This window comes from Deltaproteobacteria bacterium, assembly GCA_009692615.1.
Taxonomy (GTDB): Bacteria; Desulfobacterota; Binatia; order UBA9968; family UBA9968; genus DP-20.
This window is the reverse complement of the sequence record SHYW01000013.1, coordinates 1-56,675: the sequence shown is the minus strand read 5'-3', so window position 1 is coordinate 56,675 and position 56,675 is coordinate 1. Positions and strand designations below refer to the sequence as shown.

The following is a 56,675-nucleotide window of genomic DNA, read 5'->3' as shown; positions in this document are numbered from 1 at the left end:
CGCTGCAGCAGATGCGCGAATTATTCGCCGGCAAAGAAGCTGAGTTGCCGACGGGAAAAATTCACTTGCTGCATCCGTGCAAAAACCAAGTGCCGATCTACATCGCCGCCAGCGGGCCGAAGATGCTCGAACTTTCCGGCCGCATCGCCGACGGCATTATCGTGTTGGTCGGCGTCGCCGACGATTACATCGCTCACGCCAAAGAAAAAATCGCCGCGGGGGCGAAAGCGGCAGGGCGCAAGCTCGAAGACATCAATTTAGTTTTGTGGGTTCCCTGCGCGGTTTCCGAAACGGCCAATGCCAAGGACGCGGTCAAAGCCCACGTCGCCCGCGTGGTCGCCCATCCGCTGCCCTACGTGCTCGATCCCAGCGAACAGAAAGTTTTGGAAGAAATTCGCAAGACCTACGACTATTACCATCACATGGATCAGCAGGCGAATCACGCCGAAGTGATCCCCGACTGGCTGGTCGACAAGTTCGCCATCGCCGGTACGGTCGATCAGTGCCGCGCGCAGATCGCGCGCATCAAGAAAACCGGCATCCAACAGATCGCCATCATTCCCTACAGCCCGCCGGGCGGCAGCAGGGAAGAGACGATCCGCGGATTTGCCAAGGCGATGAATTAACGGCGGTGTGGACTTCGCTTCGGGCGTGTGGGTGACGCGGCGGGAAGTGGGCCGGCGGCAATGAGTCTTCGCCTGGCGGGTTCGACGATCAAATTCAGTCCTTCGAGCGTGTGCGCTCCCAAAAGTTGCAGGTCGCCGGGTTCGGCAAAGACCACTTCGTCAATGGTAAAAAACTTGTCGAGGCGGATGATCGCGAAGCCCGCGCTGCGGGTGACTTCTTGGCCGTTTGCGAGGACAAATCGTAGGTCCTTTTTTTCTCGACCGATGCCGATCCGTTCCAGCATACGCTGAGACACCCAGGTAAATTCACTTCCCGTGTCTACCAATAGTTTTGGAATGACGACGGATTTGGACCGATCCGCTGGGTTTTCGAATTTGCATCTTGCGTAAAAGGTTCCCATGGCGAAACTACCTCGTGCTTGGGATTTGATCTATATTGCGCTCGTAACCGTTGACCGGTTACAGCAGAAAATCTACTGTTTACCATACGCAATGTAAAGCCTGCGGAGAGCCGCTGGTTTGGCTAATCGTCAAAGTGCAATGATGGGTATGGTTACCGGAGGAAAACATGAAAATCGTCCACACGATGATCCGCGTCAACAATCTCGACGAGAGTTTGAAGTTCTACTGCGACGGACTCGGCATGACACTGCTGAAGAAAAAAGATTACGAGTCGGGTCGTTTTACCAACGTGTTCGTCGGCTACGGTTCGGAAGCGACCGATGCGGTCATCGAGCTTACTTACAACTGGGACACTCATGCTTACGATATCGGCAACGGATTCGGCCATATCGCTCTCGGCGTGCCGGACGTCTACAAAACTTGCGACGACCTGCGCGCTAAAGGTGTCAGGATCGTCCGCGAACCGGGGCCGATGAAACATGGCAGCGGCGCGGGCGCCATCGCTTTTCTCGAAGATCCTAATGGCTACAAGATTGAGCTGACGACGCGGGCCGAATAATTTTCGGCGACAGCGAAAAGTCGACAGTCTTTATGGCAAAGATAATTTCCTCTCCCACCGTCATTCCCGCCGCCGGCGAGCCGCCGAAGATTATCGAAGAATTTATCGGTGTGGTGAATTCGCAAACTTCCGCTGTGAGCATCGCTAAGATGACCAGCCCTTGCGGTTGGCGCGAGCCGGGGCAGACGCCGGAGTTTGACGAGTATACAATCGTGCTGCGCGGCGAGTTGCAAGTTGAGACGCGCGACGAGGTTTACAAAGTCGCGGCGGGGCAGGCGATCGTCGTGCACGCCGGCGAATGGGTTCGTTACGGCACGCCGGGGCCGGTGGGCGCGGAATACATCGCGGTCTGTTTGCCGGCGTTTTCGCCGTCGACGGTTCATCGCGATGCGCAGTGAGCGCGGCTCGTCTCAATATTTTTGGTGATCGACCTGTTCGATGGGGATGCGGCTTTTGGCAACTTTGGTTCGCGCCGATGACTTGACGACAAATTTTTGCCCAGCTTCGTCGTAGCGCGATTTGCTCGCCGTTTTCAGTCCAGTGAGAAAATCGGTGTGCTGTTCGATCAACTCGCCATTGGCGCGGTCGCGGTCGGCGCGATCGAGCTCGATGAGCAGGAACTTGCCGATCTTTTTGTCGTGGCGGAAGCGAAAGGTCTGGTCGACGACATTTCGCGAGCCATGGTCTTGTTTGACGATCAAGATGCCCTTATCGATGGCGACGTGGGCGGGAGCTTCCTTCACGCCATAAAGCGCGCCGCCACAGGTCACGCACTGGAGCAAGCGGTCGGCGATGGCGGCGCGGCGCCATTGATCGTTCTTGCCGCGAAACAAAATGATCAGCGCCCGTTGTTTCTCTCCGGCGTCGGCCGCACTGTTAGAAGTCTTACTCTGGACCAATTTCAAAACCACGTCGGGCAGACTATCGCGATTCAAATCGCCGACGATTTGTTCCTCGATAGTCCAACCCGCCGGAACGAATTGGCGCGGCGACTTTGCCGTGAGCGGAATGCGCGCTGGGGTTAGCAAGGGTTTGCGCTGCTGCGCCGCCGTCGCGATCGAGCCAGACAACAACAGCGCCAGTGTCAACGAGAAAATGATTTTATCCCGATGCATGAGTGAATTCTCAAGTTGTGTGGCTGAGCGCGGCGTAGTACGCCTTACCGTAGGTGGCGATCAAGTTGGCTTTGTCGAGACCGTTGATGATCCGCCGCGCGTTTATCCAATCTTCCTTGCTCGGGTTGAAATAGGCGGCGAGTTTCACGCCGGTGAAGCGTCCTTCCATCATGCCGAAAAATAAAACTTGCGTGGCGACAGTGAGGCGCAGCGCTAGCTCGGGATGGTTCACCAAGTCGACGCCGAGTTTTTTGCCCATGGTTTGGTAGTTCACTTTCCAAGTCAGCTGGACGAAGCCGCGGCCGTAGTAAACTTGCTTGGTCGCGGGATCGGCGACGCCGTATTCGCGCCCCTTGCCCTTGCCGTACTCTTCGATCGGCTGCATGGTTCGGTCGGTTTCATGATGGGTAGTGGCGAGCATGTAGGCCAACCAGCGGTCGTCTCTGTTGGCGTACTTGCCATCCCACTGGTCGAGAATCGCCGTCAGGCCGTCGACCTGGCTTTGTTTGAGTTTGCCGTCGAAGAGATGGCCGCGGACTTGTTCGAAAAAAAACTTGCGATTGATCATATGGCCTCGTTGTCGATGAATGCCTGCCTTATAGTGCGGCGCCGAGAAAAAAGCTAGGGAGTGGCGCGGCTAACTCATTTCAACATTTGGGTTATGCGATGATCGGACTGTAGGCTAACCTTGGCGAGCCGCTGGGCGATGATCTTATAAACTTCCGGTGAAAATCCCATGCCGAGATGGGTGGTAGTGACTTCGACATGTTCGATGTCTGGCGTTTGCCGGTCGATGCAGGCTTGCCACGCGACGATGGCATCGGCACGCGAATAGATCGCCGTTACTGGCACTTGCAAGAGCGAGCTGAGATTACGCCGATCGATTTCGGCGGCGATGGCGTCGAGGTCCAGGCCGCGGGTGCGATAAAGCGCCGCCACGGAAGTGTACTTTGGCCCACCGATAACGGGCGTGCCCAAGGTAATTACTTGACGAATCAGTTCCGGACGTTCGCGCGCGAGTTCGCGCGCCAAGTAGCCGCCGAAGCTCCAGCCGATGAGCGCAACTTTTTGCTCGCTACGCCGGGAAAACGAGGCGAGCCGTTTCAACACACGCGGCAGCAGATCCGGAACCTCGCCGCGGTTACAGCCCAAGCCCCAACCGCGGGCGCGGTAGCCGAGCAAGCGAAGATAGCCTTTGAGAATCGTCGTCGACCAGTCACCGGTGCCGTAACCGGGAAGAATCAGCACGGGCGCGCTGGCGCCGCGCGGCTGGCAGGCGAGAATCGGCATTCGTAGCAACAAACGTGGCAGTTCGATCAATCCGCGCACTTCGCGATACACGCCGGAAAAAGCTGGAGGTTCGAAGTTGTCGGTCATCTGGGCTGACTGTACTGCGGTCACGCGAACAAATGAAGAGCACGGTTTTTGCCTTTGCGCTTTTTGCGTTCTATGCGGCCAATATTCCAAATCTCAAGACGGGCCGGTCTCGCGCTTCGATCGCGCGCGGTGCAACGACAGCTCTTGTTATTAAAGTATCGTGATGCCCTGATGTAACGTTGGATAAGCGAGTTGGCCGACGAGTTCTCTTTTCATCCGGCTGGTGTCGGCGACTACGGAAGTCATGCCCATGGCGATCATGTCGTGGGTGAGCGGCGTGCCGGAGTGGCACATGGCCGCGACGGTTTCGCAGATTGCCGCCGCGGCGTGAAAGCAATATTCCGGTAAACGGCGCGCTGGTGGATAGCCCCAATGCTCTGCCAGCCGATCGAGAAAATCCTGCAACAACAGAGGCTGATCGTCGCACAGATTGTAAATGCCGGAGAGGTTTTCCTTGTCGATGGCGACGCGGACGATGTTGAGAAAATCCGGCAGGGCGAGCAGATGCAGCCAAACCGGCGCGCGCCAAATCGCCATCAAGCGCCAGCGCATCAGCCATCTAGCTGCTTCGATCAATTTCACTTCCCGCCCGTAGATCACGCCGGCGCGCAGAACGATCGGCGTCATTGACCGTTCGGCACAAGCGTCAAACAAATATTTCTCCGCCGCCAGCCGCGTGCGCGCGTGGAGCGACTTCGGTTCGACATGCAATTCGCCTTTTGCCGGATTGTCCGGCGTGGTGTTTTCTTCGACGTGGGGAAAGCTGACAAGAATAAACTTTTTCACGTGGCCGGCGGTGGCCGCGTCGATAAGATTTTGCGCGTAGACAGTATTGGTCCGGTGCAAAAATTTTTCTGGACGTGGCTGGAACAGAACGCCGGCGAGGTAAACGATGCAGTCGATATCTTCACAAACGGTTCGCAGCGACGCCGGATCGTCGAGATCGGCGCGGACAATTTCCGCGTTGGCATTGGTTGGCAAAGCGAAGGGCAGGGGGCGCTTGTGCGTGAGCAGGCGGAGACGATGCGCAGTCGTCAGTAGATGCTTGGTCAGCTGAGAGCCGAGATTGCCTGATGCGCCGACGATGAGGATGTTCACGGAGTGTTGCTCAGATTGGGAAAAACGTCACTGGCTTTTTGTCTTCGCCGGAAACGGACAAAGGTCTTTGATCGTGCACTGCGGACATTTCGGTTTCTTCGCGACACAGACGCGCCGGCCGTGGTACTGCAAGAGGTGGCAGAAACGGACGCGCTGTTTGGCGGGGACGATTTGCATTAGGTCGGCTTCGATTTTGTCCGGGTCGGGTTTGCTCGTGAAGCCCAAGCGCTGCGATAGGCGCATGACGTGGGTATCGACGCCGATGGTTTGTTGACCGAAGCCGTTGCCGAGGACGATATTTGCCGTCTTGCGACCGACGCCCGGTAGGCTGATCAGGTCGGCGAAATTGCCGGGCACTTGGCCGCTGAATCGTTCCACCAGTTGCACGCAACAGTTGTGAATCGATTTGGCTTTGTTGCGGTAGAAGTTAATCTTGCCGATCTGTTTTTCTAACTCGGGCAGCGGCAGGTTGGCGTAGTCGGCGGCGCTGCGGTTGGCTTTGAACAGTTCAGGCGTGATCTTGGTGACTAGATCGTCGCGCGCTTGGGCGGCGAGGATCAGGGCGATCAACAATTCCAGCGGACTCGTGAAGTCGAGGGCGAGCTTGGCGTCGGGATGGACTTTTTCCAGACGATCGATGATTTTCTTGACGTTGGTTTCGGTCATTTTGGTTTTGGTGAAAAATATGGTAGCAAAAAGCCTGTCATAAAGGGAGGAAAATCGAATAATGGATGCCAACGCTACGACCACGGCGAAACAGAACATTCGCCTGCTCTTGAAAAAGAAGGCCGAAATCAATGCCGCGAAGCCCAATCGGAAGATTGTTCAAAGAGTTCAACGCAAGGTTAAGCTGCTTAAACGCGAAACCCGCGCGCTTGCCGGCGCGAAGAAGTTAGCCGCTGCGAAAGTCACAGCTGAAGCCGCCGCCAAAGAGGCTGCAGAAAAAGCCGCTGCCGCCAGCGCAGCAGCTGCTGCAAAGGCCGCTGCCGCCGCGGAAGCTGCAAAGGCGGCTGAAGCTGCGGAAGCTGCAAAGGCCGCTGAAGCTGCCACAGCAGCGGAAACGCCGGCCTAAGCACTCTGCGCCATGAAAACGCCGCCTCCTCTGCGCGGCCGCGGCTCGGCGAGCAATCCGAAGAACCGCTTCGAGACGATCGAGCGGGTGCCCGAGCCGTCAGAGGAGTACGACGAGATCTCCGCTCCGCACACGCAGTTTTTCCCAGACGGTTCCAAGTCACTGATCGCCTACAACGACAGCCCCGATGTCGGCTTCGACGCCAGTATCAATCCCTACCGCGGCTGCGAACATGGTTGCGTTTACTGCTATGCCCGGCCGACCCATGAGTATCTCGGTTTCTCGGCGGGCTTGGACTTCGAGACCAAGATCATGGTCAAAGAAGATGCTCCGGAGCTGCTGCGCAAGGAATTATCGAGTCGCAAATGGCAACCGCAGCTGCTCGGCATTAGCGGCGTCACCGATTGCTATCAGCCGGCGGAAAAACGCTATCAGCTCACCCGACGCTGTCTGGAAGTTCTCTTGGAGTTTCGCAATCCGGCGGTGATCGTCACCAAGAATCATTTGGTCACCCGCGACATCGATATACTTTTGCAATTGGCGCAGTTCGACTGTATCGGTGTGACGATTTCGCTGACCACGCTGGATGCCAAGCTGGCATCGGCGCTCGAGCCGCGGGCATCGAGTCCGGCGCGCCGTTTGGCGGCGATTCGCAAGCTTGCCGACGCCGGCGTACCGGTGGGTTACTTACAGGCGCCGATGATTCCCGGCCTCACCGATGCCGAAGCGCCGGCGATTGCCTTGGCCGCCAAGCAAGCCGGCGCGACTTTTTCCGGCTACGTGGCGCTGCGGCTGCCGTTCGCCGTAAAAGATTTGTTCGAGCAATGGCTCGACCAACACTATCCCGATAAAAAAGAAAAAATCCTCCACCGCGTGCGTGAAATCCGCGGCGGCAAGCTCAACGATCCGAACTTCAAATCGCGCATGCGCGGCGAGGGGATTTATGCCGAGCAGATGGCCAAGCTATTTCAGCTGGCGCGCAAGAAGTCGGGCATCACCGAGCGCTGGCCGCAGCTGACGACGGAACATTTTCGCCGGCCGGGGAAGGATCAGTTGAGTTTGTTTTAATGCTGTGGAGGGATCTCTACTCGGTCTTAAAACAGTGACCCATAACATGAGTTCATTTGCGCACAAATAATTTGGCGCGTTAGTTTACCACGGCTCACTGTCGCAGCCCCCAGCCGCGTTCGTCACCCATTACAGTCCAGATGCCCAGCGGACCAAGGTGCGCCATTATTTCGTCCAGTGTCAAGTATCCGACACAAGGAAAGGCTCCCAAGGCCGGCGGTCCGTGGTCGAGAATCTTTTTCGTTAGCACGATGGCCGCTGCGCTCGGTGTCGCGGGTCCGTCATCATCGGTGACGATAGCGATGTTGCGTTCGATCAGCTGGTCGTTGTGGTTCTTGCCACTCAACCATACTGCCAATGAGCCGTTCTTCGAACCGTAAGAGTAGAGCATGAGAGAAAGGTTCGAGAACAAAGGCGCGTACCGCGGCAGGCGCTCAAGGGCAAATAGTTTTCTCAGCAATGCGATAGTCGAAAGAGCGTAGTTAAAAACATTTAACTCTACGCCCGCATAAAATCTAACTGTTCGAGCATTCCAAAGTTTTGGGAACAACTCGAGATCCGGAACATCGCAGTTGTGAACTCGGCGAGATCCTACCGGCGGAGGAAACTCACGATATTGACTATCGCCCCAGCCAAGGACGGTAATCTCTTGAGTATTCTCAATAACAGTTACTGGCCGACCCAAATAACTCAGGATCGCCGCGATCGTCGATGCGCCTCTGGGGTTTTGATTTCCAGGACTGAGTCCAATGGCAATTCGATTGATGTTCGAGAACTCCGGTGAAAGCTCCTTTATCAACGCGCAGGTGATCGCCGGAACAGAGCTAACTCCGGAGCTAACAAACACGCGTTGTCGCCGCGCAACCTGATCAAGAGTGCTAATACCGGCGACGAACTGACGCGCGTCGGAGAGATCGAGGTAGTGGCTTCCCGCCTCGATGCATAACTTTGCAACGCTGTAATCTCGATTCTGGAACGGGCCGGCCGTGTGAATGACAATGTGTGAGTGACGTATGGCTTGACGAAGTGAGTTTTCGTCATCCAGATTACAGGGAACGAAGTCAGCGTTTATCGTTCGCGCAAAATTCTCGCCGACATCACGGTTCCTGCCTGTTACTCGAACCCGGGCTTGGGAATGTTGGGCCAGAGCTTTGCTGATCCGGGAGCCAAAGGTTCCATATCCGCCAAGAACCGTTACCGTACTAAGCATTCCCTTACTTTGCCGAATTCATACTATGACGCCGCCGTATGCCGCAGGTTCGTTTGGCTAGTGTAAACGTTCAGACAATTGCACCGATAGCAACTGGCAGACTTCCGTAATTTAGTCGCAGTAGTATTCGATCTGATAGCCGTTGGGGTCGGAGATGTAAAAGGCGCTTTTGCCGCGCCGGCCTTCGATGGCGACGTTGTGCGCCTGGCAAGTTTGCTCCATTCTTTTCAACGCCGCCGCGCTGACTTTGAAGCCGAGATGTTCCAACCCTTGATTCGCCGTGCGCCGGCGGGAGCTTTTCACGAAGTTCAATAAATCACCACTACCGGGCGTGGTGAGAAAAATCATGGTCGGCGGATGCCGAAACGCGACTTTCAGGCCCAAGACTTTGATGTAGAACTCTTCGGTTTTCTTTAGGTCGCGCACTTTGAGCGCGATGTGGCTCAGACCTTTTTTCGCCATGGCTTGAACTCCCATGTTCGTGGTTTGTGTTCGTGCTCGTCAGATGTCTATAACCCGTTGGTTCTCAAGTATTCAACTGAAATCTGTTGCTTTCAAAGCGCGCCGATCCTTGGTAGTTTAAAAACTCTTGCTTCCTGGTGGTTCTGTTTTGAATTCGCACGCGTCATCCTCGTCAACTTCTAGGCCAAAAATTTTCTACGGCTGGTACATTGTCGGTGTCGGTTTTCTTTCCCATCTCGCCTGCGCGTTTCATATGTCGAGCACGCTGAGCGTGTTTCTCAAGCCGATGACCGAAGACTTGGGAGTATCCCGCGGCACGTTTTCATTGCTGCGCTCCGGCGAAATTCTCATTTCTGGCGCGCTGGCGCCGCTGGTCGGCCCGCTGGTCGATCGCCTCGGCGGGCGTTGGCTTATGGCCGGTGGCGCGCTTTCGGCGGTGATCGGTTTTCTCTGGATGAGCCAGGTCGGCGTTTTTTGGCAGTTCCTGATTTTGCGTTGGGGCCTGGTCGCCATCGGCGGCGTCTTCATGTGTCACATGGTCGTCGGCGTGACCGTGTCGCGCTGGTTCGTGCGCAAACGCGGCCGGGCCATCGCCATCGCCAGTTTAGGTCAAGGCGCTGCGAAAGTTTGTATTCCGGTCGTCACCGCGAGCCTATTTGCTTGGGTCGGTTGGCGTTTGACCTGGTCGGTCTTCGGCGTCGTGACTTTGTTCTTGGTGGTTTTCCCGGCGCTGATTTTCATGCGCCGCAGCCCGGAAGATATGGGACTGTGCCCCGATGGTAGCGCCGACGAACCAGATGCTGCCGCTGCGACAAAATCTCCTGACGATGGCAGGAGCAAAGATCATGGATCTGCCGAGGAGACCCTCTGGAGTTGGCGGGAAGTTATTCGCACGCGGACTTTTTGGGTGATCTGTTTTATCTACGGCATGGTCAACATCGGCATCGCCGGTTTGAATCTCCATGTCTTCGCCTACGTGACCGATGCCGGTTATTCGACCATCGTCGCCGCCACCGTGCTCAGCATCATCGCCTCGGCGCAGTTGGGTTCGACGTTGATTTGGGGATTTGTCAGTGAGCGCATGGCGATCCGCTACGCCACCATGGTGATGTTCTTGGTGCAGTCCGCCGGCTTGGCGCTGGTGTTGGTGAGCCGCCATCTGGTGCCGCTGTACGGCGGATTTTTCTTGTACGGCATCGGCCTTGGCGGCGGCTGGGTGTTGCAAGAAATCATTTGGGCGAGCTGCTTCGGCCGCGTTTCACTCGGCGTAGTGCGCGGCTTGGGCATCTTCGTCACGTACGCATTCGGCGCCGCGGGCGCGCCGTTTTTCGGTTTCGTGCACGATGTCAGCGGCAGCTATCAGGTGTCGTTCGTTTCCTTCGTGATCGCGTTGCTGGTATCGGCTTGCTTAAGTTTGGCGGTGCGCACGCCGCATAAACCGCTAGCGGTTGACCAAGACTAAAGACAGCGCATAATGATCGCAGTCTCGCACCGCCCGGTATGAATGCATCGGAAAAACAGTTCGTCCAATTCCGTTCGGAGATCTCCGGCGACGATGGGGTTAAGTTGATAATCGCCGGCCGCCTCGATTCGACCACCACCGGCACCGTCTGGCGCGACGCCATGCAAGTGCTCGCCCGCGGCAAAGCCGCGACGGTCATCGTCGATGCCTCGGGCGTCGAATACTGCGATGGCGCTGGCATCGCGCTATTGATTCACCTGCGTCATCAGCAAAGCGCCCGGGGCGGTCAGCTGGAAATTCACGGCTTGCACTCGGAGTTCCAAGAACTGCTGCACGACATCACCGGCGGTCAAACGTTGGCGACGAGTGTTCCGATTGAAAAAGACCAACGCTTTGCCGAGCAGCTCGGCCAGGCGGTGGTCGAATTATTACAAGACATTCGCGTGGTGATCAGTTTTGTCGGCGAACTGTTTCTCGCCATGGCGCATGCCGCGCGTCATCCGCGCCGGGTGCGCTGGCTCGATACGCTCAAGATCGCCGAGGCGCTGGGCGTCGATGCGCTGCCGATTATTCTCTTAATCGGTTTTCTCATGGGTTTGATCATGGCATTCCAAGCAGCGATTCCGTTGGGCCAATTCGGCGCGCAGATTTTCGTCGCGAACTTGATCGGCCTGGCGATCCTGCGCGAGCTCGGCCCGTTGATGACCGCGATTGTTTTAGCCGGCCGCTCGGGCTCGGCCTTCGCCGCCGAAATCGGCACCAAGAAAGTGCGCGAGGAGATAGACGCGCTCAAAACCATGGGCTTGGAGCCGGTGCGTTTTCTCGTCGTGCCGCGCGTCATCGCCGCGCTGGTGATGACGCCGTTGCTGACCGTGTTCGCCGATCTGGTCGGTTTGATGGGCGGCGCCGTCGTTCTCCTTTCCCTCGGTTTCCCGCTGATTACTTTTTTTCACCAACTGCAATCGGCGGTCTCCTACGGTTCGCCGGTGGGCGGCCTCGTCAAATCATTTTTTTTCGGTATTCTAGTCGCGGCGATCGGCTGCCTGCGCGGTCTGCAAACTAAGAATGGCGCCAGCGCGGTGGGCGAGTCGACCACCCGCGCGGTGGTCAGCGCGATCGTTTTGATCGTCATCACCGACGGAATTTTTTCCGTGATCTATTATTATCTGTGGGTGTGAGCGATGGCGGGTGAGAGCATCATTCAGGTTGAGAATTTTACCGCTGCTTACGATGACGAGATCATCTTGAGCCGAGTGAGTTTCGAGGTTTACGCCGGCGAAGTGTTCGTCATTCTCGGCGGCTCGGGTTGCGGCAAAAGCACCTTGCTAAAACATATGATCGGCCTGTACCGGCCGGCGGCGGGCACCATTCGCATCGACGGCGCCGATGTCGTCGGTGCCGAGCGCCAAGAGCGCAGCGAAATCTTGCGCAAGTTCGGCGTCATGTATCAGAGCGGTGCGCTGTTCGGTTCGATGACGCTGTTGGAAAATATCTGTTTGCCGCTGGAAGAGTTCACCGATCTGCCGCCCGAGGCGATTCGTTTGATCGCCTTGATGAAGCTCAAGCAGGTGGGCTTGGACGGTTTCGACAGTCATGTACCGGCGGAATTGAGCGGCGGCATGCAGAAGCGCGCCGCCATCGCCCGCGCCATGGCGCTCGATCCACGGATACTCTTTCTCGACGAACCGTCGGCGGGTTTGGATCCGATCACCTCGGCGGAACTCGACGAGTTGATCGTCAGCCTGTCGCGCAATCTGAAAATGACCTTCGTCATCGTCAGCCACGAGTTGCCGAGCATCTTCGCGATTGCGGACCGGGTGATTATGTTAGATAAAAAAGTCAAAGGGATCGTCGCCACGGGTAAGCCCAATGAACTGCGCGATCATAGCGATAATCCTTGGGTGCGGCAATTTTTCTCGCGCCAAGCTTCGCTTAATGGGTGATCGCCCGCGTTAGCACGGCCAATGCAAAAACTCAGTTACTTTAAAATCGGATTGTTCGTCATCGCCGCGTCGCTGATCGCGGTGGTGGGCGTGATCGTGCTCGGTGTCGGCACGGTCTTTCGACACGATACTTTGCTGGAGACTTATGTCGACGAGTCGGTGCAAGGCTTGGACGTCGGCTCGGCGGTGAAATTTCGCGGCGTGCCGATCGGCAAGGTGGAAAAGATCACTTTGACCAGCGCCGAATATTCTACTCGCAAGCGCTACGTGTTGGTGCGCGTCGGCATCGCGCCGACGATGTTTCATTTCGCCGGGGCAGGGCTCAATCAGGCCGGCTTCAAGTTGGAGGTGGATCGCGGCTTGCGGCTGCGGTTGGCGGCTCAAGGCTTGACCGGCGTGGCGTATATCGAAGCCGATTACGCCGACCCGCAGCGCAATCCAGCGTTGGAAATCGACTGGCAGCCGATCTACCCCTACATACCGTCGACGCGCAGCCGCATCACCCAGTTGAGCGAATCCTTGGAGAAAATTCTTCGCAGCTTGGAAAACGTCGACCTCGGCCGGTTGGTCGACGGTATGGAGAAATCTTTGGGCACCATCACCAAGGTTGCTGAGAGCGTGAAGTTCGAAAAGTTGAGCGGCGAGGCGGTGGCCTTTCTCTCGGAAGTGCGCGAGACCAACCGCCAGCTCAAAGAGCTGGTCGGCGCCCAAGAATTCAAAAGCGCGGCGAGCGACGCCGCAGCGGCGGCGAAGGGGGCGCGGGCGATCATCACTAGCGCCGAGAAGCCGATGCAGCAGTTGCTCGCCGACTTGCCGCAAGCTTCAGAGAGCATGACGCGGCTGATCAAACGGCTCGATGGGATCTCCGGCGAGCTGCCGGAGACCAGCGCGCAGTTGCGTCAGTCCTTGCGGCGCTTGAACCGCCTGCTCGCCAGCCAGCAAAATGAAATTCAAAATACCATGGAGAATATTCGCTCGATCTCGGAAAACGTCAAAGAGCTGAGCGAGGATTCCAAACGATTCCCGTCGCAAGCGATCTTCGGCGCGCCGCCGCCGCAGTCGGAGGCGGTGCGCAAATGAGTCAAAAAATTTAACCGCAAAGAACGCAAAGTACGCAAAGAAAGAAATTGGTGAACAAAATAAACTCAACAATGAATAATTTGTTTCTTTCATCGCTGTTGTGGGTCGTGTTGGGTGTTGTCTCCGGCTGCGTCAGCGTGGAGAAAAGTTATCCGGACAAACGTTACTTTGTGCTGGAAGCGAGCCGCGCTGAAAGTGCGGCGACTGCGAAGACCGGCGGTGTGCTGCTGGTTTCGACGTTGCGCGTTTCACCGCGTTATGACGGACGGAGTTTTGTCTATCGGCGCGGCGATGGCAACTTCGAGTCGGACTTTTATCATCAGTTTCTGGTCGCGCCCGGCGCCTTGCTCAGCGAAGAAGTGCGCCGCGCTTTGGCCCAGGCGCAAGTGGCGCAGTACGTCATTGGCGCCGCCAGCCAGCTGGAGCCGACGCATAATTTGGAGGGCAGCGTCGACGCGCTCTACGGCGACTTTCGCGATCTCAACGCGCCGAAGGCGGTGTTGGAGATGGAATTTTTCTTGAGCAAAGAAACTCCGAGCAAGGCCGAGATCGTCACGCGCAAGCGTTACGTCAAAGCGACGGCGGTCAACGGTCGCACGCCGGAAGCGTTGGTCAAAGGTTGGAACGATGCTTTGAATGAGATTCTTGCCGCGCTGATCGTTGATCTGAAAGCGGTGAGCTTCTAATTTGTTGTGAGAAATTGATTCACCACGAAGAGCACGAAGTTTGCAAAATAATTTATCCGAAACCTTCGTGTCCTTCGTGGTGAAAATGATCTTACTCCCCTAGCAGAATACTTCGATTCGAAACCTACTTCGTCTCAGCCGCGCTTTCGCCGGCTAAAATTCCCGTTACAATCGCCTGCATCAGACCGCCGGTGTAGCCGCCGCGCTGGCCGCCCATTAGACCGCCGATGGCGTCGCCGGCGGCGAACAGGCCGGCGATGGATTTTTCTTCTTGGTTCAGAACTTGGGCGCGACCGTTGATGGCGACGCCGCCCATTGTAAAAGTGATGCCGGAGACGACGCGCAAGCCGTAGAGCGGCGCGCGCAGCGCTTTCGGTTTGCCCGTGCGCGTCACGGTTAATGCCTTCGCATCGTTCGTTTCTACCGCGCGATTGTAATCCTCGACAGTTTTTTTCAGTTTTGCGCGATCGATGCCGAGCGCTTGCGCCAGGCCTTCGACGGTCTCGTGGGAAAATATTTCGGCGCCGTTGTCGATTATCCATGGATTGGGCGCGGGAATTTTTAGCGACGCGGACGACGGGTTGTCCTTTGACGCGGCCCAAGACTCGCGATCGAAAATCAAAGTCGCGCCGGTGGGATCGTCGCTGCGCGCCAGATCGTTGGCCACCGCGACATCGCCGCGGCCTTCGTCGACAAAGCGCTGGCCGGTGGCATTGACGAGCATGCCTTCGTCGACAAATGAATCTAAACGCGGGTAGGGCCAGAAGCGGTCGTCGCTAAGCGCTTTGCGCGCGATCAGATGGCCGTAGAAATATTTGAGATTGACCGCTTTGGCGCCGACTTCCAGCGCCATGCGCAGACCGTCGCCGGTGTCTTGCTTGGAGCCGCGTAGTTTGCAGCGGTCGGCGTGGGAGCCGATATATCGTTTCACCAATTCTTTGTTGGCGCTGAAACCGCCGGTGGAGAGAATCGTCGCGCGACTACGCAATTCAATTTCTCGACCGTTCTGTTTACCGACGAGGCCGACGACGCGGTTGTTCTCGACGATCAGCCGCACGCCTTCCATGCCGTTCATATAGCGGCCGCCGAGTTTTAAGAACTGTTTTTTGAGACTGGCGATGGCGCGCGGGCCGACATCCTTTTTGTAAACCGGGCCGTAGGAAATCTCGCTCTCTTGCTGGAGCCAAATTCTTCCCGGCGCGGTCTCTTCGATGGCGACGCCGACAGTCGGCAACCAATCGATGGCGCGGCTGCACGTCGCCGACCAAGACTTGACCAAGTCGGGATAGGCGACGCCTTCGGACATGACGAAATCGTGCAGCTCTTTGGCATCGGTCTTCGGACTCTTGCCGCCGGCGCGCAGGCTGCCTGACGCCATCAAGACGTTGCCGTCGCCTAGTTCGCCGTTACTTTTATCGACGAGTAAAACTTGCGCGCCTCGTTCGGCGGCACGGACCGCGGCGGTGAAGCCGGCGAGGCCGGCGCCGACGATGACAATGTCTGAGTAGAGTGGTTCCATGGATTTCTCTTCCAATTGTCACAGTTATTAGAGCGAAACACATGATTCACCACGGAGGTCACGGAGTACACAGAGGTCTAGAAAATAGATTTTCCGAACTTCGTGCTCTCCGTGTCCTCCGTGGTGAATCAAGTCTTTCAGTCTATGGCAGCTTATAGCCCAACTCCTTCGCCACTTCGGTTGCTAGGCGGTCGTCGGCGACTTCGGCGAAATTTACTTTGCGGTCGACGAAACGGCCTTGGGCTTGGAGCGAACGAACCAGGTTGTCGATGCCGGCGCGATTGGGCAGACCGCTGGGATTCAATGTCGTCAGAAACGCGTCGTAAGTTTCTCCGGCGCCGTCCTTGTCCATTTTCAAAAGCCGCATGATCAATTCCACTGTTCGTGGTTTCGACTTGCGTACTTCGTCCTTGGCGACTTGCAGCGCGCGGATGACGCGCCGCGTTTCGGCGGGGCGCTCTTGTATGGTTTTCACCATTGCGGTCAAACCGCCGCCGGGCATTTCCACCATGGCGCCGACGTCCAAGATTTTGTGAAAGCCTTTTTTCGCCGCGGCAAAAATATGCGGCGGCGACATCAGCGCGGCCTCGACGAAACCGGATTCGAGCGAATAGTAAATTTGCAGTTGCTGGCCGGGAATCGCCACCATGACGTAATCTTTCGGGTTGGCGCCGGACTTTTCCAGGGCGATGAGCAACGCGACATGATTGGTGCCGCCGACGCCGCCCGACAGCGCGATCTTTTTGCCTTTGAGTTCTTGTAGCGACTTATACTGTGGCGCGCTCTGCAGCCAGTAGGAAATGCGATCCGAAGAAAACCAAATCGCCCGCGACGGCAAACCGGTAAGCGTCGCGGCGACCGACGCCGGCCCGACGCCGGCGACATAATCGATGTCGCCTTGATTCATCGCGGCGGCGCCCAGCGGTGGGCTCATGACGACGATTTCGACGTCGAGTCCGTTCTCTTTAAAGACGCCCCAATCGCGCGCGGCCAACAGCGGCAGCGCGGTGATGGTCAGGCCGGCGTTGGAGATGCGCACCTTGGTGCGTTTGTCTTGGCTTGTTGCCGGGAGAGCGTTGAGAATTGTTAGAAGTAGTGCGGCGCAAATGTGCCAGACTAATTTTCGCGGTGATAATCGACTCATGACTGTCCTTAACGCCCTCACCCTCGCCCTCTCCCATCGGAATGGGCGAGGGGAAAGACTTCGATGGCGGGGATTACGGAATCTTGTAGCCCATTTCTTTCGCCACTTCGGTGGCGAGGCGGTCGTCGGCGATTTCATAAAAATTTACTTTGCGGTCGACGAAGCGGCCTTGTTGCTGTACCGACTTCACCAAGATGTCCATGCCGATGCGCGTGGGGATGCCGCTTGGGCTGAGGGTGGTTAAAAATTGCTCGTAGGTGTCGGTGGCGGCTTCGCGATCCATGCGCAGCAGCTTGACGATGAGGTCTAATGTTCGCGACTTGGATTTACGGATTTCTTCCTTGGCCATTTGCAGCGAGCGGATCACGCGTTTGGTTTCCACCGGTCGTTCTTGAATCGTCTTCGCCAGCGTGGTCAAGCCGCCGCCCGGCATTTCCACCATGGCGCCGACATCGAGAACTTTGCTAAAGCCTTTTTTTTGCGCGCCCAAAGTCACCGGCGGCGACAGCACGGCGGCGTCGACGTAACCGGATTCGAGAGAGATGAGCTGTTGGATTTATTGGCCGCCGATGGTTACTAAGACGAAATCTTTTGGATTACCGCCGGCTTTATCCACTGCCATGTTGAACGCGATATGCACCGTGCCGCCCAAACCGGTGACGGCGACTTTTTTTTGCTTGAGGCTTTCGAGAGTTTTGTACTGCGGTTTGGCCATCAGCCGGTAGGAAATACGATCGGATGAAAACCAAATCGCGCGGGTGGCGAAGCCGGTCATCGTCGCATTCACCGAAGCCGGGCCGACACCGGCTTGATAATCGATATCGCCTTGGGTCAACGCCGCCGGCACTAGGTTGGACTGCATGAGAATCACTTCCATGTCCAAGTTGTTGGCGTTGAAGATGCCCCATTCCTTGGCGGCGAGAAGAGGCAGCGCCGTGATGGTGAAGCCGGCATTCGAAATTCTCGTCTTGCCACGCCGTTCTTGCGCCGGGCCGTGATTGGCTGAGAGCAGCGCCAAAATTATCGCGATGAGTAATGAAATCATTTTTCCACGCTGCGCCAACTTTTGCTCCATGTTAGTCAACGACTCTCGCTGAAATCTAGCCAAAAAATTCTAAGCACGAAAGAGGCCCCGCGGACCGAAACTCGAAATTCGAAACAAATCCAAAATGATGAAAAACTCAAAATTCCAAACTAACTCGATTCGGACTCGAGGTTTTGGATTTTCCGGGTTTGGGATTTATTTGTATCTGAGTTTGTTTCGGATTTCGATATTCGGATTTCGGATTTGTTTCGCTGGATGCTTGACGCGGTAACATTACACTGCCCGCGTGCCGATGCCGGAGCGTTGGGCGACGATCCAATAGAGCGCAATGATCGGCACTAAAATACAAAGCATGACTAGCGTCAACGCCGCGGCTTGGCCGAAACCGCCGTTGAGCCATATGCTCCAGACCACCACCGGCAGCGTGGTGTTTTCCGACCGTGACAATAAGACCGCGAGAGTCAGCTCACGATAGGTAAGGAGCGCGATCCAGAGCCAGCCGTAAAGGATCGGCGGCGTTAGGATCGGCACGAGAATGCGCCGGACCACGTTCCAGGTGCTGCTGCCGGCGACGTAGGCGGCTTCTTCGAGTTCGCGATGGATTTGAATCAGTGAGCTGTTCATCATGCGCGTGCCGTAGCTCAGACGGACGATGATGTAGAGCAAGAGCAGCAGCCAAATGGTGCCGTACAGCGGGATATAATTTTTCAAGACGAACAGCGCCAGCAGCACGGCGCCGATGGCAAAAATAATGTTGGGCACGGCGTGAGGTAGAAAGGCGAAAAAATCAAAGATGAAACGGCCGCGGATTTTCGACCGTAGCACGACCCAGGCGAAGATCAGGCTGACGATCACCGTGATGGTCGGCGTGAGCAGCATCAAAATCGACGTGTTGGCGATACCGCGCAGGACCAGATCCCAAGGCAGGCCGTAATAGTTTTGCATGGAGGTATGCGCGAAGGCTTCCGCCGACGGCATCTCAAAATATTTTAACAGCGAGGCCCAGACCAGCATGGCGAGGGGAATCAGTTTGCTCAGGACCAGATACGCGCCGACGTAGAGCCAGGCGAGAATCGCGCGTCGGCCGAGTTTGACGATCTTCGGCTGGTAGGCTTTGCCGGTGATGATTTCATATTGATGGCTGCGGCTCTGCACGCGGGCGTACCACCAACCCAAGCCGGCGGCGAGAACAATGCCCATGATGCTGAAAGTCGCGCTCAAGCCGTAGCGCGGCAAACCTTCCTGGGGACTGACGAGCAGATACATGTAGGTGCTGAAAGTAAAAATGCGGTTCGACCAGCCGATGATCGCCGGCACGTCGAAGGCGGATAGACCGACGGTGAAAATATAAATTCCGGCGGCGAGGATGCCCGGCCAGATGAGCGGTATCGTCACATTCCAAATCATCCGCGTGGTGCTGGCGCCGCTGGCTTCGGCGGCTTCTTCGAGCTTGGGGTCCATGGCGCGGAAAGCGCCGGCGGTCATGATGAAGGCGACTGGAGTTAGATTGAGCCCCTGCACCCAGCCCATGCCGGTGATCGTCGTGATGCTGATCGGCGCGTCGATGAGGCCGAAGGCGTCTTGCAGCCATTGATTGACGATGCCGATGCGCGGATGAAGCAGAAACAGCCAGCCCATGGCGACGGCGAAGCCGGGAATCAGCAAGCCGACGGTCATGAACGTCAGCAAAATAGTTTTCCCCGGAAAGTCGGTGCGCTCGACCAGCCACGCGGTGGGCAGGCCGAACATAAACGACACGACCAAGGCGATGAACGAGAAACAGGCGGTGTTCCAGAGAACTTTATAAGTGAAGGGCTCGGCGAAAACCGTCAGATAGTTTTTCCAGGAATATTTAGTGATCGGATCGATGGGCGAACCGTCGAAAAAACTCAACCACAGCACCACCGCCAAAGGCGCGAGTATGAGCAGGCTGACAAATGACGCCACCGCGACCATGGCGATCGCCCAAGGATCGGCTTGGCCGGATTGCCGAGAGAATTTTTGGGTGAAAAGTTTGACCATGATCTGTTGTGGAGTCGGAGACAATCGTCTGTCGGAATCCTGCTAACTTCCCCCTTTGGAAAAGGGGGAACGAGGGGGATTTGAACCCTGTGCAGATAACAAAACCCGCTCAGGAAAATCCCCCCTTACCCCCTTTTTCAAAGGGGGGATTAAATGAGAATTTCGCAGGGCGGCGTGTGCGATGTCAGTTGCAAGTTCGTTGAACTCATTTCTGCGTAACGATTTTGACCATTTCTTCGGAGACCTTTTCGATCTCGGGGTTGTTGGCGACCCATTCCAGCGTCGGCACGAAGAATTTTACGCCTTGTTTCTCTAGCGCTCGGACCTTTTGTCCCAATTGGGATTCGGGAAACAGATAGAGATCGGAAAAGTCGCTTTCCCAGAGCAGTTTTTGCGCTTCCTTGGTCAACATGAATGTGGTGAAGAGCTTGGCGGCATTGGGGTTCTCAGCGTTCTTGGGAATGTTCAAATAAAAATGGCGTACCATGGCGGCGTCACGGGCGACGTTATGTTCCAGAGGCGCGCCTTGGGCTTGCAGTTCGAAGGTTCGTGCGCCGTTGCAGTCCATCACCAAAGCTAAAAATTCGCCGGTGACGACCCGGTCCATCTCATTGCAGCGGATCAGGCCGGCGACCTGTTTGGAAAATTGCTTGACGTAATCGAGGGCGGCGTCGCGGCCCCATAATTCTTTGGCGGCGAGCAGGTTCAAGCCGGTGACGTACGGCGTTGACGCGAGCTTACCTTTCCAGAACGGTTTCAAAAAATCTTTGAGGGTTTTTGGCACTTCGTTTTTCGGCACGCGATTTTTATTGTAGGGCGTGCCCGGCAAACCTGAGAAGACGCGCAAGCTCTGGCCGTCGCCTTCGACCATTTGATTGGTGATCCGGCCGGGCAAGAGTTTTTGCCATTCCACCGTTTGGAAAATTTTCCGGTTGACCAACGGCACAAGATAACTTTCGGCACCGATGTAAATATCGCTGACCGCCAGTTGTCCGGCCGCCAATTCGGTGGCGATCTGGCTACCCATCGCTGGCATGGACGGTCCGGGAGTGAAACCGATCTTCACCGTGCTGCCGAACATTTTGTTCATCGACTGTTCGTAGAGCGCCATTCTCTTAGTTCCGCCCAAGGTGCCTTCGCCCCAGCTGAGTTTGAGCTTGCCTTCTTTGTTGGCGTCTTGGATCACCTTGGTGAGCGCCGGCGACCATTGGGGCTGGGCAGCATAACTAGATCGGACCGATAGGACGGATCCGACGGATAAGACGAATATGAAAAAATAATCAGCTCTTTTGCGCATAACAGCTCCTTGTTGAGATCCCTCGCTCGTGCTCGGGATGACCGCGCTTCGCGCGGTCATTTCTGGGTCATGATCTTGACCATCTCTTCGGAGATCGCGTCGATCTCTGGGTTGGCCGCGACCCATTCGAGGGTCGGCACGAAAAACTTTACGCCGCGTTTCTGCGCCGCGCGCACGCGCTCGCCCATGTGCGATTCGGGGAACAGATACATGTCGGAGAAGTCGCTGTCCCAAAGTTGTTTCTGGGCCTCCTTGGTCAGCATGAACGTCGCGAATAGTTTGGCGGCGTTGGGATGTTCGGCGTTTTTGGGGATCGCCAGCATGCGATGGCGCAGCATGGCGCCGTCGCATGCGATGACATGCTCGACCGGCGCGCCGTGGGCTTGGGCTTCAAAAGTCTGCGATCCGGAACAGTCCATGACGAAGCTGAGAAATTCGCCCGAGGCGACCCGATCGATCTCGTTGCAGCGGATCAGTCCGGTCACTTGCTTCGATAGCTGCCGGACATATTCCAGCGCCGCTTCTTTGCCCCACATCTCCTTCGATGCCAGGATATTTAAACTCGTCACATAGGGAGTCGATGCCAGTTTGCCCTTCCAAAAAGGTTTGAGCATGTCCTTGAGAGTCGTCGGCGTTTCGTTTTTTGGTACGCGCTTTGTGTTATAGGGCATTCCCGGAATGCCGGTGTACACCCGCAAACTGGTGCGCTCGCCTTCGACCATTTCGTTGGTGATCCGGCCGGGCAAAAACTTCGGCCAGTCTACTTCGTAAAATATTTTGCGCTTGACTAGCGGCGTGAGATAGCTGTCGGCGCCGATGTAGACGTCCGACGCGGCGGACTAACCGGCAGCGTATTCGGTTGCGATCTGGCTGCCGACCTGGGGCATGGCGGCGCCTGGGGTGAAGTTGATTTTGATATCGGTGCCGAACATCTTGTTGATCATCACTTCATACTTGGCCGCGCCCTTGGTGCCGCCCAAGGTGCCTTCGCCCCAGAGCAGTTTGAGCTTGCCCTCTTTGTTGGCGTCTTTGATCAAGGCCGACATGGCCGGCGACCATTGGGCGGCCATTAACGGGGCGGAAAGCCCACAGAAGAGGACGCAGCAAGGTAGAATTCGCAGCAATCGTTTCATTTTCGCTCCCGCTAAAACCTTGCTGGTCTATACCTGTCAGACTTACCACCTGTCAACCAAGAGTGACCCGGAGGGCGTATGCAATATGCCCCTACGATTGGGAGGGGATCAGCTCGCAGTCCGTCATTTCGCGCGGCGAGAAATCTTTCTTGGCCGCTGTAGCGCGAAAGAATTCATTGGCGAATGGATAGCTTGCTTGACAACTTTTTGCTTACTTGAAAGAGTCGCTGAATTGCTAGATGACCCATGACATCGATATGAACTCCAGTGCCACAAATGAGGCGGCCAACAGGCCGCCGGTCGACCCCATTACCCTCGAAGTGATCCGCCACGGCATCATTTCGATCTGCGATCAAATCGACGCCAACATGACGCGCACGGCGTTTAGCCCGTATATTTACGAGTACAAAGATTATGCCGTCGGTTTTGTCAGCGCGAGCGGCGAATTGATGGCCCAGTCCACCGGCGGCATGCCGGTGTTTGTCGCCGACTCGGTCGGCGCGGCGGTGAAAGACGGCTTGGAAGTTTACGGCCGGGAAAATCTGCACAAGGGCGATGTCATCGTCTGCAACCACGCGGCGATCCAAGGGCAGCATTTGAACAACACCGTCATGTACACGCCGGTGCTGGGCGGCGCCAAGGGCGATGAGCTGATTGGTTTTTTCGCTGTCAACTGCCACTGGATCGACATCGGCGGTTCGGCGATCGGCTCGGTTTCCTATTCTTCCACCGACATTTTCATGGAAGGTTTGCAGCTCCGTTCGATCAAACTTTGGTCCAAGGGTGAGCCGCTGGAAGAAGTTTACCGCATTATCGAGAACAACACGCGTTTTCCGTTAGAACTTCTCGGCGACATCGAAGCGCAGCTCGGCGGCTGTTTTCTCGGCCGCGATCTTACGCAACAGATGGCGGACAAGTACGGCACGAAAGTTTTTCTCGGCACGTTGGCGGCGATACTCGATCAATGCGAAGCGGCGACCCGGGAAAAGATCCGCGCCATCCCCGATGGGGTTTATCAACACGAGGCGTTTCTCGACAACGACGGCGTACGCGATGAGAAAATCCCCATTCGTGTCAAAGTCATCGTCGCCGGCGATGAACTGACCGTCGATTTCAGCGACATGTCGCCGCAGGTCAAAGGCTGCGTCAACTCCGGTTTCTACGGCGGCGGGCGTACCTGCGTGCGGGTCGCGTTCAAATATTTGATCGCCACCGGCGAGCCGGCCAACGAGGGTACCTTTCGGCCGGTGAAAATGATTTTGCCCGAAGGCAAATTAATCAGCGCCGAAGCCACCGCGGCGATGGGACTCTACAGTATTCCATTTCCCACAGTCATCGATTGCATCATCAAAGCTTTGGAGCCGGCGCTGCCCGAACAAGTTACCGGGGCGCACTTCGGGACGTTTTCTTCATTAAGTTTCGCCGGCAAGCGGCAGGATAGCGGCGCGGTGTTCAAGGCCAACGACAGCGGCCACGGCGGCTGGGGCGCCTGCGCGACCCACGACGGCGCCGGCCCGTTTCGCACCATGGCCCATGGCGACACGCGGCTGATTCCCATCGAGCTTCAGGAGTCGATGTATCCGTTTCGCGTCGAGGAATTTCGTCTGCGCCAAGATTCCGGCGGCGCCGGCAAGTGGCGCGGCGGTTTGGGCTTCGAAAAGCAATATGTTCTGCTCGCGCCCTGCGAGCTGTGGGCCAACTTCGACCGCATTGGCTGCCCGCCCTGGGGCGTGCAAGGAGCCAAGCAGGCGAAGTCGGGCCAGGTGCTGATTTTTAAAAACGGCGCGCAGGAGCCGGAGCTGCTCTACAAAACCGAAAATCGTCCACTCACTACCGGCGACCGTGTGCGCATGTCGACGGGCGGCGGCGGCGGCTACGGCGATCCGCAGCTGCGGCCGGTGGAATTAGTCGAGCGCGATGTGATTCGCGGCTTCGTTTCAACTGACAGCGCGCGCGACGATTACGGTGTTGTCATTGATAATGATGGCAATGCGCGGAGATAAGATAGTTTTTAGTTTTGAGTGTTTAGTTTTTAGTGGCCGGAAACTCAAAACTTGAAACTAAAGACTCAAAACTTAGATTTGGAGTTATAGATGTCCTACGCCATCGCCGTCGATATCGGCGGCACCTTCACTGATTTAGTCGCGTTCGATCACGAGACGCAAAAAGTTTTGTATTCGAAGAGCCCAACGACCTATGACAATTTAGTCGACGGCATTCTCGATTGTTTTAACAAAGCGCAACTCAAACCGGCGCAGGCGTCGATCGTCAATCACGGTACGACGCTGGTGATCAATTCCTTGATCCAGCGCAAGGGCGCCAAGACCGCGCTGGTGACGAGCAAAGGCTTTCGCGATATTCTCGAAATCGCCCGCGGCAACCGGCCCGATCCCTTCGATCTGCACTATCAGCGCGATGAGCCGCTGATTCCGCGCGAGCTGCGTTTAGAAATCGCCGAGCGCATGGGCAGCAAGGGCGAAGTTGTGACACCGCTGGATGTCGCCGGCTTGGAAAAACTCGCCGGCGAAATCAAGAAACTCGGCGTCGAGTCGGTGGCGGTGTTCTTCATGAACTCTTACATCAATCCGGCGCACGAAGAAGTCGCCGCGGAAAAATTAAAAGAGTTGTTGGCCGATACCTACGTCACTTTCAGCACCGACCTGACCCGCGAGTGGTATGAGTACGAGCGCTGTTCGACAGTCGCCGCCAACGCTTACGTCGGGCCCCAGGTGAGCACGTACATTCGCCGCTTGGACAATGATTTCAAACAGCAAGGCTTTGGCGGCTCGTTGTTCATGATGGGTTCCAACGGCGGATTGCTATCGACCGATCGCACTTGCCGTCAACCGATCGGCTTGGTTGAGTCGGGCCCCATCGGCGGCTGCATCGGCGCCGGCGCCTACGCCGACAAACTCGGCTTCAAAAACGTCGTCGCCTTCGACATGGGCGGCACCACGGCGAAATGCGCGCTGGTGGAGAACGGCCGCTTCTCGGTCAACTCGCTCTACTACGCCAACGGCTACGTCAAAGGCTTCCCAATTAAATCGGCGGTTATCGACATCGTCGAAGTAGGCTCGGGCGGCGGTTCCATCGCTTGGCTCGATTCGCAAAAGCGTTTGCACGTCGGACCGCAAAGCGCCGGCTCGACGCCGGGGCCGGTGTGCTACGGCCGCGGCGGATTGGAACCGACGATTACCGATGCCAATCTCGTGCTCGGTCGTCTCAACGCGGCGAACTTTCTCGGCGGCGAGATGCCGCTCGACGTGAGTGCGGCGCAAAGCGCGATTGCCGAGCGCATCGCCACGCCGCTCGGCTACGCCGGCGAGAGCGGCATGGTGCAGATGGCCGATGGAATTATTTCCATCGCCACCGTGATCATGGCCGGCGCGATCCGCAAAGTGTCCGTCGAGCATGGCCTCGATCCGCGCGACTTTATTCTTTTCAGCTACGGCGGCGGCGGGCCGCTCCATTCTTCGGCGCTGGCCCATGAATTATCGATCCCAACGGTGGTTATTCCGCCCGAGCCGGGAAACTTTTCCGCGATTGGCATGTTGCTCGCCGACGCGCGTATAGACACTTCAAAAACCTTCGTCGGCATTCTCGACGACAAATCTGTGCCGAACATGGCGGAGGCTTTCGCCACCTTGGAAAAAGATGCCGCTGTGGCGCTCGCCAGCGAGTTTGGCACCGGCGATGTGTTTTTCGAGCGGCACGCCGAGATGCGCTATCGCGGCCAGCGCCATAACATCAAAGTTCCGGTTTCCGGTTTGCAAGACAAAGACGCGATCCGCGCGGCCTTCGAGCGCGACTACAAGCGGCGCTACGGCCACGCGGATGCCAAAGCGCCGGCGGAGTTTCAGGCGCTGCACTTATCTGCTTTCGCGCGCTTGAAGCAACCCGATGTCACGCGCTTGCCGCGCACGGCGACGCCGGCGGAAACCGCGCAAACCAGAAAAATTTACATCGGCAACGCCGGCGGCTGGCTCGATGCGAAGATTTATCACCGCGACGCGTTGGAACCGGGATTTACGGCGATGGGTCCGGCGGTGATCGAAGAGTATGGTTCGACGACGATCATTTGGCCCGGCGATAAGTTCGCCATCGGCGCGCTGCGCGAGATTACGATTTCCTGCGCGGCGAAGTAGGCTTCGGTTTCTACTCGTCATTTCGGCAATGGTGGAATGCGGCTTGCGCTGATCGCTGCGCGATGTCAACCCGGATCACCCCCTCCTTCATCCTCCCCCGCGAGCAGGGGAGGATGAAGGAGGGGGATTCCTAGCAAAGACGCCAAGTCAAAAAACAGGAACCGGAGATCATGCTGAAACAATTTTTACCGTTTCTATGTTTTATACTGCTGATTGCGTTCAATTGCAGCTATGCCGCGCAAGCCAAACCTGCCTGGCAGCTGGAGTGGAAAAAAACTGTCGAAGCGGCGAAAAAGGAAGGCCAAGTCGCGGTCTACATCAGCGGCTATGAAGAGATACTCGCTGAATTTCAAAAAGAGTATCCGGAGATCAAAGTTGTTCCGACCACCGGTCGCGGCGCGCAGGTGGGCCAGAAATTACTCGCCGAGCGGCGCGCCGAAAAATATCTTGCCGATATCGTCAGCGCCGGCGGCGTGACGACTTATCAGCAGTTGTTTCCCGCCAAGGTTTTCGATCCGATCAAGCCCGCGCTGCTGCTGCCGGAGATAACCGACACTTCGAAGTGGTACCAAGGCAAGCATCATTACTCCGATCCGGAAAATCAACACATCTTCAACTATGTCGCCACGGCGACCTATGGCTCGATCAGTTACAACTCGAAATTGATCAACGTGAAGGATTTCAAATCCTACTGGGATCTGCTCGCACCCAAATGGAAGGGAAAAATCATTTCGCGCGATGTGCGCGTGCCCGGCACCGGCTCGGGCAATGCGCGCCTGTTTTACTATCTGCCTGACGTCGGGCCACAATTTATCAAGAGATTGTACGGCGAGATGGACGTGACGCTGTTCCGCGATTATCGTCAAGGCACCGACTGGCTTGCCGTGGGGAAGGCGGCGATCTGTTTTTTTTGCGAGGCGGATATTTCCAAGCAGCAAGGCTTGCCGGTGGATACATTTGGACCGGGCGTGTTCAAAGAAGGCGCCGGCTTGGTCACGCAGTTTGGCACTCTCGGTTTGGTCAACCACGCGCCTCATCCCAACGCCGCGAGAGTTTTCATCAATTGGCTCTTGTCGCGCAAAGGCCAGTCGACGCTGCAGAGAATCATGTTGCCGACGGAAAATCCCATCGATTCGCTACGCATCGATATTCCGAAGGATGACGTGCCAATATTGCAACGCCGCTTCGAAGGCGTGAAGTACCTCGACACCAGTCGGCCGGAGTGGCAGGAGATGAAGCCGATCTTGGACGTCATGAACGAAGCGCTCAAGGCGGCGGGGAAGAATTAGTCCGAAACCTTGGCGTCTTTGCGCCTTGGCGAGAGATAAATCCGGATTCGGACGGAGTGTTTTCTCGCAAAGACGCAAAGGCGTTCAGTAAGGGGAAAAAGTCGGAGCATATGTTCAGAAGATTATTCCCGATCGTGTGTCTTGGTCTTTTATTTATCATTAACGCCGCCCTTGCCGCGCAACCGAAACCTGCCTGGCAGCAGGAATGGGAGAAAACTCTCGACGCGGCGAAGAAGGAAGGGCAGATTGTTGTTTACATCAGCGGCTATGAATCTATCCTTCAAGACTTCGAGAAAGAATTTCCAGAGATTAAAGTCGTCGCGGTGACGGGCCGCGGCAATCAACTCGGGCCGCGGCTGCTCGCCGAGCGGCGGGCGGGAAAATATATCGCTGACGTGTCGAGCACTGGAGCGAATCCCAATTACCAGCAATTTCACGCCGCGAAAGCGCTCGATCCGATCAAGCCGGCGCTGATCCTTCCTGAAGTCACCGATCAATCGAAGTGTTATCAAAAGAAGCATCAGTATTCCGATTCGGAAGGACAATATGTTTTCAACTACGTCGGCTCGGCGACCTATGGCGCGGTGAACTACAACACCAAGCAAGTCGACGCGAAGGATTTCAAATCCTACTGGGATTTGCTCAACCCCAAGTGGAAGGGCAAGATCGAGGCGCGCGATATTCGCGAGGCCGGGCCGGGCGCGGGCAACACGCGCTTCTTCTACTATCATCAGGATCTCGGTTCCTCATTCATTCGCAAACTGTTTGGCGAGATGGAAGTGACGTTGTTCCGTGATTTTCGCCAAGGACCGGATTGGCTCGCCACGGGAAAATACGCCATCTGCTTTTTCTGCGATGTTGACGTGCTGAAGCAACAAGGTTTGCCCGTCGACACCTTCGGTCCGCGGGTGTTCAAGGAAGGTGGTGGACTGGTGCAGCAGTTTGGCACCGTCGCGTTGATCAACCGCGCGCCGCATCCCAACGCGGCGAAAGTTTTTATCAACTGGCTGCTGTCGCGCAAAGGACAGATTGCCGTGCAGCAAAGAACCGCCAAGGCGGAGAGCCCGGCGGACTCTTTGCGCATCGATATTCCCAAGGACGAAGTGCCGTTCGAACAGAAGCGGCTTCCAGATATCAAATATCTCGACACCGGCAAACCTGAATGGATCGAGATGAAACCGGTTCTCGACGTGGTCAATGAAGCATTGAAAGCGGCGGGAAAAAATTAATTGAATGGACAACGGAGAATTAGAAATGCTCGGGCGCGGTCAACATAGAGGAATCCAATATGGGAACTGAAACTTCTTTAACTTACAAAGATCTGCGCGAATACTTGGCTGCCGTCGACAAGCTCGGCGAGCTGCGCCGTGTCAACGGCGCGGATTGGGATTTGGAGCTGGGCGCGATCACTGAAGTCGCGGCGCGGGCGAACAATCCGAAAGTCGTTTTGTTCGACGAGATCAAAGGCTATCCGAAGGGTTTTCGCGTGGTGACCAATCCGGTTTGTTCGGCGGCGACGACCGCGTTGGCTTTCGGTCTCGATCCGCAATTGACCGGTCTCGACATTATTCGCGCCTGGAAAGAGCGGCTCGGCAAGCAGACGCCGATTACACCGGTGGAAGTTTCCAGCGGGCCGATCACGGAGAATTGCGACAGCGGCGACAAAGTCGACTTGCTTAAATTTCCGACGCCGCGTTGGCATGAGGAAGACGGTGGGCGCTATATAGGCACGGGCTGCATGGTGATCATGGAAGACCCCGACGGCAAGTGGACCAACGTCGGGACTTATCGTGTGTGCGTGCACGACAAAAATACGTTGGGTATTTGGATTTCACCCGGCAAACATGGAAGGTTGATCCGGGAAAAATATTGGGCCCAGGGAAAGCCTTGTCCGGTGGTGATCAGCTTCGGCCAAGATCCGATTCTCGCCAAAGTTGCGAGCTGGTATGAAGCGTGGGGTGTGTCGGAGTTGGAAATCGCCGGTTGGCTGTTCGGCGAGCCGGTAAAATATATTCGCGGCAAGGAAACCGGTCTGCCGATTCCCGCGAAATCGGAATTAGCCGTCGAAGGTTTCATCGTGCCGCCGGCGGAAGACAGCCGCGCCGAAGGACCGTTTGGCGAGTGGACCGGCTACTACGCTTCGGGCACGCGCAACGAGCCGGTGGTCAAAGTGAAGAATGTTTTTTACCGCAACGATCCGATCATCCTCGGCATGCCGCCGGGAATTTCCGGCAAGTCGGTGCCCTTGAGCGCGGCGAACATTTGGCTGGCGTTGGAAAAGGCCGGCGTCACCGACGTGCAGGGTGTGTGGGAATATCAGACGCGCTATATAACCGCGATTTCCATCAAGCAGAAATACGGCGGCCATGTGAAGCGCGCGGCGATGGCGATGCTGGGTTCGACCTACGGCTATCATCGCCGCTACGTGATCATTGTCGACGACGATGTCGATCCGTCGAACATCGACGATGTCATGTGGGCAATGGCGACGCGCTCCGATCCGGCGACGGCGATCAACATTATCACCGAAGCTTGGTCCACGCCGCTCGACCCGCGGATCGCGCCCGATGCGCGGGCGGCGCGCAATTTCACCAATTCCGTCGCGATCATCAACGCCTGCCAGCCCTATCATTGGAAAGATCAGTACGCCAAGACCTGCTACTTTCCCGAGGAGACGCGGCGCGCGGCGGCGGCGAAGTGGAAGGACATTTTAAAACTGGATTGATGGAGTTTTGGAGTAATGGAGTGATGGGCGATGAATAGCAGACGGCGTGAGTTTTCGTGGCTCGTGATCGTGTTCGTGACGATGATCGGTCAGGCGAAAACTTTTGCGGCAGCGGCAGAGTCTTGGAACGTTGAATGGGAGAAGACCCTGGCGGCGGCGAAGAAGGAAGGGGAGATTTCTTTTTACGGCAGTCAGGGCTACGAGAAAATCTTCGAAATTTTTCAAAAGCGCTATCCGGAGATTAAAGTTACCTCAAATACGATTCGCCAGGGCAGCGAGCATGGCCAGGCGGTGATGTTGGAGCGGCGCGCCGGCAAGTATATCGTCGATCTGTTCATCAACGGCGTGGTGACGCCGATTCAAATATTTCTCAAAGCCAATATTCTCGAACCGATCCGGCCGCAGCTGATTTTGCCGGAAGTGGTCGATGAGTCGAAATGGTGGAGCGGCAAGCATCATTACGCCGATCCGGAAGCGAAATATATTTTTGTCTTTCAGGGTAACGTGCACGGTGGCGAGAACGCCTACAATACCAAGTTAGTCAATCCCAAAGAGTTCAAGTCCTACTGGGATTTTCTCGACCTGAAGTGGAAAGGCAAGATCGTCGTCTACGATGTCAACCGGGTCAGCACCGTGGCGCACTCGCTGCGCTTCTTGTTCAATCATCCCGATCTCGGCGCCGAGTTTGTGCGGCGGTTTTTCAGCGAGATGGATTTGACCTACTCGCGCGATGCGCGGCAGATGAACGACTGGCTCGGCGCCGGTAAATTCCCGTTATCCTTCTTCGTCACCGACATCGAAGATGCGGCCAAGCAAGGATTGCCGGTGAAAGTTTTCGATCCCGGCCAGTTCAAAGAAGGCGCCTTTGTCGGCCCGTCCCAGGGCGGGATCACGTTATTCAAAAATGCGCCCCATCCCAACGCGACCAAAGTCGCGATCAACTGGCTCCTTTCGCGCGAAGGCCAGGACACCTATCAGAAAGTTTATGCCGAGCTGCACGACGTGCGCCAGTCGATGCGCGAAGATATTTCCATGGACGTGATTCCGCCGACTCAGCGGCGCTACAAAGGCGTGAAATATATTTACGCCGGCCGGCCGGAGTGGCTGGATATGGGCGCGGTGACCAAAGTGATTAAAGACGCGCAGGCGGCTTCGAAAAAATAATCGGGTAAGGGGTTAGGGGTGAGGAGTAAGGGGGCCGCCTCCCTTTCCCACCGCAAGATGATTTTTCGGGAGAACGAATGAAATTCGTCAAACAAATGTTTTTCGCTGTCGCCATCTACTTTTCTTTCGCCATGGCTGCGGCGCTTGCCGCGCAGAGCGACGCTTGGAAAGCTGACTGGGAGAAGACTGTGGAGGCGGCGAAGAAGGAAGGGCAGTTGTCGATTTACGGTAGTCCGGACTTTAAACCGCTTTACGGGGAGTTTCACAAAAAATATCCCGAGATAAAAATTACCGGTGTGTTTAGCCGTGGCGCGGATGTAGCGAAACGGTTGATGTCGGAACGGCGCGCGGACAAGTTTCTTGCCGATCTTTACTTGAATGGTCTCACGACCGGCTACAATGTTTTTTACAAAGCCAAGGCGCTCGATCCGATCCCGGCGGTGCTGGTGCTGCCGGAGGTGACCGATCTGTCGAAATGGTGGCAAAAGAAACATCACTACGTCGATCCGGAGAATAAATATCTGCTCAACTTGAACGGCGGCACGCGCATCGTCGTGGCCTACAACACCAAGCTGGTCAGTGCCAAAGAAGTGAAGTCGTACTGGGATCTGCTCAATCCAAAATGGAAAGGCAAGATCGTCGCCTACGATCCGACCCTGGGCGGCAGCGGCGATGCCATGCGGTTTTTTTACTACAGCAAAAGCCTCGGCCCGGAATTTATCCGGCGCATTTTGACTGAAACCGATATCGTCATCAGCACCGACACGCGCCAGATGGGCGACTGGCTGGCCGGCGGCAAGTTCGCGATCTCGATTTTCGCGCCGGTGGGACGGATGGATATCGACGTCATGCAGACCCAAGGATTGCCGGTCAATTGGTTCGATCCCGATCATTTGAAAGAAGGCGCGTACATCACGGCGGGATCGGGCGGCGCGGCGCTGATCAACAAAGCACCGCATCCCAACGCGGCGAAGCTCGGGCTCAACTGGCTGCTCTCGCGCGAAGGACAGATCGCCTATCAACGAATTTTCACGACGGGGGAAGAAGGGCCGGACTCGTTGCGCGTCGATATTCCCAAAGACAAAGTGCCGCGCGGCAACCGCCGGCCCGAAGGCACCGATGAGAACCGCTATCCCTTCGTCGATCGCGCCGAATGGATGGACCAGGCACCGATCACCAAGTTCGTCAAAGAAGTGTTGGAGCAGAGAAGGAAATAATTTTAGATTTTGGATTGTCGGAGAAGACCGATGAAAAAAAAGACCGTCATTTCTCTACTATCGATCATAATTCTGGCTTCCGTCCATCTCGCCGACGCGCAGCAGCGGGGAAAGATCCCCAGACTCGGGATTCTTGAGCCGGGTTCTACTTCGAGCGTCTGCACCGCTGGGTTCCGACAAGGGTTGCGGGAATTGGACTATGTGGATGGGCGGAACATCCTCATCGAATCTCGCTACGGCGAGGCGAAGCCCGAGCGGCTCCGTGAGGTCGCTGCCCAGCTAGTCCGAAGCGCGCCCGATGTCATTTGGACGCACTCGCCTCCGGCCGTCCTTACGGCTAAACAGGCGACCGCGACGATTCCCATCGTCGTCGGAGTCTCCATCGATCTAGTTGAACAGGGGATCGTGTTCAGCTTGGCGCATCCTGGCGGTAATATCACAGGGATGGAGTTGCGCGACACCGAGATCATCGAAAAACGGCTAGAGATTCTAAAGGAAGCGCTACCCAAGGCTTCCCGTGTGGCGGTTCTAGTTAACTCCAACGATCCTGGCCACGCCATTATCCCCAAAAATATCGAACCGGAAGCTCGCGCATTGAAGGTGCGGCTTCAGCGCGTGGAGGCGAGCGCTCCCGACGCCTTCGCCAAGGCTTTCGTTGCCATGGTCCAAGGCCGCACCGACGCGCTTTTGATCCCGGAAGGTTCCATGTTTTCCCAAAACCGACAGCGCCTCCTTGAGCTGGCAATAAGCAAGCGCCTGCCGACCGCGGCGGGTGGATCGCATTTTGCCGACGCCGGAAGCTTGCTGTCTTACGGCGCCAACGTGGGCGATCTGTGCCGGCGCTCCGCGACCGTCGTCGACAAGATCCTGAAAGGCAGAAAGCCGACTGAACTACCGGTGGAACGGGCTCAGAAGTTCGAGTTTGTCGTCAATTTGAAAACGGCGAAGCAGATCGGCGTGACGGTTCCGCCGAATGTGTTGGTGCGGGCGGACAGAGTCATTCGATAGGCGAGAGGCGTGAGACTATTAGGATCGAGATCCTTCGCAGGAGTTTATCCTGAGTGAGTCGAAGGGCTCAGGACAGGTTTTGGCTGATCGAAATTAGCGATTGACAGCCATCCGGGCATAGGTAAACTAAGAAACCTTGAAGGTAAAAAGACAGATGGTGCGCGAAGCTCTTGGTAGCCAAACCGACGTTGCTCGTCCGCTTGAAATCGCGCGCGAGGTCGCGAGACTTGCGAGATCGCTTTTCGGCGAGAGCACGGAGGTGATCTGGTTTGGCTCTTGGCCCCGGCGCAAAGCGTTGGCTCACTCGGACATCGATCTGGCGATCTCGATCGGAACTCCTATTGCACCAGAGCGTATGGCTCTGTTGCACGATGCCGTGGATGATATCGCGACGCTTTACCAGATCGACCTTGTGGATCTTAGCTCGGCCGGTGCCGGCTTGCGTGAGGAAGTTCTTAAATACGGAGAACGTCTGTGACCACGCGCCGCCAAGCGTTAACTTCGGCGATCACCCGGTTGCGCGACGTGTTGGCGCAGCCGGAAAACGATGTGAGTCGCGACGCGGCCATCCAGCGGTTTGAGTTCTGTTTCGAACTGGCTTGGAAAGCAATTCAAGAGCGGCCAGGGACGAGGGCCTAGATTGCCAGTCTCCCAAGAGTTGCTTGACGCTGGCATTCAAAGCCTCTTGGGTCGTGGACGAACGGGACTGGCTGGCGATGTTAGCCGATCGCAATCAAACCTCGCACACCTACGACGAGGAGCTGGCCAAGGCAGTTTATGGGCGGCTGCGCCGTTACCTTCCACTCCTCGAAGCCCTTGCCAATAAGCTTGCCCTGTAGGGGTAGTATCTCGATCGCGCCGCACCGCGCACCCACTTGACGGATCGGTCCAACGGTTCTGCCGACGGTGCTGACGCGGGCGGGTGAGGTGATTAAATGAGGCAACAGGCATCAGCCTGGAAAAAGAATGAATAGCAAAGTCCTTATCCTTGTGATGGTCGGCCTTGTTTTGGTGTTTGTGTCTGCTGCGCATGCGGCAGACGCGCCGCGGTGGAAAGGAGAATGGCAAAAGACCATCGAAGAGGCGAGGAAAGAAGGGCAGGTTTCGCTCTACGGCGGGCAGGAGATTACCCATCCGGATATTATCGCGGCGTTCAACAGAGAGTTTCCATTCATCAAAATCACTTCCGCGAGTGGACGCGCCGCCGACATGATGACCCGGATCGTCGCGGAGCGGCGGGCGGATAAGTATCTCGCTGACTTGACGGCCAGCGGGCCCAACGGGCCGCGCATGCTCTATCTCAACAAGATTCTCGATCCCATCGCGTCGACATTTATACTTCCCGAAGTCACGGATACGTCGAAGTGGTACGGCGGCAAACATTGGTACGCCGATCCGGAGAACAAATATATTTTCATGTTCGAAGGCACCATCGTGACCACCGGGCTGTCCTACAACACCAAGCTGATGAATCCGGACGAGATCAAGTCGTACTGGGATTTATTGCAGCCGAAATGGAAGGGAAAACTGCTCGGCCAAGACCCGCGCGGCGCGGCATTGTTGACGCCGGTGTTGATTCTTTATCATCGTCCGGGACTCGGCACCGATTTCGTGCGGCGGCTTTATACGGAAACCGACATCACGCTATTCCGAGACCGCCGACAGGGGACCAATTGGCTCGCGACCGGAAAGTTTCCGCTGTGTCATTTGTGCCGGGAGATCGACAAAGCCGCGAAGCAAGGGCTGCCGGTCGAAGACATTCCTCCGGAGAAATTGAAAGAAGGCGGAACCATCGGTGGCGGCGGCAGCAGTGTCTTGGCGCTGATCAACCGCGCGCCGCATCCGAATGCTGCCAAGCTGTTCATCAACTGGTATCTGTCGCGCGAAGGCCAGAGCGTTTGGCAGAAAGTGATGAACGTGAAGGAAGTGGAAGCGTCGGATTCGATGCGCATCGATATTTCGAAAGACGATGTCTTGACGGATGGGAAACGCGCCGCAGGGCGGGAGTATCAGGTGATTGGATTTCTCGATCCGGAACCGGTGCAGAAACTGTTGCAGGAAATTCTGAAATAAGAAATTAGCCGCAAAGGGCCTAGCGCGGCACAGCCGCAACCAAATAAGAAAGAGAACTTTCCCCACGAAGGACACGAAGAGCACAAAGTTCGGAGTTTAAATTATCCGAACCCTTCGTGTCCTTCGTGATCTTCGTGGTGAGGACGGACTTTCTCACTTAGCTGTCGCGATTACGCTTCGGTTTAGGATCTTGCTTTGACATGACTTCCGACGCGACGGCGCAAATTCTTGCTCTCATCACTTCGGTCTTCTACGCCTCGGCGCTGGTTTCGGCGCGGGCGGGGATGCGCTATTCGACGCCGACCACCGTCACGTTGGTGTCGATTCTCATGCAGAACGTTCTCTTGTGGAGCGCGGTTTTCGTCACCGGCGGGGTTCATGCGGTGCCGTTGACGGCGATCGCGCTGTTCACGCTGGTGGGTATCTTTCAGTTGGGCGTGCGGCTGTTTGCTTATACCGGCGTGGAAAAGATCGGCGCATCGCGCAGCGCGACGCTGCAATCGGTGAGCCCGCTGATCAGCGCCACCCTCGCGGTAACAATTCTCGGCGAGCAGACTTCGGCGCTGATCGTGCTCGGCACGATTCTCGTGGTTATCGGCATCGTGCTGGTTTCTTGGAAACCCGAACGGCAGGTGGCGAGCTTTCGTCGTTGGCATTTGCTGCTGCCCATTGGCGCGGCGTGCCTCACCGGTATGAATCATCCGATCCGCCGCTACGTGCTGACGATGGCCCATGAGCCGCTGTTTTTCTCGGCGCTGATGGGTTTGGTGTCGTTGGGCGGCTTTCTGATTTATCTCGCGCTGTCGCCGCGCTCCCAACGGTTGGTGTGGGATCGCGGCGCGCTGTGGCCTTTTTTGATTACTGGATTATCCGAGACAGTGTCGATTCTCTGTATCATCACGGCGATCAGTATGGGACGTGTCGTCATCGTCGCGCCGATCGCCGCGAGCTACCCGATCTGGTCGCTGGTCTTCGCGGGGATTTTTCTCCGCGATGTCGAAGCGGTCAACTGGAAAATTGTCGCCGGCATCGTCAGCGTGGTCGCGGGAAATTTCGCGATTCATTTGGGCCGATGATTCGCTGTAGGGGCCGGTCGCGATCGGCCTTAGCTCTGCTTCGGAATGTTCACCGCAAAGGACGCAAAATCGGAATTAGACTTGTAGGGGCAAGGCGTGCCTTGCCCTTCGGCTGCTTGTCAGTAATCATCAGCTCGCATAAGATCGATTGACGGAGGTGATGCTGTGAAACTCTATGATATTTCTTTGACGCTTTCGCCGGAATCGATTCGCTGGGTGACGGCGCAGCCGTTGGAACTGATCGGGCGCAAACGCATAAGCAAGGGCGACACCAACAATTCGTCGTCGATTCATACCAGCGTTCATGCCGGCACTCATGTCGACGCGCCGTTTCATTTCTTGCCCGACGGCATCACCATCGAAGCGCTGCCGCTGGAAACCTTCATCGGTCCGGCGCGCGTGTGCGCCGCCGAGCCCGGCACGCATATCACCGCCGCCGATGTCGCCAAGGCGAATCTCATTGGTGAGACGCGGGTGTTGTTCAAGACGCGCAATTCGCAGTTGCTAAAAAAAGGCGTGTACGATGCGAGCTTCGCGCCGTTTTCTGTCGACGGTGCCAAGGCGCTGGTCGATCTGGGTGTGAAGTTAGTGGGATTGGATTATCTTTCCGCCGCCGGTGCCAACGAGCAAGTGGCGGTGCATCGCGCCTTTCTCGATCACGGCGTGATCTTGCTCGAAGGCGTCGATCTCTCCGAAGTGCCGCCGGGGCGCTACGAATTATTTTGTCCGCCGGTGAAGCTCGCCGGCTCCGACGGCGCGCCGTGCCGGGCGGTGCTGCGAGAGCTTGCGTAAGTGAAGCAGCGAAGAATTATTCACCACGAAGGGCACGAAGTTCGGAATATTAATTATCCGAAACCTTCGTGTCCTTCGTGGTGAGATCGCATTTTCTTATCGAGCTGGAAGAAACAGGCATGGCATCATTTCAACCTTCGATCATTGTCCACGGCGGCGCTGGGCCGATTAAAGACGATAGTCTCGTCGCGCGGCTCAACGGCTGCAAAGCGGCGGCGTTGGCCGGCTGGAAAATTCTTGTCGCTGGAGGCACTGCGCTTGATGCCGCCGAAGCGGCGGTGGTTGTGCTCGAAGACAATCCGCTGTTCAACGCCGGCACCGGGTCGACGCTAAACAGTCTTGGCAACGTCGAGATGGACGCGGCGATCATGGAAGGACAATCGCTTCGAGCGGGAGCGGTGGCGGCTGTTTCTGGAATTAAGAATCCGATCAAGCTGGCGCGCCGCGTTTTAGAGGACGGCCGTCATGTCATGCTGGCGGGGGCCGGCGCATTGCGATTCGCGCGCGGGATCGGGTTTCCTGAATGCGATCCCGATGCCTTGATTGTCGCAAGTGAGAAGATTCGCTGGGACGCCAAGCACGGCACGGTGGGCTGCGTCGCCTTCGATGCCGGCGGCAAGCTTGCAGTGGCGACGTCAACCGGTGGGATCTTCAACAAACTGCCCGGCCGTGTCGGCGATTCGCCGTTGATCGGTTGCGGCACTTATGCGGATAATTATGGCGCGGCGTCGTGCACCGGTTACGGCGAAGCGATCATGCGCTTGGTGCTGGCGAAAACCGCGGTGGATTTTTTGCGCAATGGTAACGATGCGCAGAATGCCGCCGTTCATGTGATCGCCGAACTTGCGGCGAAGCTAAGCAGCACCGGCGGTATTATTCTGATCGATAGCTCAGGCAAGATCGGTTTCGCGCGCAACACCACGCATATGCCGGTATGCGCGATCACCGCCGACACGGCGATTGTGGTGGAGAGCTAAGGCGCATGCTCGCTTGGCTCATAGCGAAACGCATTTTCGTTTACGCCTTGGTATTATCTGCGCTGACCAACCTAGTCATCGTTGCCGCTTAAGTTCACGTTCCGAGCTTCCGTGAAACTCCCGGCGCCGATTTCGTGCAGTTCTACTCGGCGGCACTATTAGCGCGCGATCATCCCGAAAAACTTTACGACGCCGCGGCGCAACGCGAATTGCAAAAACAGTTCAGCCCCGGCGCGCGCCGCGGCGTGCACTGGCCGTATCTGCACGCGCCCTTCTTTACGATTCTTTTAATGCTGCTCAGCGCACTTTCTTATGCTGGGGCTTATTGGCTGTGGGCCGCGTTCACTGTCGTTCTCAGTTGTCTATCGGTGCTGTCGATCGTTCGTCTCGATCCGGCGCGGCTACCATCGCTGCGCGTGGACTTGGCCGTCATCTACGCGGCGCCGGTGCTCTACTGGCTGATATCCACGGGGCAAACGACGGCGGTTGTGCTTTTTCTTTGGGCTCTCGCCTTTGTTCTGATCAAGCGCGAGCGGCTTTACTGGGCAGGATTTGTCCTGGGCTTTCTCTCCTACCGGGCGCAATACTTAATGGTGCTGTTGCCGCTGCTGGCGCTAAGAAAAATGTGGGCCGGCCTCCTCGGCATCGCTAGTTCTTGCCTGCTGCTGATCGTCGCCGGCGGTTGGCTGTTCTCTTTCGGCTCTTACCCGGCGTACATCGAAGCGGTCGCCGAACAGTCACGCCGCATCGTCACCTTGACGCAACCGTTGTCGCACTACATCACGCTGTACGGATTTTTCCGCTCGCTCTTGCCGCACTTAGCTGCGATCGTTGCGACCCTGTCGATATCGCTATTGGTGATTTATTGGTTGTGGCGAGTTTGTCGACAATCGGTGCCGACAACATCTAATGCCTTCGATTTCCAGTGGGCGATGCTGATGACCGCCACGTTGCTGCTCATGCATCACGGCTTCGTTTACGACCTGCTGCTGCTGGCGGTGCCGATCTTGTTGCTCTATCCGTACAGCGACGAACTCTCATCTTATTATAAGATATCGCTGTTGCTGCTTTACTTCATTCCCTACTTCTTGCTGATCTTTCCCGGTAGCTTGCCGATCAACCCGATTCAGCCGTTGCTGATGTTAATATGTTGGGAAATCTATCGCCTTTACACCAGCGAGTTGGTGCAGCTGTCCGGTTAGCGGAACATGTGACGAAGGATGCCAAGTTGTGGTACACCTTGGTCTCTTTGAACAATTCACTGCTTGCGGGAGATCCTCTGTGGTTATAGACTTTGAACATCACTACATTCCCGCCGAACTCGGCCGGCGCATGGGCATGGATCCCAATCGCAAGGATGCAGTGCGGACCGGCGATGCTTCGATTCATTCGCAGCTTTTCGATTTGTCGGCGCAGATCGCCGACATGGACCGCGCCGGTATCGATGTCGCGGTGCAGAGCTGCATTCTCGGCTGGGATACGACGCTGGAAAACTGCCAGCTGCTCAACGATTGCACGGCGCGGGCGCAGACAGATTTTCCCGGCCGCTTCGTCGGCTTGGCGCATGTGCCGCCGTTGGGCGGCGATGCGGCGCTCGCCGAGTTTGAGCGGGCGATCACTGAATTGAACTTGAAAGGCGTGACGATCTCGTCGCAGGTGAACGGCCTGTCGTTGGATGCCAAGGAGTTTCAGCCGTTCTATTCACTGGCGGCGAAATTGGGTGCAACTATTTTCGTTCATCCGGCATTGGGGCCCAAGGGCTACGACCTGATGAAGGATTATATGCTGCCAGTGATTCTTACGCGAGAATTCGATCTCGGCGTGGCAGTGACGCGGCTGATCGCCGGCGGCGTGGTCGAACGCTTTGCCGATTTAAATTTTGTCTTCGCCCACTTCGGCGGCGGTTTGGCGGGTTACAAAGAGCGCATCTCGCGCTCGTCGTATCGTTTCAAGTTGCCCAAGTCGTTCGACGATTATTTCGAACGGCTCTACTTCGACATGGCCGGCTTCGAGGGCAGCGCTATCGCGCTGCGCTGCGCGTTGGAAGTCATCAAACCGGAGCGGCTGGTTTTCGCCACGGACTATCCGCAAAATTTCAACGCCAGCGATCCTAAACAAGGTAAGAACATCGATGGTGTGGGCGAGTATATTGCGCTGATTCGTAGCCTGGCGCTGGATGCAAAATTGAAAGAAGCCATGCTCGGCGGCACCGCGGCGAAGCTGCTGAAAATATAGTTCAATCGGAGGTCGCATATGTTGAGAATCAAAGGTGCGTCGAAAGAAACCGCGCCCAAAGAAGTTCAAGAGGTATTCGCGTCGCAGGAGAAACAATACGGTACGATTTTAAACACGGCGAAAGTCTACGGTCTGCGGCCGACGATTCAAAAAGGCGTGCAGGCGCTGCAAGCCGGCATTGTCGCTTCGGGCTTGATCGGCGCCGAGCTGCGCCATCTACTGTGCATGAAAGCGGCGAGCATCAACGGTTGCCCCTATTGACTGGACATCAACGCATCCAGTGGGATGCAACAGGGCGCGTCGGCGGAGAAAGTGGCGGCGGCGCTGGGCGCTTACAAGAAGAGCGCGCTGTTTTCATTACGCGAAAAATTGGCGTTGGAACTGTGCGAACGCATGACTTACACCAACAAGCGCGTGACCGAGCGATTTTTCAACCGGCTTAAGAAACAGTTTAGCGAAGAAGAGCTAGTCGAGCTGGCGGCGGTCATCGCGCTGGAAAATTTTCGCAGTAAGTTCAACCCGGTCTTCGCCGTCGAAGCCCATGGCTTTTGTCCGGTGCCGGCGGTGCAGCAAGTCGCCGCGGCGGCGACAAGCAGGTTCCATGAGTGACGCGAGCTGGTATTGGCCGCAAGCAAAGACGAACGGAAGTGTTCACCACGAAGGACACGAAGGTCGGATTTGTATTCATCCGAACCCTTCGTGTCCTTCGTGATCTTCGTGGTGAGTCAAATCTTCACATTGTGCGCGAGAGGTTAGGTGAGACGATGTACGCACGGACAGTAATTCACAATGCGGTGGTCATTCTCGGTTTGATGCTGGCGCTGCAATCGGCCCACGCCGCTTCCGCGCCCATGAAGGCGACGATCCATGTGCCGTCGAAGAGTTTGTCGATCATGCCGTACTACTTCGGCAAGGATAAGGGCTTCTTCGCGGCCGAGCAGATCGAGCCCCAGTTGGTGATGATGTCGCCACCGACGGCGATCGCGGCGATCGTCGGCGGCGAGCTGGATTTTTCCACGACCACGGGGGCGGCCACGTCGGCGATCATGCGCGGCTTGCCGATCAGGCGGATATTCTATGTTCAGCAGGATCCGGTTCATGTGCTGCTGGCGCAGCCGGAGATTAAGTCGATTCAAGATTTAATCGGTAAAGCGGTCGGTGTCACCGCATTGACCGACGCCGTGGGTATGTCAGCGAACGTGATTCTGCGCGCCCATGGGATCGAGGCGGGCAAGGTGACGCTGTTGGCGATGCTGGTCACCGACAACGCGATCAAGTCGCTAACAAGCAAAAGAATTGCCGCGACTTTGCTGGCGCCGCCGTATGTCGAAGAGCTGGAAGCCAAAGGCTATGTGAAGTTGGCGGAGGCGAGGACGTACGCGCCGTTGAGTTTCATCGGCTTGGTCAGTTCCATCGACACGATGAAAAAGAGCCCGCAGAAAGTCTACGGCATGATCGCGGCACTGCACCGGACCATGACCTATATTCTCAATCCGGCCAATCGCAGCGAAGTGGTTCAGTATGTTTCCAGTTATCACAAGCTCGATCTGGCGCTGGCTGAAAAGGCCTTCACCGCGCAAATGCTCGGCTACAGCAAAGACGGCACGAAGCCGCGCGCGGCGGTGGAAAAGGAGATCGAGATTTATCGCGAGACTCTGAAGATCACGAAGACGTTTACGCCGGATGATTTGGAAGATATGAGTTTGTTGCGCAAGGTGCAGGGGAGGTGAGCGTTGGTGCTAGCTTTTAAATGGAAATCGCCGCGCAAAGTTACCGCCGATAATTTTCACTGCCCCAAATCTCTTTCAAGAAACCGCTCTTCTCCAGATTATTCACAAAGCCGTTGTCGTAAATCTCTTCGGCTTTTCTTCTGACTGTCGTGCCGCCTTCGCGGGCGATGTCGACGGCTTCAGCGACGGCTTTGCTCGGTACCAACAATGTTCGATCGAGGATTTCTCTGGCGTACATGTCGTAGGCGGATTGGAGCGCGGCTTGGTCGTTGGTGCGCATCGCTTTGGCGACCGATGCTTTGGCTTTGTCGGGATTTTTTTCGACGAAGTAGACGATCTCGGCGAGAGCGGCGACCACGCGCTGGACGATGTCGGGCCGTTCGCGGAGCATCTTATAATTGGTATGGAGCGAGCTGTAGATGAACGGCAGATTCAAATCGATCAGGCGGTAGAGCACGTTGTAGCCTTCGTTCTTGGCGCGGACATCTAAGGGCGGCGTGATGATGACGCCGTGAACGATGCCCGCCGCCATCGCTTGATAACGCTCGCCTTGGCTACCGCCGATGGGGCGCATGATGACTTCGTCCGCCGCCAAGCCCAATTTTTTCACCACCGCGCGCGACAGCCGGTCGCTCAAGTCGCCCGCCCTGGCAATGCCGAGAGCTTTGCCTCTGAGATCTTCGGGGCGGCGGATTTCTTTGCGCGTGACCAGCACGTAAGGCAGCTTTACCAACGGCGAGGCGACGATTTTTGCGTCGATGCCCGCGGCTAGACCGGGAATCAACGCGTCGGAGGCGCAGTAGGAAAATTGCACGTCATCATTGGCGAGCGCCGAGAGATTGGGACCGCTGCCGCGGATAAATATATTTTCAAACTTGACGCCGTATTTTTCGAACAAGCCGTTGTCGAGGGCGGTGTAGAGATGGATGAAGCCGCCGGAGACGGCGCAGGTGGAAACTCGCATGGCAAGAGTGCGCTCGCCGGGTTTGGGCAGATAGGGGTTGGCGAAGGCGTTGGCGCTAAAGATAACCAGCAGCAACGGCAATATTTTTATTTTCATATTCACCGCCGGTAGTTTTCGTTGCCCCAAAGCTCTTTTAAGAAGCCGCTCTTTTCGAGATTGTTGACGTAACTGTTGTCGAACAGCTCTTCGGCTTTCTTTCTGACGATGGTGCCAGTTTCGCGGGCGATGTCCACCGCTTCGATGACCGATTTTCCCGGCACGATCATGGTACGATCGACGATCTCTTTGGCATAGACGTTGTAGGAGGATTGCAATGCTTCATCATCCTTCACGCGCATGGCTTTGGCGATGGCGGCTTTGGCGCGCTCGGGATTTTTTTCGACGAAGTGAACCGTCTCGGCCAGAGCTGCGACCATGCGTTGGACGGTTTCTTGGCGCTCGCGGAGCATTTTATAGTTGGTGATCAGCGAGCTGTAGATGAACGGAATCTCCAAGTCGATCAAGCGATAGATGATGTTGAAGCCGTCGAGTTTGGCGCGAATATCCAATGGCGGCGTGACCAGGATCGCTTGGACGACGTTGCCGAGCATGGCTTGATAACGTTCCGATTGGCTGCCGCCGATGGGGCGGATGGTCACTTCATCGGTGGTAAGGCCAAATTTTCTTACCACTTGCCGCGACAGCCGCGCGCTCAAATCGCCGGGGCGAGTGACGCCGATAGATTTTCCTTTCAAATCTTCGGGACGGCGGATCTCCTTGCGCGCGATCATGACGTAAGGAAGTTTGACCAGCGGCGAGGCGATCAGTTTGGCGTCGACGCCGGCCGCCATTCCAGGCAGACTGCCATCGGCCGCGCCGTAATTGAATTGCAGCTCGTCGCCGGCCAACGCGGCGAGGGCCGGCGATTGGCCGCGGATGTAGACGTGCTCGATCTTCAAGCCGTACTTTTCGAAAATGCCGTTGTCGAGACCGGTGTAGAGGTGGACGAAGCCGCCGGTGACCGCCGAGGTGCCGACGCGAAGATTCACCGGCCGGTCGCCGGGCTTGGGCAGGTAGTGATTGGCCGAAGCCGTGGTTGCGATTAACAAGAGCAGAAGAGTGGCGCGAATGGATAACTGCATCATGATTGAGCCGACTCTAGGTCAAGTCTCGGCGGCTTGTAAAGCAAAAATTACTCAAACTTATCTTGACCTGTTGGAGTCGGCTGGCTTATTTATAGTTGACTGTGAAAGCGGAGATCGTAGAGTTCGGATTCGGATGAATGGCCGCAAAAAGCGCAAAGGGCGCAAAAAAAGAATTGGAAATATGGGGGCGGGTTTAGAAACCTCCCTCGGTTGGTCAATTTCACGGAGAAGCGCATGAGAAAAAAAATCGGACTTGTGGGATTGGCGTTGTCGATGTTGATGTTCGTGCCGGCGTCGCAGGCGCAGACGCAGAAGATTCGTATTTCATTGTCGAGCCGCAGTAATACCAACGCGAGTTACTATGTCGCCCAGGCGCGCGGGATGTTTCGCGATGAAGGGTTGGATGTGGAATTTATTCAGATCAATCCGCGGCTGGGCGCGATGGCGGTGCTCAACGGCGATGTCACGTTCACGACTTCGTTTGTCAGCACCTTTCGCGGTGTGGTGCAGGGATTGCCGATGAAGACGGTTTTCATCTTGCTGAAGAAAGGTCTGTACTATTTGATGGTGCGGCCCGAGGTGATCAAAGACGTGCAAGAACTGAAGGGTAAGAAGCTTGGCGTGACGGCGATCAATGGCGGCGACCACATCATCGGCCGCGAATTGCTGCGCATGAAGGGGATCGATCCCAACTCTGTCCAAGCCATTGCCGTGGGCGATCCGTCGCTGCGATTTCAAGCGGTAGTTACCGGCATCGTTCAAGCGGTGTCGGTGCCGCCGCCCTACGATGTGCAGTTGCAAAATTTGGGACTGAAAGCAGTCTCCGGTCCGCCCGAGATCGGCGTGCCGTCGTCCGGACTTTTCGCCGCCGACAAGGTGATCAAGGAGAATCCCCAAGTGCTGCGCAAAGCGATTCGCGCTTTATTGCGCGCCAATCGTTTTCTCGAAGCCAATCGCGAAGAAACGATCCGCATCATGTCCCAGTTCGTGCCGCAGAAATTGGAACTGGCGGCGCGCTCCTACGATATCGAGCTCAAGACTCTCGCCAAAGACGGCACTATGACCGACGCCGAGATCGAAGGGCAAATGGAACGGCTCGCCGACAAGAAACGGCCCCTCGATGAAGTGCGCGATTTTTCCTTCGCGCGGGCGGCGTGGAAGGAATTGGAAGCGGGAAAGTAGGAACATTGCAGAAGGGAGAACTGAGAATGGAAAATCGCCGGATCGGAATTCGAAGCTGCTTTTCGATGTTGCTTGCAGTTGTCGTTGCCATTGCCGCTATCAATGGGATCGCTCAGGCGCAGATGCAGAAAGTGCGCATTTCGTTTTCGAGTCGCAGTAACACCAGTGTGCCGTACTACGTCGCGGTGAGTAAAGGGTTCTTTCGCGACGAAGGCATGGACGTGGAGATCATTCAGGCCAATCCGCGCTTGGGTGTGATGGCGTTGATGAATGGGGATGTATCTTTCACCGGCACCTTTGTCAGCACGGTGCGCGGAATACTTTCCGGATTTTCGATGAAGATCGTGCTTGTCGCTTTCAAAAAGGGTGTTTATTATTTGATCGCGCATCCGAGCATAAAGGACGTGCAAGATCTCAAGGGCAAGAAGCTTGGCGTATCGAGTCTTCGTGGTTCTGATCATCTAGTCGCGGAGGAGTTGCTTCGTTCCAAAGGGCTGAATCCGGCGCTGATGCAACCGGTGGTACTCGGCGATACTTCGGTGCGCTTGCAGTCGGTCATCACCGGCGCGGTGGAAGTGACGACGCTGTCGCCGCCCCACGACTTGATGGCGCAAAAGGCCGGTGGCAAAGTTCTCGCCGGGCCGCCGGAGATCGGCATGCCGGCCTCGGGGATGATTACCTCGGACCGATTGATCAAGGAGAATCCAAATTTCGTCCGGCGCGGCGTGCGGGCGATTTTGCGCGCCAACCGTTTTATCGACGAGAACCGCGCCGAAACGATTAAAGTCCTGTTGCAATGGGTCAAGCAAACCCCGGAGATCGCCGCGCGCTCCTATGATGTCGAACTTAAATCGATTCAGCGCGACGGCACCATGACCGACGCCGAGATCGAAAGTTTTATAGATCGGCTGGGCAACGACAAGAAACGGACGCTGGATGACGTGCGTGATTTTTCCCTGGCAAGGCAGGTGTGGAAAGATCTGGAGGCGAGCAAATAATTCAAATCGATTGGTTACTCGTTGCCGCAATTTTCCGGCGCCCGCGCCAGCCGCGCAGGCCGATGCCGAGAAACATGCCGCCGCTGACGAGGAAGCCGAGGGCCGGTTTCAGCTTGGGATTGGCGAGCAGGTTAGGTTCTTGCAACACTTCGATGATGGCGACAAGCGCGCCGGCGAGAAATATGATCGCGAGAACGAGTGCGGTGTAGATGACGAAGGGCTTCATGAATCTGTCGCGGGTGGGAAGAAGGGCGTATGCAATACGCCCCTACCATAGGATTCAAAGCGGACGATCACTCTGATAATTTTTTTACCCGCTCGATGACGTCTTTGGGTTGGCCCATGACGTCGCGCAGCTGGGCTTCGACTTCGGCGCCGGTTAAAATTTCTAAATCCATTTTCGCTTTCTTGGCTTCTTCGACCACCGCCGGATCTTTGAATGTTTTCACATAAACTTCCCGCAGAAGTGTGACGCGGTCCGGCGGCGTGCCCGGCGTAGTCATCATCGGTCGTCCAATCGTTGCCGATACCAATAAAACTTTGGCGACGTTGCGCGGCAGCGCCGGAGTTTTCTTTTTCTCCATCAGTTCCACCAGCGTCGGCGCGTCGGCGATACGCGGATCTTTTTTCGCGCCGGTCTGAACGATGTGGCGGTCGAAGCCGCTCTTATGCCAGGAAAAATAAGGTTCGCGGGCGAAGTGCGTGGTGATACCGGTGCCGCGGCATTGGATTTCGCCTTTCTCCAAAGCCAGATCGATTTCGACGCCGCCGGGGTAGCCGCGCACTTCGTGGAATTTAGCGCCGATGGTGTCGTTCAAAATATTCATCATGATCGTCGTCAGGTCGGAGGTTCCCGTCGAGCCGCACTTGGGAACTTCCTTGGCGGCGAGTATGTCTTCGATGGATTTCCACGGCGCGTCAGCTTTCATGTAGAGCACCAGATCGCGTTGGTCGACGCTGCCGAGCCAGGCGAATTTGGCGACATCGAAGGTGGCCTCTTTGCGGCCGAGCATCTGGTCGAGATAGATGCCGCTGCCGGGCATGGCTAACGTGAGGCCATCCGGTTTGGCGACGCCGTAAACATAATTGGTTGCGCTCAGCGAGCCGGCGCCGGGCATGTTTTGCACGATGACGGTTGGATTGCCGGGAATGTATTTGCCCATGTGGCGCGCCAACAAGCGCGCGTACTGATCGTACAAGCCGCCGGAGGTGAAGCCGACGATGATGCGGATGGTTTTGTCTTTGTAAAACGGCGCGGCTTGGGCGCGCGACTCAGATGCGCAGAGCAACCATCCGAAAAATCCGACTACGGTCAGAATAAAGCCATTCATCAGCTTGCGCGATGGTCTCACTTGCGTCGTCATCGATTCCTCCGTTACAGTGCAACAAACTTATTTATACGGCAGATTGCAACTTCGGCGCAATCGCCGTTAAGCGACTTGCGAACTTCTCGACATGCAACCAAACGTCAATCCAGAGTTCGTCGTGATTCCCGATGGCGATTTTCTCATGGGCAGCGAAGCCGGCCAGGAAAACGAACGGCCGGTACATCGTGTCTGGCTCTGTAGCTTCGCCATCGGCAAATTTCCGGTGACCAATCGTGAATTCAAAGTCTTTGTCGCGGCCACTGGCGCAAGCGCGCCGCCATTTCATGCCGAGCCGATGTTCGCCGATGCCGAACTGCCGGTGGTCGGAGTCACTTGGGATGAAGCGGCGTCCTACTGTCAGTGGTTGAGCGAACGCAGCGGCAAAATTTGTCGTTTGCCGACGGAAGCCGAATGGGAGCGCGCCGCGCGCGGCGGACGGGACGGCGGGCTTTTTCCGTGGGGCGATACATCTCCAGAGCAGCGGCCCTATGCCGGATTCGATCCACTGACCGGCGGGCCGGCGCGGGTTGGTGTCAACGACGCTAACGGTTTCGGACTTTACGACATGAGCGAAGGCGTGCACGAGTGGTGCGGCGATTTTTATGATTACCGTTATTATCTCCACTCGGAGGAACGAAATCCCCAGGGCCCAACATCGGGAACTAGGCGCGCGTCGCGCGGCGGCTCCTGGCGTCATCAGATCAAATTCGCCCGCTGCGCCGCGCGCAGTTCGTTGCCGCCGAGTTTTCGCTATGCTGATTATGGCTTTCGCGTCGCGATGGAATTGACGTGATCGTGTTCGTGGCCGGATCTGATCACCAACACGATTTCTACTTCGCCGCGACCGGTAGAAATCCTGAATCGACAAACGTCTCCCAAGGTTTTCTTTCTGGAATTAAATTATCCAACGCCAGCAGGCGGATCATTTCATTCAATCCCACCGGATCGATCAACGCTTCGCCGCGGTAGGAGCGGTTTTCCGGCACCATGAATTTGAACGTGCGCGCGGCGACGGTTTCGTCGATCTTTAACCGATCCATCAAAACTCTCACGCCTTCCCGTTCGTTGGCGGGATCGTTCAACCAGCGCATGGATTGGCCGATGGCGCGCATGAAGCGCTGCAACACCGGACGCATTTGCGTCAGCGATTTGTTCGACGCGAAGTAGGAGCCGTACTGAATGCTCTTGATGTCGTCGGAGTAGTTGAGCAGCACCCGTTTGCCCATGTCGATGGAGAGAAAATTGTAGGGCGGCGCTTCGGCGAGGGAGGCGGCGACTTGACCGGAGGCGAGGGCTTGGAATCTTTCCGGACTGCCGCCTACGGAAAGAATCGTGTACGCCGACGGCGGGATGCCTTGGCGCTGCATAACGTCTTTGAAGATCGTCGTGGTGATGCTGGCGATGCCGGCGCCGGCGATTTTTTGGCCTTTCAAATCGGTTAGAGTTTTGAACTGCGGCTGGCTGATGATTTGGTAGGCGTAGCCGTAGGTCGAGCCGCCGATGACTTTCAAATCGCCGCCGCGCGCCGCGGCGATGAGGCCGAAGTGGCTTCCCGATTTAGCTAAATCGACAGTGCCGGCAAGCAACGCTTTGACCACCAGGTCGGGCTGCATGTAGGTGGCTTCGAACTCGATGTTTTCCTTGGCGAAGAAACCTTTGGCTACGGCAACGATCTGATCGAGATCGAAGGCGGTGATGTTGGTCGAGCTCATGGTCACGCGGTCGGCGGCGATGGCGGCGGAGGGAAACGCGATCGCCGCGACGATGAGAATGATATGCTTAAAACGATTCATTGGTTTTCTTTCCATCGTTTGTTCCACCACGAAGACACGAAGGTATCGGAAAGTTAGACATTCGAACTTTGTGCTCTTCGTGCCTTCGTGGTGAAAAAAGATTACGGCCGCTTTTGGTTCGCCAGCAAACAACCCCAGCCTTGTATCGGCGGAATAATGCCGGGGCGTACTAAATCATGCCATACTTCGGCGCTCATGTTGGTGAAGGTAGGCTTGGCGAATTCCTCTTCGATCGTCGGAATGGCGTGCAGAGACATCGCCGCGCCGCCGGCAACGAAAATCGCTTCGGCTTGCGGCGCTTGGCTTACGGCTTCACGGCCAACGTCAACCGCGGCCTGCAAACCTTCTTCCAGGGTCATGCCGAAGGCTTCGGCTGCCCATTGATTGCGCTTGGTGGTGTGCACGACTTCGATCTCGGCTTCGGCAAAATAGCAAATCATAGCGTCGTTGACTGGGTCGGCCCAGCGGCTGCCGATGCTGAGCTTTTTCAGACCTAAATGTTTCATCGCGGCGATGGCCGCTTCCAGCGGCGCGTCGGCGTTAATGCCGGTTTTCTCTTTCACCTGGCGCAGCAATTCGAGCACTCGGGGCCGAGTCAAAGCAGCCGAGATCGGCGCGCCGCTGAAAATAATCAGGTCGACTTTTTCTTTGGCGAGGCGCTCGACGCAGGGCCAAAAATTCTTGATCGCCTTCTCGACCGCGTCCTTGGTGTAATTTTCCAATCCAAGTCCGGTGGCAACCTCCATGAAGTCCAAAGGTACGAGGTGGTAGAGCTGGTAGCAGGCGCCGCGCATGGGGTCTTCGTGGGCGCGCGGATGGATCGCGCCGTAGCGGAAACGGGGCATGAGTTTTTTGATGTAGTCGGCCATAGGTCACCTCGTGTGGTTTGTTCGTTGTTAATAATACGGGCGACCGCCGGTCGCCCCTACAGTTCGCGGATTTAGATTTTCAGTTTCAGTAGTTCAATGACATTTCCCCCGAGAATTTTCTCTTTCTCGCGTATGGGGATGTTCATCGCTTCGATGCTCGGCACGGCGGCGGGCAGGTCGCCGATGATCAACGGAAAATCGCTGCCCAGCACCATTCGACTGGCGCCGTAAAATTCGTAGGCCATGGCCAAGGCCGGTTGATAAAACGACACCGTGTCGCAGTAAAGCTCGCGGAGATATTCGCTGGTCGGCTTTTTGGTTTTGATGCCGCAGGTGGGATCGAAGTAGCCGCGGTCGATTCTGCCGGCGAGAAAAGGAATCCCTGCGCCGAGGTGCGAGATGACGAAATTCAATTCGGGAAAGCGCTCGAGTATTCCGGAATAAGCCAGCCGCGTCGCCGACAGCACGACGTCGAATTCGAAACCGAGAATGATCGCCAAGCGCCACTCCTGCATCACTTGCGCGCCCAGCGGTGTGGTCGGGTGGATAAAGATCGGCACGCCGAGTTCTTGGGCGCGCGCGTAAATCGGCAGGAGAAAATCGCCGTCGAGCATTTTGCCGGCGACGTTGGAGAGCATGCACAATCCCTTCATGCCGAGATCCAACACGGCGCGGTCGAGTTCTTTTAACGCCAGCTTGGTGTCGATCAGCGGCAGCATGGCGACGCCTTGAAAATGTTTCGGCGACTTGCGCATGGCTTTGGCGATGCCGTCGTTGATCGCCCGGCTCATGTCGGCGCTTTCCTCCGGCGAAAAGCGGTCGACGCCGGGATGGGGCGAGGAGAGAACTTGCATGTCGACGCGGTTCTCGGTAATCCGCTCGACGCGGGTGTCGATGTCGAAAAAGTCCGGCGTGATCGGTCCGGCTTTGGCGCCCATGCTCAAAATCCACCGTTGTCCTTTGGCGTCGGTCTCGATACGGACATCGCCCTGGGAGGCTTCGAGTTTCTTTAAATAGTCTTCAGGATAGAAGTGGGCATGGAAGTCGATGTTCATTACAGTTGTCTCCTTCAGTCCGTCGGATTTTCTCACCACGAAGGCACGAAGGTTTCGGGGACGGGCGGGTTTGAAACCCGCCCCTACAGTTCCGAAATCTTTTTTGCGCCCTATGCGTTCTCCGCGGCCATTCTTTTCTGCAATTCGTTGCGGCCTCGCGAGACTACAAGCCGAGGATTCGCTCGGCGTTGCCGTGAAAGATTTTTTCCAATAGGTCGTCCGAGTAACCGAGTTCGTGCCACTCTTTGAAAAGGCGATCGTAAGGGAGGCTCGGGTAATCGCTGCCGAACATGATTTTGTCCTTGAGCCGGCTTCTGATGTCGCGCTTGAGCGCGTCGGAAAAATACTGCGGCGCCCAGCCCGATAGCTCCCATGAAACATTGCCCTTGTGCAACGCCACGGCGATCATTTCTTCGGTCCACGGCCAGCCGGGATGGGCGGCGACGATATTCAAATTGGGAAAGTCGGCGGCGAGCTGATCGATGGCGGACGGGTGCGCATGGCGAATCACCGCGCCCAAGCCGCCGGGCATGCCCGCGCCCATGCCGGTGGTGCCGACGTCGATCATGACGGGAACTTTCAGTTCGTTGATGGTCTCCCACAGCGGGTAGAGCTTGCGGTCGTCGACGGAGAAATGACCCATGATCGGATGGAAGTGAAAGCCGAGTAGCTTCAACTCATGGATAGCCTTTTTCGCTTCTGCGATAGCAGCTTCTCCCTTCAGCGGATCGACGGCGCCCCAAGCTTGGCGAATCACGCCCGGATGGCGGTCGCGCATCTGCGCGACATATTCATTGGTGCAGGGCGGCGCGCCGGTGACCGATTCGATGTCGAAGGCGACCAGCAGCGCTTCAACTTGAACTTTTTTAAATTCTTCGATGACCTCGGATTCGCTCTTCCATGTCCAGGCACGGTTCCAATATTTCGCCAGCGCTTCGACGTAGGGCCCCTGGGATTTGATCCAGGGTTCGGTGTTGGGATAGCAGTGCAGGTCGATGATTCTCATGGGGTTTACATTTTCAGCGTCGAGGCCTGTTCGGTTTTCATGCTTTATTCTCAATCCAGTTTTCTATTATGGCTTCGTCGTCGGTTGGCAATTTTGACTTCTCAGATTAATGTCGCACCTTCCGTATTTTGCAGCTCGTTCCTTCACGAGAAATCCGATCTTTCGTTTCTTCGGCTCCGGTGGGGTCATCAATTGGCGAATCGCGTCAAAAACCATCTTGAATTGAGCGTCGTATTTTCCCTCTAGGGCCTCAAGTTTTCTTGCTAGGTCTTTATGCGTGGCCACTATCTCTCGGAGCCGAACAAAAGCCCGCATGATCTCGATGTTGACCCGCACCGCTCTCCTGCTTCTTAACACCGTGGAGAGCATGGCGACGCCTTGCTCGGTAAACGCATAAGGCAGGTATTTAGAATGCTCGCCACGTTTTATGGTGCCAAATTGGCGCCTTAAAGAATCATATTCTTGTTTTGATAGTTCGAACATGAAGTCTTTTGGGAATCGGTCGATATTTCTCCTCACCTGCCTTTTTATTTGTTTCACCTCGACTTCGTAAAGGTCCGCCAGATCGTAATCCAGCATGACTTTTTCTCCCCGGATGAGCAGGATCGAACGTACCAGCCGTTCGCTTGGAATAAAGGTTAACGTCTCGGCCATAAGATTGGCGCCGATTCTATTTGAAGCTGATAGACAAAGGCAACAGGCAGTGGAGGCAAAAGCGAATACAAAAATCCGCCCCGGAGTAGTAGCGGATCATAACAAAAATTAGTTTGCGCCTTCTTCCTTCAGTTTCAACGAAATTCTTTCCGTCAAATCTTTTTTCGATACCTTGCCGAACGGCGAGAGCGGAAAATCGTCGACTATCTCCAAGCGCTCTGGCAGTTTGTGCTTAGCGATCTCTTCATTCATGAGGAACGCGACGAGTTGCGGCAACGTCAGCGCGCTGCCGGTGCGCAGGATCGCATAAGCGCACATGCGCTCGCCGAGAATCGGATCGGGCATGGGCACGCAGGCGACGTTTTGCACCGCGGGATGGGTGAGAATGAGATTTTCGATTTCCTCGGCGCTGATTTTTTCGCCGCCGCGGTTGATCAGATCTTTCTTGCGGCCTTCGACCATGTAATTCCCCGACGGATGGCGCCGCATCAGATCGCCGGAGCGGTAAAAGCCGTCGGTGGTAAACGCGCGCGCATTATACTCCGGCACGCCGAAATAGCCGCGCAATGTGTAGGGCCCGCGGGCGAGCAACTCGCCGATTTCGCCCGGCGCCACTTCATTATCGTCATCGTCGACCAGCCGCACTTCATCGTCGGGACTCACCGGCCGGCCGACGGTTTCCATTCGCACATCTTCAGGATCGTCGAAGCGAACGAACATCAGCATGCCTTCGGCCATGCCGAAATTTTCCTGGACGAAAACGCTTGGAATCAATTCTTTAGTCCGCCGGCGCACCTCTGGCTGAAGTCGTTGGCCGCCACTCTGAATGACGCGCAGGGAAGAAAGATCGTATTTCGCGATCGCCGGATCGTTGATCAAACGAATCAGCAGCGCCGGCACCACCGCCATATGGCTCACCCGGTGGCGCTCGATCAGAGCAAAGATGTCTTCGCCGCGCGTGGAGCTGCCGAGCACGACCTTGGCGCCGTGGAGAAAATATCCTTGCAGTCCCGGACAGGCGAGCGGCAGATTGTGCGCCAGCGGCAACACGCTGAGCATGACGCTATCGGGTCCGACGCCGGTCACCGCGGCGGCCATTTTGGAATTATAAATATAGTCGTTGTGCGAACGGGGAATGAGCTTGGGAATTCCCGTCGTGCCGCCCGAGAGCTGGAATGCCGCGGGATCTTCGGGGTCGATGGTGATGCTTGGCAGTTCATTTGGCGAACGCTGGCTTGGCCGCTCCAGCAGTTCGGTCAATGACAAGTAGCCCTGCGGCGCGTCGCCCAGAATAATTCCCACGCGCAAAGTCTTGCTCGCTGGGCGAATGCGCCGCACCAGCTCGCGGTAGTCGAAGTCTTTGGTGGTGTCGGGTGTGGCGCAGGCGACGGCGCCGGACAGTTCGACAAACTGACTCATCTCGCGGAAACGATGGGTCGGCAGCGCCATGATCGGGATGGCGCCGATTTTTTGCAGCGCGAAGTAGAGATAGACGAACTCGACGACGTTGGGTAGCTGCACGACGACGCGGTCGAGGGGCTTCAGTCCTTCGGCGAGGAGATTGAGCGCAAGGCGAGTCGAACGTTCATCGAGTTGCGCGTAAGTGACGGGTTGATCGCGGTCGATGACCGCGACGCGATCGGCGTGGCGGGCGAACAACTCCTCAAACGTGTCGCGCAACGAGCGATCTTCCCAATAGCCTTGGGCGCGGTAGCGCGCGGCGAATTCGGCGGGGAAACGGACGACACCGTCAAGCATCTCTTCCTCGCTGCGCTCGGAATTCCATATTCCACATTCCAAATTTCAAATTTCTGAATTGAATGCCGAGGTGTACCAAATGTAATTCCGTCGCGCGCATTGTCATATCGTCGGCTTTATTGAATTTAGAATCTGTAATTTGGAATATGGAGTCCGTGATCCTTCGGATCACGTGGTGCTCGCGAAGCCGCCGTCGACGATTATAATCTCGCCGGTGACAAAACGGTTGTGCAGGATCAAGCTCAGCATGCTGTCGGCGACATCGTCTTCGGTGCAGCAGCGCTGGAGCGGCGTGTATTTCGCTCGGCGCGCCATTAATCCTTGGTAATTTTCCGCCAGCGTGCGCTTCATCCAGTCGCCTTCGATCCATCCCGGCGCGACGGCGTTGACGCGGATTTGCGGCCCCAGCGCGTTGGCCAGAGTTTTCGTCAGATTGGCCACCGCCGCTTTGCTCGCGGCGTAGGGCAGCGGCTGGGCGCTCGGTCGGAGGCCAGCGATGCTGCAGGTGTTGACGATGCAGCCGTTGGGCGATTTTTTCAGCAGCGGCGCCGCCGCCCGGGTAACCAGAAATAAACCGAGCACGTTGACGTTGAATACGCGGTTCCAGTCTTCTACTTTCATCGCGTCAAAATTTTTCGGCTCGACATCCACCGTGGTGCCGGCGTTGTTGATCAGCACGTCGAGACGGGCGAATTCTTTTTCCGTCGCCGCCAGCATGGCGCGTACGCCGGCGTCATCGCTGACATCGCAGCGCTGGAGTAGCGTGCGCGCGCCGGCCGCCTCGCATTGCGCCGCGGTGAGCTTGGCCGCGTCTTCGCTGCGGCTGAAATTGACGACGACATCGTAGCCGTTTTTCGCCAGCGCGACGGCGGCGCTGCGGCCGATCCCCGTGGCCGCGCCGGTTATCAGGGCGACAGGTTTTTCGTTAGTCATGACGGCTTTGCTTGTAGCAAATAAGCTGAAGCGCCGTCAATGCGCTAGTGGCTTGACTGTTGTAGCAAAGTGATTATGTCAGGGTGGAAGGATGACAACCCTGACAATGAAAGACGAGAAACGACTAGACGTAATTCAACGAGTATATCGCAGCGAGATCACCGTGGTTGAGGCCGCACGGGTGATGGGAGTGAGCGAACGGCAATGTTACCGGGTCAAAG

At 56.5% G+C, this 56,675-nt stretch carries 58 protein-coding genes and 1 pseudogene (1 of these 59 running past the window's edge); 32 read left to right on the top strand and 27 right to left on the bottom strand.

Features of this window, described 5'->3' with window-relative positions; genetic code table 11:
* Nucleotides 1–626: the 3' portion of an LLM class flavin-dependent oxidoreductase gene (locus EXR70_05010; GenBank protein ID MSP37831.1), read on the top strand. Its footprint begins 301 nt before the window's first position; 626 of the gene's 927 nt are visible here — the last part of the coding sequence; its start codon lies off the left edge, out of view; its stop codon occupies nt 624–626.
* On the opposite strand, the gene EXR70_05005 is transcribed toward EXR70_05010, so the two are convergent.
* Entirely contained in the window at nt 623–1,027 is a 405-nt protein-coding gene (locus tag EXR70_05005; GenBank protein MSP37830.1) for a hypothetical protein, read from the bottom strand. The genes EXR70_05010 and EXR70_05005 overlap by 4 nt on opposite strands.
* Nucleotides 1,028–1,194: 167 nt before the next feature.
* On the opposite strand from EXR70_05005, the gene gloA reads away from it, so the two are divergent.
* Nucleotides 1,195–1,587, top strand: coding sequence for a lactoylglutathione lyase (gene gloA / locus EXR70_05000; GenBank protein MSP37829.1), 393 nt, complete (start codon nt 1,195–1,197; stop codon nt 1,585–1,587).
* 32 nt (nt 1,588–1,619) lie between these two features.
* Nucleotides 1,620–1,985, top strand: a complete 366-nt coding sequence (locus EXR70_04995; protein ID MSP37828.1) for a cupin domain-containing protein — start codon at nt 1,620–1,622, stop codon at nt 1,983–1,985.
* A gap of 12 nt (nt 1,986–1,997) precedes the next feature.
* Here EXR70_04995 and EXR70_04990 read toward each other — a convergent pair whose 3' ends face one another.
* The 5 genes from EXR70_04990 to nth form a co-directional block, all read right to left on the bottom strand.
* On the bottom strand, nt 1,998–2,702 hold the full coding sequence (locus tag EXR70_04990; GenBank protein ID MSP37827.1) for a hypothetical protein: 705 nt from the start codon (nt 2,700–2,702) through the stop codon (nt 1,998–2,000).
* Nucleotides 2,703–2,712: 10 nt separating this feature from the next.
* On the bottom strand, nt 2,713–3,270 hold the full coding sequence (locus EXR70_04985; protein ID MSP37826.1) for a hypothetical protein: 558 nt from the start codon (nt 3,268–3,270) through the stop codon (nt 2,713–2,715).
* Between the two features lie 74 nt (nt 3,271–3,344).
* On the bottom strand, nt 3,345–4,079 hold the full coding sequence (locus EXR70_04980) for an alpha/beta fold hydrolase (protein ID MSP37825.1): 735 nt from the start codon (nt 4,077–4,079) through the stop codon (nt 3,345–3,347).
* A gap of 150 nt (nt 4,080–4,229) precedes the next feature.
* A complete protein-coding gene (locus EXR70_04975; protein ID MSP37824.1) occupies nt 4,230–5,177 on the bottom strand; it encodes an NAD(P)-dependent oxidoreductase in 948 nt (315 codons plus the stop codon).
* A gap of 27 nt (nt 5,178–5,204) precedes the next feature.
* Entirely contained in the window at nt 5,205–5,843 is a 639-nt protein-coding gene (nth, locus tag EXR70_04970) for an endonuclease III (protein MSP37823.1), read from the bottom strand.
* A gap of 61 nt (nt 5,844–5,904) precedes the next feature.
* On the opposite strand from nth, the gene EXR70_04965 reads away from it, so the two are divergent.
* Both EXR70_04965 and EXR70_04960 read left to right on the top strand, forming a co-directional pair.
* A complete protein-coding gene (locus EXR70_04965) occupies nt 5,905–6,249 on the top strand; it encodes a hypothetical protein (GenBank protein MSP37822.1) in 345 nt (114 codons plus the stop codon).
* 12 nt (nt 6,250–6,261) lie between these two features.
* On the top strand, nt 6,262–7,317 hold the full coding sequence (locus EXR70_04960) for a PA0069 family radical SAM protein (GenBank protein MSP37821.1): 1,056 nt from the start codon (nt 6,262–6,264) through the stop codon (nt 7,315–7,317).
* A gap of 94 nt (nt 7,318–7,411) precedes the next feature.
* On the opposite strand, the gene EXR70_04955 is transcribed toward EXR70_04960, so the two are convergent.
* A complete protein-coding gene (locus EXR70_04955) occupies nt 7,412–8,527 on the bottom strand; it encodes an NAD-dependent epimerase/dehydratase family protein (protein MSP37820.1) in 1,116 nt (371 codons plus the stop codon).
* A gap of 111 nt (nt 8,528–8,638) precedes the next feature.
* The gene (locus tag EXR70_04950; GenBank protein ID MSP37819.1) at nt 8,639–9,004 is read right to left on the bottom strand and encodes a VOC family protein; all 366 of its coding nucleotides are present in this window, start codon (nt 9,002–9,004) and stop codon (nt 8,639–8,641) included.
* Between the two features lie 133 nt (nt 9,005–9,137).
* On the opposite strand from EXR70_04950, the gene EXR70_04945 reads away from it, so the two are divergent.
* The 5 genes from EXR70_04945 (at nt 9,138) to EXR70_04925 (ending at nt 14,160) form a co-directional block, all read left to right on the top strand.
* On the top strand, nt 9,138–10,451 hold the full coding sequence (locus tag EXR70_04945; GenBank protein ID MSP37818.1) for an MFS transporter: 1,314 nt from the start codon (nt 9,138–9,140) through the stop codon (nt 10,449–10,451).
* A gap of 38 nt (nt 10,452–10,489) precedes the next feature.
* Entirely contained in the window at nt 10,490–11,629 is a 1,140-nt protein-coding gene (locus tag EXR70_04940) for an MlaE family lipid ABC transporter permease subunit (GenBank protein MSP37817.1), read from the top strand.
* 3 nt (nt 11,630–11,632) lie between these two features.
* Nucleotides 11,633–12,394: an ATP-binding cassette domain-containing protein gene (locus tag EXR70_04935; protein MSP37816.1), complete on the top strand. Its 762-nt coding sequence runs from the start codon at nt 11,633–11,635 to the stop codon at nt 12,392–12,394.
* Between the two features lie 21 nt (nt 12,395–12,415).
* Entirely contained in the window at nt 12,416–13,474 is a 1,059-nt protein-coding gene (locus tag EXR70_04930; protein ID MSP37815.1) for an MCE family protein, read from the top strand.
* A 71-nt stretch (nt 13,475–13,545) separates the two neighbouring features.
* Nucleotides 13,546–14,160 (top strand): hypothetical protein, encoded by a 615-nt coding sequence (locus EXR70_04925; protein MSP37814.1) that lies wholly within the window; start codon nt 13,546–13,548, stop codon nt 14,158–14,160.
* Between the two features lie 124 nt (nt 14,161–14,284).
* Here the strand turns inward: EXR70_04925 and EXR70_04920 are convergent, their stop codons facing one another.
* The 8 genes from EXR70_04920 to EXR70_04885 all read right to left on the bottom strand — a co-directional run bounded on the left by EXR70_04920 (nt 14,285) and on the right by EXR70_04885 (nt 22,257).
* A complete protein-coding gene (locus EXR70_04920) occupies nt 14,285–15,679 on the bottom strand; it encodes an FAD-dependent oxidoreductase (GenBank protein ID MSP37813.1) in 1,395 nt (464 codons plus the stop codon).
* Nucleotides 15,680–15,821: 142 nt separating this feature from the next.
* Nucleotides 15,822–16,961 carry an ABC transporter substrate-binding protein gene (locus tag EXR70_04915; GenBank protein MSP37812.1) on the bottom strand — a complete coding sequence of 380 codons (1,140 nt, stop codon included), beginning with the start codon at nt 16,959–16,961 and terminating at the stop codon, nt 15,822–15,824.
* Nucleotides 16,897–17,334, bottom strand: a complete 438-nt coding sequence (locus EXR70_04910; GenBank protein MSP37811.1) for a hypothetical protein — start codon at nt 17,332–17,334, stop codon at nt 16,897–16,899. Before EXR70_04910 ends, EXR70_04915 begins: the two co-directional genes overlap by 65 nt.
* A 45-nt stretch (nt 17,335–17,379) precedes the next feature.
* Entirely contained in the window at nt 17,380–17,907 is a 528-nt protein-coding gene (locus EXR70_04905) for an ABC transporter substrate-binding protein (GenBank protein MSP37810.1), read from the bottom strand.
* 234 nt (nt 17,908–18,141) lie between these two features.
* The gene (locus EXR70_04900; GenBank protein ID MSP37809.1) at nt 18,142–19,914 is read right to left on the bottom strand and encodes an iron ABC transporter permease; all 1,773 of its coding nucleotides are present in this window, start codon (nt 19,912–19,914) and stop codon (nt 18,142–18,144) included.
* Nucleotides 19,915–20,095: 181 nt separating this feature from the next.
* Nucleotides 20,096–21,313, bottom strand: coding sequence for an ABC transporter substrate-binding protein (locus tag EXR70_04895; protein ID MSP37808.1), 1,218 nt, complete (start codon nt 21,311–21,313; stop codon nt 20,096–20,098).
* Nucleotides 21,244–22,005, bottom strand: coding sequence for an extracellular solute-binding protein (locus EXR70_04890; protein ID MSP37807.1), 762 nt, complete (start codon nt 22,003–22,005; stop codon nt 21,244–21,246). The genes EXR70_04895 and EXR70_04890 overlap by 70 nt, the downstream gene beginning before the upstream one ends.
* A gap of 21 nt (nt 22,006–22,026) precedes the next feature.
* Nucleotides 22,027–22,257, bottom strand: a complete 231-nt coding sequence (locus tag EXR70_04885) for a hypothetical protein (GenBank protein ID MSP37806.1) — start codon at nt 22,255–22,257, stop codon at nt 22,027–22,029.
* A 302-nt stretch (nt 22,258–22,559) separates the two neighbouring features.
* On the opposite strand from EXR70_04885, the gene EXR70_04880 reads away from it, so the two are divergent.
* From EXR70_04880 to EXR70_04790, 19 genes and pseudogenes are all read left to right on the top strand, one after another.
* Nucleotides 22,560–24,323 carry a hydantoinase B/oxoprolinase family protein gene (locus EXR70_04880; GenBank protein ID MSP37805.1) on the top strand — a complete coding sequence of 588 codons (1,764 nt, stop codon included), beginning with the start codon at nt 22,560–22,562 and terminating at the stop codon, nt 24,321–24,323.
* Nucleotides 24,324–24,413: 90 nt separating this feature from the next.
* Nucleotides 24,414–26,465: a hydantoinase/oxoprolinase family protein gene (locus tag EXR70_04875; protein ID MSP37804.1), complete on the top strand. Its 2,052-nt coding sequence runs from the start codon at nt 24,414–24,416 to the stop codon at nt 26,463–26,465.
* A gap of 170 nt (nt 26,466–26,635) precedes the next feature.
* Nucleotides 26,636–27,754: an extracellular solute-binding protein gene (locus tag EXR70_04870; GenBank protein ID MSP37803.1), complete on the top strand. Its 1,119-nt coding sequence runs from the start codon at nt 26,636–26,638 to the stop codon at nt 27,752–27,754.
* A 110-nt stretch (nt 27,755–27,864) separates the two neighbouring features.
* Entirely contained in the window at nt 27,865–28,983 is a 1,119-nt protein-coding gene (locus EXR70_04865) for an extracellular solute-binding protein (GenBank protein ID MSP37802.1), read from the top strand.
* A gap of 59 nt (nt 28,984–29,042) precedes the next feature.
* A complete protein-coding gene (locus tag EXR70_04860; GenBank protein ID MSP37801.1) occupies nt 29,043–30,479 on the top strand; it encodes a UbiD family decarboxylase in 1,437 nt (478 codons plus the stop codon).
* 30 nt (nt 30,480–30,509) lie between these two features.
* Nucleotides 30,510–31,643: an extracellular solute-binding protein gene (locus tag EXR70_04855; GenBank protein ID MSP37800.1), complete on the top strand. Its 1,134-nt coding sequence runs from the start codon at nt 30,510–30,512 to the stop codon at nt 31,641–31,643.
* 77 nt (nt 31,644–31,720) lie between these two features.
* On the top strand, nt 31,721–32,860 hold the full coding sequence (locus tag EXR70_04850) for an extracellular solute-binding protein (protein ID MSP37799.1): 1,140 nt from the start codon (nt 31,721–31,723) through the stop codon (nt 32,858–32,860).
* A gap of 30 nt (nt 32,861–32,890) precedes the next feature.
* A complete protein-coding gene (locus tag EXR70_04845; GenBank protein ID MSP37798.1) occupies nt 32,891–33,868 on the top strand; it encodes an ABC transporter substrate-binding protein in 978 nt (325 codons plus the stop codon).
* 154 nt (nt 33,869–34,022) lie between these two features.
* On the top strand, nt 34,023–34,346 hold the full coding sequence (locus tag EXR70_04840; protein MSP37797.1) for a nucleotidyltransferase domain-containing protein: 324 nt from the start codon (nt 34,023–34,025) through the stop codon (nt 34,344–34,346).
* Nucleotides 34,343–34,707, top strand: a pseudogene (locus EXR70_04835) (hypothetical protein). Before EXR70_04840 ends, EXR70_04835 begins: the two are co-directional and overlap by 4 nt.
* Before the next feature lie 127 nt (nt 34,708–34,834).
* On the top strand, nt 34,835–35,941 hold the full coding sequence (locus EXR70_04830; protein ID MSP37796.1) for an extracellular solute-binding protein: 1,107 nt from the start codon (nt 34,835–34,837) through the stop codon (nt 35,939–35,941).
* 200 nt (nt 35,942–36,141) lie between these two features.
* Nucleotides 36,142–37,017: a DMT family transporter gene (locus EXR70_04825; GenBank protein MSP37795.1), complete on the top strand. Its 876-nt coding sequence runs from the start codon at nt 36,142–36,144 to the stop codon at nt 37,015–37,017.
* Nucleotides 37,018–37,155: 138 nt separating this feature from the next.
* The gene (locus EXR70_04820; GenBank protein MSP37794.1) at nt 37,156–37,809 is read left to right on the top strand and encodes a cyclase family protein; all 654 of its coding nucleotides are present in this window, start codon (nt 37,156–37,158) and stop codon (nt 37,807–37,809) included.
* 119 nt (nt 37,810–37,928) lie between these two features.
* Nucleotides 37,929–38,786, top strand: a complete 858-nt coding sequence (locus tag EXR70_04815; protein MSP37793.1) for a peptidase T — start codon at nt 37,929–37,931, stop codon at nt 38,784–38,786.
* Nucleotides 38,787–38,920: 134 nt separating this feature from the next.
* Nucleotides 38,921–39,988 carry a DUF2029 domain-containing protein gene (locus EXR70_04810; protein MSP37792.1) on the top strand — a complete coding sequence of 356 codons (1,068 nt, stop codon included), beginning with the start codon at nt 38,921–38,923 and terminating at the stop codon, nt 39,986–39,988.
* A 79-nt stretch (nt 39,989–40,067) separates the two neighbouring features.
* Nucleotides 40,068–41,021, top strand: a complete 954-nt coding sequence (locus tag EXR70_04805) for an amidohydrolase (protein ID MSP37791.1) — start codon at nt 40,068–40,070, stop codon at nt 41,019–41,021.
* A gap of 18 nt (nt 41,022–41,039) precedes the next feature.
* Nucleotides 41,040–41,282, top strand: a complete 243-nt coding sequence (locus EXR70_04800; protein MSP37790.1) for a hypothetical protein — start codon at nt 41,040–41,042, stop codon at nt 41,280–41,282.
* 24 nt (nt 41,283–41,306) lie between these two features.
* A complete protein-coding gene (locus tag EXR70_04795) occupies nt 41,307–41,630 on the top strand; it encodes a hypothetical protein (protein ID MSP37789.1) in 324 nt (107 codons plus the stop codon).
* 155 nt (nt 41,631–41,785) lie between these two features.
* A complete protein-coding gene (locus EXR70_04790; protein ID MSP37788.1) occupies nt 41,786–42,751 on the top strand; it encodes an ABC transporter substrate-binding protein in 966 nt (321 codons plus the stop codon).
* Between the two features lie 40 nt (nt 42,752–42,791).
* Here EXR70_04790 and EXR70_04785 read toward each other — a convergent pair whose 3' ends face one another.
* The gene (locus EXR70_04785) at nt 42,792–43,811 is read right to left on the bottom strand and encodes an ABC transporter substrate-binding protein (GenBank protein MSP37787.1); all 1,020 of its coding nucleotides are present in this window, start codon (nt 43,809–43,811) and stop codon (nt 42,792–42,794) included.
* Nucleotides 43,812–43,813: 2 nt separating this feature from the next.
* Entirely contained in the window at nt 43,814–44,839 is a 1,026-nt protein-coding gene (locus EXR70_04780) for an ABC transporter substrate-binding protein (GenBank protein MSP37786.1), read from the bottom strand.
* 234 nt (nt 44,840–45,073) lie between these two features.
* On the opposite strand from EXR70_04780, the gene EXR70_04775 reads away from it, so the two are divergent.
* Both EXR70_04775 and EXR70_04770 read left to right on the top strand, forming a co-directional pair.
* Nucleotides 45,074–46,021: a hypothetical protein gene (locus EXR70_04775; protein ID MSP37785.1), complete on the top strand. Its 948-nt coding sequence runs from the start codon at nt 45,074–45,076 to the stop codon at nt 46,019–46,021.
* Nucleotides 46,022–46,047: 26 nt separating this feature from the next.
* The gene (locus EXR70_04770; protein ID MSP37784.1) at nt 46,048–47,019 is read left to right on the top strand and encodes an ABC transporter substrate-binding protein; all 972 of its coding nucleotides are present in this window, start codon (nt 46,048–46,050) and stop codon (nt 47,017–47,019) included.
* Nucleotide 47,020: 1 nt separating this feature from the next.
* Here EXR70_04770 and EXR70_04765 read toward each other — a convergent pair whose 3' ends face one another.
* Both EXR70_04765 and EXR70_04760 read right to left on the bottom strand, forming a co-directional pair.
* Nucleotides 47,021–47,245 (bottom strand): hypothetical protein, encoded by a 225-nt coding sequence (locus tag EXR70_04765; protein MSP37783.1) that lies wholly within the window; start codon nt 47,243–47,245, stop codon nt 47,021–47,023.
* 67 nt (nt 47,246–47,312) lie between these two features.
* Complete coding sequence (locus EXR70_04760; protein ID MSP37782.1) at nt 47,313–48,383, bottom strand: hypothetical protein; 1,071 nt, start codon at nt 48,381–48,383, stop codon at nt 47,313–47,315.
* A 91-nt stretch (nt 48,384–48,474) separates the two neighbouring features.
* On the opposite strand from EXR70_04760, the gene EXR70_04755 reads away from it, so the two are divergent.
* Nucleotides 48,475–49,179, top strand: a complete 705-nt coding sequence (locus tag EXR70_04755) for a formylglycine-generating enzyme family protein (protein ID MSP37781.1) — start codon at nt 48,475–48,477, stop codon at nt 49,177–49,179.
* 37 nt (nt 49,180–49,216) lie between these two features.
* On the opposite strand, the gene EXR70_04750 is transcribed toward EXR70_04755, so the two are convergent.
* From EXR70_04750 to EXR70_04720, 7 genes are all read right to left on the bottom strand, one after another.
* Nucleotides 49,217–50,194: an ABC transporter substrate-binding protein gene (locus tag EXR70_04750; GenBank protein MSP37780.1), complete on the bottom strand. Its 978-nt coding sequence runs from the start codon at nt 50,192–50,194 to the stop codon at nt 49,217–49,219.
* Between the two features lie 86 nt (nt 50,195–50,280).
* Entirely contained in the window at nt 50,281–51,048 is a 768-nt protein-coding gene (locus EXR70_04745; GenBank protein MSP37779.1) for a hypothetical protein, read from the bottom strand.
* 71 nt (nt 51,049–51,119) lie between these two features.
* A complete protein-coding gene (locus tag EXR70_04740; protein MSP37778.1) occupies nt 51,120–52,103 on the bottom strand; it encodes an amidohydrolase in 984 nt (327 codons plus the stop codon).
* 163 nt (nt 52,104–52,266) lie between these two features.
* Nucleotides 52,267–53,109 carry an amidohydrolase gene (locus tag EXR70_04735; protein MSP37777.1) on the bottom strand — a complete coding sequence of 281 codons (843 nt, stop codon included), beginning with the start codon at nt 53,107–53,109 and terminating at the stop codon, nt 52,267–52,269.
* 66 nt (nt 53,110–53,175) lie between these two features.
* Nucleotides 53,176–53,763: an ORF6N domain-containing protein gene (locus tag EXR70_04730; protein MSP37776.1), complete on the bottom strand. Its 588-nt coding sequence runs from the start codon at nt 53,761–53,763 to the stop codon at nt 53,176–53,178.
* Between the two features lie 108 nt (nt 53,764–53,871).
* The gene (locus tag EXR70_04725) at nt 53,872–55,521 is read right to left on the bottom strand and encodes a (2,3-dihydroxybenzoyl)adenylate synthase (protein ID MSP37775.1); all 1,650 of its coding nucleotides are present in this window, start codon (nt 55,519–55,521) and stop codon (nt 53,872–53,874) included.
* Between the two features lie 168 nt (nt 55,522–55,689).
* Nucleotides 55,690–56,454: an SDR family oxidoreductase gene (locus tag EXR70_04720; GenBank protein MSP37774.1), complete on the bottom strand. Its 765-nt coding sequence runs from the start codon at nt 56,452–56,454 to the stop codon at nt 55,690–55,692.
* Nucleotides 56,455–56,675 lie beyond the last annotated feature (221 nt).

Excerpts from the sequence above, each read along its gene's own strand:
- EXR70_05005 (MSP37830.1), bottom strand. The coding sequence starts at position 1,027 with ATGGGAACCTTTTACGCAAGATGCAAATTCGAAAACCCAGCGGATCGG.
- gloA (MSP37829.1), top strand. The coding sequence starts at position 1,195 with ATGAAAATCGTCCACACGATGATCCGCGTCAACAATCTCGACGAGAGT.
- EXR70_04995 (MSP37828.1), top strand. The coding sequence starts at position 1,620 with ATGGCAAAGATAATTTCCTCTCCCACCGTCATTCCCGCCGCCGGCGAG.
- EXR70_04990 (MSP37827.1), bottom strand. The coding sequence starts at position 2,702 with ATGCATCGGGATAAAATCATTTTCTCGTTGACACTGGCGCTGTTGTTG.
- EXR70_04985 (MSP37826.1), bottom strand. The coding sequence starts at position 3,270 with ATGATCAATCGCAAGTTTTTTTTCGAACAAGTCCGCGGCCATCTCTTC.
- EXR70_04980 (MSP37825.1), bottom strand. The coding sequence starts at position 4,079 with ATGACCGACAACTTCGAACCTCCAGCTTTTTCCGGCGTGTATCGCGAA.
- nth (MSP37823.1), bottom strand. The coding sequence starts at position 5,843 with ATGACCGAAACCAACGTCAAGAAAATCATCGATCGTCTGGAAAAAGTC.
- EXR70_04965 (MSP37822.1), top strand. The coding sequence starts at position 5,905 with ATGGATGCCAACGCTACGACCACGGCGAAACAGAACATTCGCCTGCTC.
- EXR70_04960 (MSP37821.1), top strand. The coding sequence starts at position 6,262 with ATGAAAACGCCGCCTCCTCTGCGCGGCCGCGGCTCGGCGAGCAATCCG.
- EXR70_04955 (MSP37820.1), bottom strand. The coding sequence starts at position 8,527 with ATGCTTAGTACGGTAACGGTTCTTGGCGGATATGGAACCTTTGGCTCC.
- EXR70_04950 (MSP37819.1), bottom strand. The coding sequence starts at position 9,004 with ATGGGAGTTCAAGCCATGGCGAAAAAAGGTCTGAGCCACATCGCGCTC.
- EXR70_04940 (MSP37817.1), top strand. The coding sequence starts at position 10,490 with ATGAATGCATCGGAAAAACAGTTCGTCCAATTCCGTTCGGAGATCTCC.
- EXR70_04935 (MSP37816.1), top strand. The coding sequence starts at position 11,633 with ATGGCGGGTGAGAGCATCATTCAGGTTGAGAATTTTACCGCTGCTTAC.
- EXR70_04930 (MSP37815.1), top strand. The coding sequence starts at position 12,416 with ATGCAAAAACTCAGTTACTTTAAAATCGGATTGTTCGTCATCGCCGCG.
- EXR70_04925 (MSP37814.1), top strand. The coding sequence starts at position 13,546 with ATGAATAATTTGTTTCTTTCATCGCTGTTGTGGGTCGTGTTGGGTGTT.
- EXR70_04920 (MSP37813.1), bottom strand. The coding sequence starts at position 15,679 with ATGGAACCACTCTACTCAGACATTGTCATCGTCGGCGCCGGCCTCGCC.
- EXR70_04915 (MSP37812.1), bottom strand. The coding sequence starts at position 16,961 with ATGAAATCGCCGACGACCGCCTCGCCACCGAAGTGGCGAAAGAAATGG.
- EXR70_04895 (MSP37808.1), bottom strand. The coding sequence starts at position 21,313 with ATGGGTCGCGGCCAACCCAGAGATCGACGCGATCTCCGAAGAGATGGT.
- EXR70_04885 (MSP37806.1), bottom strand. The coding sequence starts at position 22,257 with ATGGCCGCCCAATGGTCGCCGGCCATGTCGGCCTTGATCAAAGACGCC.
- EXR70_04880 (MSP37805.1), top strand. The coding sequence starts at position 22,560 with ATGACCCATGACATCGATATGAACTCCAGTGCCACAAATGAGGCGGCC.
- EXR70_04875 (MSP37804.1), top strand. The coding sequence starts at position 24,414 with ATGTCCTACGCCATCGCCGTCGATATCGGCGGCACCTTCACTGATTTA.
- EXR70_04870 (MSP37803.1), top strand. The coding sequence starts at position 26,636 with ATGCTGAAACAATTTTTACCGTTTCTATGTTTTATACTGCTGATTGCG.
- EXR70_04865 (MSP37802.1), top strand. The coding sequence starts at position 27,865 with ATGTTCAGAAGATTATTCCCGATCGTGTGTCTTGGTCTTTTATTTATC.
- EXR70_04860 (MSP37801.1), top strand. The coding sequence starts at position 29,043 with ATGGGAACTGAAACTTCTTTAACTTACAAAGATCTGCGCGAATACTTG.
- EXR70_04855 (MSP37800.1), top strand. The coding sequence starts at position 30,510 with ATGAATAGCAGACGGCGTGAGTTTTCGTGGCTCGTGATCGTGTTCGTG.
- EXR70_04850 (MSP37799.1), top strand. The coding sequence starts at position 31,721 with ATGAAATTCGTCAAACAAATGTTTTTCGCTGTCGCCATCTACTTTTCT.
- EXR70_04845 (MSP37798.1), top strand. The coding sequence starts at position 32,891 with ATGAAAAAAAAGACCGTCATTTCTCTACTATCGATCATAATTCTGGCT.
- EXR70_04840 (MSP37797.1), top strand. The coding sequence starts at position 34,023 with ATGGTGCGCGAAGCTCTTGGTAGCCAAACCGACGTTGCTCGTCCGCTT.
- EXR70_04830 (MSP37796.1), top strand. The coding sequence starts at position 34,835 with ATGAATAGCAAAGTCCTTATCCTTGTGATGGTCGGCCTTGTTTTGGTG.
- EXR70_04825 (MSP37795.1), top strand. The coding sequence starts at position 36,142 with ATGACTTCCGACGCGACGGCGCAAATTCTTGCTCTCATCACTTCGGTC.
- EXR70_04815 (MSP37793.1), top strand. The coding sequence starts at position 37,929 with ATGGCATCATTTCAACCTTCGATCATTGTCCACGGCGGCGCTGGGCCG.
- EXR70_04800 (MSP37790.1), top strand. The coding sequence starts at position 41,040 with ATGTTGAGAATCAAAGGTGCGTCGAAAGAAACCGCGCCCAAAGAAGTT.
- EXR70_04795 (MSP37789.1), top strand. The coding sequence starts at position 41,307 with ATGCAACAGGGCGCGTCGGCGGAGAAAGTGGCGGCGGCGCTGGGCGCT.
- EXR70_04790 (MSP37788.1), top strand. The coding sequence starts at position 41,786 with ATGTACGCACGGACAGTAATTCACAATGCGGTGGTCATTCTCGGTTTG.
- EXR70_04785 (MSP37787.1), bottom strand. The coding sequence starts at position 43,811 with ATGAAAATAAAAATATTGCCGTTGCTGCTGGTTATCTTTAGCGCCAAC.
- EXR70_04780 (MSP37786.1), bottom strand. The coding sequence starts at position 44,839 with ATGATGCAGTTATCCATTCGCGCCACTCTTCTGCTCTTGTTAATCGCA.
- EXR70_04775 (MSP37785.1), top strand. The coding sequence starts at position 45,074 with ATGAGAAAAAAAATCGGACTTGTGGGATTGGCGTTGTCGATGTTGATG.
- EXR70_04770 (MSP37784.1), top strand. The coding sequence starts at position 46,048 with ATGGAAAATCGCCGGATCGGAATTCGAAGCTGCTTTTCGATGTTGCTT.
- EXR70_04765 (MSP37783.1), bottom strand. The coding sequence starts at position 47,245 with ATGAAGCCCTTCGTCATCTACACCGCACTCGTTCTCGCGATCATATTT.
- EXR70_04760 (MSP37782.1), bottom strand. The coding sequence starts at position 48,383 with ATGACGACGCAAGTGAGACCATCGCGCAAGCTGATGAATGGCTTTATT.
- EXR70_04755 (MSP37781.1), top strand. The coding sequence starts at position 48,475 with ATGCAACCAAACGTCAATCCAGAGTTCGTCGTGATTCCCGATGGCGAT.
- EXR70_04750 (MSP37780.1), bottom strand. The coding sequence starts at position 50,194 with ATGGAAAGAAAACCAATGAATCGTTTTAAGCATATCATTCTCATCGTC.
- EXR70_04745 (MSP37779.1), bottom strand. The coding sequence starts at position 51,048 with ATGGCCGACTACATCAAAAAACTCATGCCCCGTTTCCGCTACGGCGCG.
- EXR70_04740 (MSP37778.1), bottom strand. The coding sequence starts at position 52,103 with ATGAACATCGACTTCCATGCCCACTTCTATCCTGAAGACTATTTAAAG.
- EXR70_04735 (MSP37777.1), bottom strand. The coding sequence starts at position 53,109 with ATGAGAATCATCGACCTGCACTGCTATCCCAACACCGAACCCTGGATC.
- EXR70_04730 (MSP37776.1), bottom strand. The coding sequence starts at position 53,763 with ATGGCCGAGACGTTAACCTTTATTCCAAGCGAACGGCTGGTACGTTCG.
- EXR70_04725 (MSP37775.1), bottom strand. The coding sequence starts at position 55,521 with ATGCTTGACGGTGTCGTCCGTTTCCCCGCCGAATTCGCCGCGCGCTAC.
- EXR70_04720 (MSP37774.1), bottom strand. The coding sequence starts at position 56,454 with ATGACTAACGAAAAACCTGTCGCCCTGATAACCGGCGCGGCCACGGGG.